A 57671-nucleotide genomic window follows, 5' to 3' on the forward strand; every position below is an offset into this window, starting at 1 on the left:
AGGACATCGAATCTGATTTGCGCAAACTTGGGAATCCAGATTCAGTCAAAAGGCGAAGCGCTCTAGCTCCTCACCTTCTGAGATACAGCCATAGGGTCGTCGGCGCCAGGATCGCGGTCAGCGCTACCGGCGCGATCAGGGCGAGGACGACCTGACTGAGTATCGCCCCGCCACCCATCAGCCCGCGCAGCGCCGTCGTCATCAGCGACACTGGATTGACTTCGACGAAAGCCCGCAGCCAGTCCGGCATGGTTCCGGGGTCGACCATGATGTTGGAGGCGAAGACGAGAGGGAACAGGAAAGTAAAGCCGAGCGTCATCACGGTGGTTGGCGTGCGGATCAGCAGGCCGAGCACGATGAATACCCAGCCCATGCCGAACCCGATGGCGATCAGCATGGCGAAGGCGGCAAGCACGCCGGGGATGCCTGCCTCAGGCCGGTAGCCGAGGATCAGCCCGATGGTGAGAATGATCGAGGCGGCAATCAAATGGCGCAGGATGTCGCCCACCATCAGGCCGGCGAACGGAGACAGCGACCAGATCGGCAACGATCGGAAGCGGTCAAACAAGCCCTTGCCGAGATCGGTCGACAATCCCATGCCCGAATAGACTGCGTTAAACACCACGGTCTGAACCAGGATGCCGGGTAGGAAGAACTGCAGGTATTCGCCAGGCGAACCGGCGAGCGCACCGCCGAAGACGAAGGTGAAGAGCAGCGTGAACATGATCGGAGTCATCACCAGATCGAAGAGCTGCTCTGGCACATGCTTGAATTTCAGCACAGCGCGCCATCCGAAGACGAGCGCGTTGGAAAGGGCTGATGGGGTTCTAGGTCGGGCGACGCTTTGCAGCCGCTGAAGGGATGTCGTGTCGATCATGGCTTGTCGCCTTCCTTGCGGCTTTCACCCAGGCCCGGCTGGCCCGTCAGCGCGAAGAAGACCTCCTCGAGGCTGGGCTGGCCCATGGAGAAATCCGACAGCTCGATGCCGCTGGTAACCAGATCGGCCAGCGCCTCGTTGGCGGCCTGCGCTGTGCCGGCAAGGACGGAGAGTTCCGCGCCTTCGGCACTGCGTTGGACAGGGTGCTCCAGCCGGCGTTCCAGAATGGTCGCCGCTTCGTCCAGCCGAGCGACATCGGCGAGCGCGACATGGAGAAAGCCGGAGCCGGTGGCCGCCTTCAGTTCGCGGCTGGTACCCTCGGCGATCTTCCTGCCGTGGTCGATGACGGCGATGCGCGCTGCGAGTTGATCGGCCTCTTCGAGATATTGCGTGGTGAGCAGGATGGTGACGCCGGCCTCGGCGAGGCCGCGGATCATGCCCCAGACATCCTTGCGGGCGTTCGGATCGAGGCCTGTGGTCGGCTCGTCAAGGAACAGCACGCCCGGCGTGACGACCAGCGAGGCGGCTATGTCGAGCCGCCTTCGCATGCCACCTGAATAATCCCTCACCTGCTTCGTCGCCGCTTCGGACAAGCCGAAAGCCGCGAGCAAATCGTCCGCACGAGCTTTCGCGGCGCGACCGCGAAAACCCCAGAGTCGGGCGAGCAGGACGAGGTTCTCCCGGCCCGTCAAGTCCTCGTCGAGCGAAGCGAACTGCCCGGTCATCGCGATTGCCGCGCGGACCTCATGCGGGGCCTGCACGAGATCGTGCCCCATCACGGTCGCGGAGCCGGCGTCGGGGCGGGACAGCGTCGCGAGCATCCGCATCAGCGTTGTCTTGCCGGCGCCGTTCGGGCCCAAGATGGCGAAAATCATGCCGCGCGGCACATCGAGATTGATACCATCGACCGCGCGCAGCTTGCCGAATGTCTTGACCAGGCCGCGAGCGGAAATGGCTGACTGGGCAAGGCCCATAGAAGGCACACCCTTAGGAGAAGTATCGTTCATGCAATCATCACGCTAGAGGCTCCGACCATCTACCTGGCCGCCGAGGCTGAAGAGCCGGTCAGATCATATGTCGGACGGTCTCTACTCATTTCGGGGTTTTCACTCGATCACGGCGCAGGCCTGACGATTTCCGGCATCACCTGCAGGCTGGCTTTTGTAGTCGTCCTGTCCGCCGTGGATCATCAATGCCTTGCCTCGTATGGCCGTATCTCCACCATCCAGCTTGACCACGCTGTTGAAAGCCTGGGAACGCAAAACGCCGTCGGGGCCGACTCGCTGATTTGGCATATCGCCCGCGTGCGGGCCTTTCCCGGTGAGGTATCCATGTTCGGCATTCGTCGGATTGAAGTGCCCACCGGCCGAGGCATGGCCGGTGTGATGGTCGCACTTCCCGGTTTCGTGAATATGGAATGCGACCCATTCACCCGCCGGCAGTCCTGTTACCTCCAACGCTATCAGCACGCCGTGCGCCGTCTCGGTCAGCGTGGCCGTTCCGTTCTTCTCGCCAGCCATGTTGACGAATTCGGCTTTCGCGGTCGCGGTGTCCTGAGCCGCTGCAGGCATCGCGACCGCCAGCGCCAACCCTGCTGTTGCAACCAATTTTTTCATCGACTCGTCCTCCGGTTGTCCAAGGAAGCCAAACATCAAAGGGGTCTCTTCGTTCCATTTGGGAATTGAGTTTTCGTCTCCGGCACGGCCGCCAGGGAAGCGACGCCGACAACTTTTTCGATGTGCCTCAGTTTACACCCATTCGAAGAGTTGCGCGGTTTGCCAGCCCGCCAGCAGTATGATGAGAATGCCAACGAGCCTGAGAAGCGTCTTTTCTGCGATTGACTTCACTACCCATCCCGCAATCGGCGCTGCGACTACGCCGCCAAGGATCAAGCCGGCGACAGAGAGTAGATTTTCCGTTAGCTCTCCTGCCTCCTCCCAGTGGCCCGTTAGCACCGCAAACAAGAAGGTCAGAGACACCGAGAGCGTGATGAGGAACTCGCTGGCATTTACCGTACCAATAACGTAGCGGGGCGTCCCGCCAAAACCAAGAAGGCCCGTCGTTACGATGGGTCCCCATCCGCCACCCCCTGCCGCATCGAGAAATCCACCACCAAGTCCAAGGGGAGGTACCGCGCTTGCAGGGACCGGATTGCTTGGGATACGCCGGAAGGAACGGAACAGGAGCCAAGCTCCGACGAGTGCAAGGTATGTGGTCACATATGGCTTCATGATCGCTCCCTCAAACGAGGTGAGCACAAAAGCGCCGAGAACGCCGCCGAGAACGCCAAACGGCATCAGGCGCCAGAAAAGCTTCCAGTCGATATTGCGGTGATAGAGGTGAGCCGAACCCGAGGCCGCAGTGGTAAACAGCTCAGCCGCGTGAACTGAAGCCGAAGCGTGTGCAGGAGACACGCCAAACCCCAGTAATGTTGTCGAGCAAATCACGCCGTAGGCCATGCCGAGAGCCCCGTCCACAGCTTGAGCTACAAACCCTACGAGCGCAAAAAGAATGAACTCTTGCATTTGGCTCTCCAACAAAGCGCGAGTCGTAATTGCCGAAAAGACAATTCACCAAACGCCTCGCATCGACAATGGTGACGACGAACGGGAAATTGTCCACTCGATCGACGCCTTTCCTGTACCTTCAGTCATTCAGCCTCTTAGGATATCGAGAGCGATCTCTCGAATTGGATGTTCGGGTAGCCGCACCTCCTCTGACCTGAGGTTTCACGGGTCGGGTACGGGTCGGGCGCAGACTTGCAGCTCCACCCCATATCTGTTTAATTGCCGCCATCCACAGGGGTGCTCCGTATCGTCGGGGCTGAGAGATGGGCTGCAAGCCCGTAAACCCTAGAGCTGATCTGGATAATACCAGCGGAGCGAGGCGGGCGATGTTTTCTGACGTACAGATTTCTCTTTATCCGAGGACCGGCGATTTCGTCGGTGTCGACATCTCCGCGCTCGATGCGCTCGACCCTTGTCGCGATCAGTTGCGCATGGGCACAGGCGATATTTCGACGCTGCCGGTCGGCCGGCTCCAGGGCCATGTCACGACCGAGCTTACGGTTTCGGCCAACAGCCCGGCCCCGCGCTGATCTTTTCGCGCCAGACAGGTCTCGCATGTCCCAATCTTTCTCCGCCGCGCCGCGAATCGCAGCCTTGTTCGCCAAGATCGGACCGGCCTTGCTATCTGTCGGCACGCTGGTTTTGGCTTGGGAGCTCTATGCGCGCATCTCGGGCATCTCGCCCACCACGCTGCCCGCGCCGTCACGCATTCTCGCCCAGGCCATCCTGCAGCGCCAGGCGCTGTTCGACAACACCGTGCCGACCATCAGTGCCACATTGGTGGGCTTCGCCTGCTCGCTGGCCGTTGCCTTCCTTCTTTCGATGCTGATCGATTTCTTCAAACCGCTGCGCCGCGCCCTGTTCCCGGTCTTCATCATTAGCCAGACGCTGCCGCTGGTGGCGATCGCCCCGCTGGTCATTCTCTGGTTCGGCTTCGGGCTGACGCCGAAGATCATGCTGGTCGCCCTCGTGACTTTCTTTCCCATGCTGGTCGCGCTGGTGCAGGGTTACGAATCGACGGATCGGGACATCTCGGCGCTTCTGAGTTCGATGGGCGCTTCCCGCATGCGCATTTTCCTGCTGGCCCGCCTGCCCTCCTCGCTGCCCTATTTCTTCGCCGGGCTGCGTATCTCGATCACCTACGCCGTGGTGGGCGCCATCTTCGCGGAATATGCCGGCGCGGCCAAAGGGCTCGGCATCTACATGCTCAACGCCAAAAACAATTTCCGGCCCGATCTCGTGCTCGCAGCCGTGCTGATCAGCGCCTTGCTCACGCTAGCCCTGTTTGCCGCCACGGTGCTGATCCAGCGCGCCGCCATGCCATGGGAGCGGCTCGATGCCGCACGAAAATCATGAGCAGACGGCTGGAGCTGCGCCAAGTCAGCAAGCGTTTTGGCGACATTGACGTGCTTGCCGGCATCACGCTGCATGTCGAGCCGGGCGAATTCGTTTCAATCCTCGGCCCCTCCGGAGCCGGCAAATCCACGATCTTCAGATTGCTGACGGGCGGTCTCGAAGGCTACGGCGGCGGTGTCGACTTCGACGGGCGGCCATTGGCCGACGCGCGCCGACCGTTTGCCTTCATGCCGCAGCACGATGCCCTGATGCCTTGGCGCACGGTTATCGACAACACCGCGCTCGGTTTGGAAGTGCAAGGCATGTCCCGCAAGGCGGCGCGCGACAAGGTGGCGCCGCTCTTCGGCGAATTCGGCCTTGCGGGCTTCGAGCAAAGGTATCCGGCGCAGCTCTCGGGCGGAATGCGCCAGCGCGCCGCGCTGTTGCGTACCGTCGTGCAGGACCGCGCCATGCTGTTGCTCGACGAACCGTTCGGCGCACTCGACGCCCTCACGCGCACCGGCATGCAGCGCTGGCTTCCGATGATGTGGGACCGACACCGCTGGACCGTCCTGCTGATCACCCACGACGTGCGCGAGGCAGTCTTCCTGTCCGACCGCATCTATGTGCTGAGCAGCCGCCCCGCCCGCGTGCTGCGCGAAATCGCCATACCTCTTCCGCGCCCGCGCACGGATCTTGTCTCGCCGGAAGCCAGCGCCATCGAAGCCGACATCCTCGATACCCTGCTCGATCCACAGCCCGCCCAAAGGACATGACCATGCTTTCCAGACGCCTCTTCATCGCTGCCGCATTGATCTCCGGGCTCGGACCCGTCACGTCCGTCCGCGCCCAGCAGACTGTCACCGTCGCACTAGACTGGACGCCGAACACAAACCATGTCGGGCTATATGTCGCCCAGGCGAAAGGCTTCTACGCCGAGGCCGGGCTCGACGTGCAGATCCTGCCCTACAGCGACACTGCGGCCGGTACGCTGATCGCCAACCGCGTGGCTGATTTCGGTATATTGGGATCCATAGGATTGTTCACCCAACGCACCGCCGGCGCCGACCTCGTCGCCACCTACGCCATCATGCAGACAGAAACCGGCAGGCTGGTGTTCAATGCCGACCGCGCCGATATACAGTCCCCAAGGGACCTGGACGGCCTAACCTATGGCGGTTTCGGCAGCGCCTGGGAGAATGCGCTGATCGGCACCATTATCCGCCATGATGGCGGCGAGGGCAAATTCGAAACGGTGACGCTGGGCACCTCCGCCTATGAGGCCTTGGCCAATGGCGCAGTCGATTTTACGCTCGAAGTCTATACTTGGGAGGGGATCAAAGCGGAACTTGACGGCAAGGCCCAACGCGCCTTCCGCTACGCCGATTACGGCGTGCCCGACCAACACACCAATTTCATTGGCTCGAGCCGGGCCTACCTCGAAAAGAACAAGGACACGGCAACTGGGTTCATCGCCGCGACCAGGCGCGGCTATGCCTTCGCCGTCGAACATCCGCAAGAAGCGGCTGATATCCTGATCGCAGCAAACAGCGACGTGCTGACCGACCGTCCGCTGATCGAAGCATCCCTGAAGGCGCTGGTCGACGGCCACTATCTGCAAAGCCCCACCGGCGCGATCGGCACAATCGATCCAGCAAAGATGGAGGCGATCGGCGGCTACCTGTTCAAGGCCGGCGCCCTGCGCGACAGCGATGGAAACCTGATCGGCGAACCCCTCGATTTCGCGGCCTATTACAGCAACGCCTATATAGCCGGCGAAAAATGAGCCCGCCGCTGTGCATATATCTCAATGCCGTGATCTTTAGCCTCGGCAGTCACGGGGCCGGTTGGCGCATACCCGAAAAGCGACCCGCTTGCCTCGACTAGCCTCGACTATTGGGTCGACCAGCAAAGCTTCATCGACGACGTGATGCCTTTGCTGGAGCGTTCGGAAGTTTTCGACGCTGGGGGTGAGCGCACCCTTCGCGAGCGATACGGCCTGCCAAGTCTTTAGGTCTAGGATCGAACAGGGGCGCGTGGCGGTGCTTACTCACGACTAGGCCCGGCTCCGGACTGACGTGATGGCTTCGTGTAGCGCTTTGGCGTCAGTTCCGCCCCGGGTTGGCCGTTCAACCGTTTCTTGAGGATGTCAATGAGGCTGATGGTGACCGCGATCACCGCAGGGCCGAGGACGAGTCCGGATGCTCCAAAGAGGACGATGCCACCGACCGCGCCGATAAAGGCCATCACTGTGTGGAGCCGCAACCGGCTCCCGACAAGCATCGGATAGAGCAGATTGTCGATGCCGGCGACGACGCCGCCGCCCCAGATGGTCAGGATCGCTGCGCTTGCCCAAGACCCTTCCAGTGCGAGATAGATCGCTGCCGGCACCCAGATCACGAATGCGCCGAGCACTGGCACGATGGCAAGAAGTCCCATTACCAGGCCCCAGAAGACCGGCGTGGGCAGGCCGAGCCACCAGAACATCAGGCCGCCCAGCGTTCCCTGCACAGCGGCGACAAAAACGGTGCCTATCAGGATCGCATGTACCGTCTCGGCAAAGCGCGACAGCATGTATGCCGTCTCCGGTGCACGCAGGGGCGAGAGACGCTCGATCCCCCGCAGGGCGGATTCACGGTCCCGCAGAAAATAGAACAGCAGATAGAATGTCAGCACGAACATCACGGCCTGATTGATCGAGCCGCGCAATAGCGATGTGCTTTGTCCCGTCAGCCATTGTACAAATGCGGCGACCGTGCCGGCCGGATCGAGTTGGTTCTCAACCCACTGGGCAACCGCCGAAAGCCTGGGATAGCCCGACACGAAGGCATCTGTGTTCCAACCCCGGATGACCTCCTCCAGATAAGTGGCGCCGTTTACCGCCTCGCGAACAAGCTGCTGTGCCACGAAGATGAGCGGCAGGCCGACTGCAACCGCCGCGATGCTGACTGACATCAGTGCAGCCAGGTTTTGGTTCCTGAGCCTTTCCTCGACCCGTCGATGAGCCGGATACAGGACGATTGCCAACACCAGCGCCCACGTCAATGCGGGCAAAAAAGGCAACGCCAAGAGATAGCAGACATACAGACCGATCGCCGTCGCGGCCACGATGCCGAGCAATCTCATTTGTTTCATATCGGGCATCTGTTTCAGGTCGGGCACCTCTCGCCGTCTCGCAAACCAAGCGAGCCTAGTGGATTTCCCGACAAAATGGCAGCTCCCGTTGCCGCACCGCTACGGCTAGGCCGCTGTGGAATATGACGACAATGGCACGGACATTTTCTCGCTCATTGGGCTGATTATACCGACTGGGCACCCGTGCCCGATGCCAGCACCGCGGCCTGCCCGGTCGTGGATGCTCTGACCTACGGCGGTTCTACAGCTCGCTCGCGAACTCGCAGCTTCACAGGACCAATAGAAAAAAGGCCGGACTGTTAAAGTCCGGCCAGGCATGAAGGTTTAAAACCTCCAGAGGGGAACGCGCCGGACGCAATGGGAGGAAAACATCCGACGCAATGCGTATATGGGCCGCCTCGGGTGACGTTTCAACGAGATGTGGTGGGCCACATCAGCCGCTCCATAGAGCCACATCCGAAGATTCATCGTCACGGTCTGCGGCAGCTTCGATTGCCGCTGACCAACAGGCGCGCATGCCGCGCGACCTCGCTACCGGCGCTCTACAGATTCCGCCAGATGGCGAGGGCACGGGAAAGGCCGGCGTAGCTCGCCATCCTTGATGCGGCTTTCGGAGACTGTTTTGGATCTCCCGGAAGCCGCTGAACGGCGACCGAGATAAATCGTGGCAGCTATTGGCGTAGCCGCCCCGACAAGGGTCTCACCAGCCTAGTCGATGTCGAAGGATACGCCTTGGGCCAGCGGCAGCGCCTTGGAATAGTTCACCGTGTTGGTGGCGCGCCGCATGTAGGCCTTCCAGGCGTCGGAGCCCGACTCGCGGCCGCCGCCGGTCTCCTTCTCGCCACCGAAGGCACCACCGATCTCGGCCCCCGATGTGCCTATGTTGACGTTGGCGATGCCGCAGTCGGACCCGTCGACGCCGAGGAAGCGCTCGGATTCCTGCAGGTCGCGGGTGAAGATCGACGACGACAGCCCCGCTCCGACCGCGTTGTGCTCGTCGAGCACGGCGTCGAAATCCGAGTACTTCATCACATAGAGGATCGGCGCGAAGGTCTCTTCCGTCACCGGCGAGACCTGCTTGGGCATCTCGACCAGCGCCGGACGAACGTAATAGGCGTCGGGATGGCCATTGTCGACCCGCGTGCCGCCGGTCACCTTGCCGTCGTGAGCGGCGGCTTCCTTCAACGCGTTCTGCATGCTGTCGAAGGCTGCCTTGTCGATCAACGGTCCGACCAGCGCGGATGTCTCCAGCGGATTGCCGACCGAGACGCTTTCATAGGCCTTCTTGAGGCGCGGAACAAAGGCATCATAGATGCTCTCATGCACGAACAGGCGCCGCAGCGTCGTGCAGCGCTGCCCGGCCGTGCCCATGGCGCCGAACGCAATGGCGCGCAAGGCCATGTCGAGATCGGCCGTCGGGCAGACGATGCCGGCATTATTGCCGCCGAGCTCCAGCACAGCGCGCGCAAAGCGTTTTGCCAGCCGCGGACCGACATCCCTGCCCATGCGGGTCGAGCCGGTGGCCGAGACCAGCGGCACCTTGGGATGGTCGACCAGAATTTCGCCGACGGCGCGATCGCCGATCAGCACCGACGTCAAACCTTCCGGAGCATCGCCGAAACGCTCTGCCGCACGCTTGAAGATCGCCTCGCAGGCGAGCGCCGTCAGCGGCGTCTTTTCCGAGGGCTTCCACACCACAGCGTCGCCGCAGACCAGCGCAAGCGCCGCGTTCCACGACCACACCGCGACCGGGAAGTTGAAGGCCGAAATCACGCCGACGACGCCCAGCGGGTGCCAGGTTTCCATCATGCGATGACCGGGCCGCTCGGTGGCGATGGTCAGGCCGTAGAGCTGGCGCGACAGGCCGACGGCGAAATCGCAGATGTCGATCATTTCCTGGACTTCGCCGAGCCCTTCGGACGGAATCTTGCCGACCTCGATCGACACCAGCCGGCCAAGCTCGGCCTTGTGCGCGCGCAGTTCCTCGCCAAGCAGCCGCACCAGCTCGCCGCGCTTCGGTGCCGGCACCAGACGCCAGGCCTGGAAGGCCTGGTGGGCGGCATCGATGGTCTTTGCCGCACCGGCCGGCGAGATCGTCTTCAGCGCGGCGATCTGCTCGCCTGTCACCGGGCTGCGCACGATAAGATCGCCGCCCGAAAGCGCGTCCTCAGCGACACCCAGTTTCGCCAGTAACCCGGCTGTTTCCTTCGCAATCGTCATTTTCTTTCCCTTTCAGATCCCGTCGCCCATAATGCATGTCGCCCAAAAGTGCACAGCGGTTTTGGGACAACGACATGCATAAAACAAACTTGCCAAAGCCTTGTGCCATGCCGTCCCTGTACCGATCGGCACATCAGGAGCTGTCATGGCGTGGCATTACTCGTTTCAGGGAAAAATCGCCACCCCGGCATGGTCTAAGCCAAGGTCAGACCGTTGAACCAGTGACTCGTTCAGCGCGCTGTCTGCGCGGTTCCCCGCGCGGTGCCTTCCTTCATCAGGCGGTCGATATGCATGCGGATATGGGCGGCCTCGGCTGCCGTGTTGGCAAGAGCGATGGCACGGTCGAAGGCGATGCGCGCCTCCTCGCCACGACCAAGCTGCATCAGCAGGCCGCCTTTGAGGCCGAAGAAATGGAAATAGCCGGAAAGCCTTTGCTCCAATGGCTCGATCATGGCAAGTGCCGCTTCCGGCCCGCGCACCTTGGCGACCGCGACGGCGCGATTGAGCGTCACCACCGGCGACGGCTGCATCTGCTCGAGCAAGCTGTAGAGCAGGTCGATCTCGTTCCAGTCCGTATCCTCGGGCTTCGCCGCCCGCGCATGCAGGGCGGCGATCGCCGCCTGCACCTGGTAGGGACCGGGCTTCTGGTGGCGCAGCGCCTTGTCGACCAGCGCCAGCCCCTCGTCGATCATCTTGCGGCTCCACAGGCTTCGATCCTGGTCTTCGAGCAGCACGATCTCGCCATTCTCGTCGAAACGCGCCGGCGCACGCGCATGCTGGAGAAGCAAAAGCGCCGTCAGGCCCATGATCTCCGGCTCGGTCTGGAACAGCCTAAGCAGCAGCCTGGCCAGCCGGATTGCTTCTTCGCAGAGCGGCGCGCGGGCCGGTGCCTCGCCGCTGTTGGTCGAATAGCCTTCGTTGAAGATCAGGTAGACCATGGCAGCGACGGCGGCCAGTCGTTCGGACCGCTCAACCGCACCCGGCGTCTCGAACGGCACGCCGGCATCGGCGATGCGCGCCTTGGCACGGGTGATGCGCTGCTCCATGGCGCTTTCACCGACGAGGAAGGCGCGGGCAATCTGCTTGACGGTCAGGCCTGAAACGATGCGCAACGCCACGGCGATCTGCTGCGTCGCCGGCAGGTCGGGATGGCAGCAGATGAACAGCAGCCGCAATATGTCATCGCGGTAGTGCGCGCCGTCCAGCCGTTCGGCGATGTCGGTCTCGGCATCTTCCAGGTCGGAGATCTGGTCCTCTTCCGGCAGCGGCGCCTGCTTGGCACGTTTGCGCACCGCGTCGATGCCGCTGTTGCGGCCGACGAAGATCAGCCAGGCTGCCGGATCGCGCGGCGGGCCGTTTGTCGGCCAGTTCTTCAGAGCTCGCAGGCAAGCGTCCTGGAAGGCTTCCTCCGCCGCATCGAGATCGCGGAAGTAGCGCAGCAGCGCGCCCATCGCCTGGGGGCGGGCAGTGCTGATCGCCGTGCTGATCCAGGTAAGGTCGGTCATGCGGAAACCTTGGCGGGATTGAAGAGCGAAACCGGCCGTATCTCGTAGGAGCCGCCGCTCGGGTTGACCTCGGAAAGTTCACGCGCAAAGTCGACGGCCTCCTCGAGATCGGCGCATTCGAGCGTGTAGAAGCCGAGGAACTGTTCCTTGGTTTCGGCAAATGGTCCGTCGATGACGATCGCTTCGCCTTTGACCTTTCTTAGGGTGGTCGCAGCGGTTGTCGGCAGCAGCCGCGCGACCGGGCCGAGCCGGCCCGCCTGAGCGTATTTTTCCTGCACGCCCAGGAGTTTTTTCATGACAGCGTCATCTTGCTCTTTGCTCCAGGAGCAGACGACGTCTTCGGAGGCATAGCAGAGGATCGCGTAAAGCATGGGTCGTCCTTTTCTCTGTCAAAGGACGAAACACTAGGGCCTATCCCGACATGACGTCGACAAAAAATTACGTCCTGCACGGATCACGAAAGCCTGCGGCGGCTCCGTTCGGTTCAGCTCCCCTGCGCCTTCAGCCATCTCAGTACGAGAGCCTCTTCGTCGTCAAGACCGGGCATCGATCGTTTCCGCTTGTTCGCATCCGCTATTTCGCTGAGCAGCCGTCCTTCGGACCAGGCATCGAAAACTTGCGGGTGGATGTAACATCTGCGGCAGATGGCGCGGGTGTTGCCCAGCCGCTCGGCGACCTTGTCGATGAGGCCGTTCATCACCCGCTTCTGTTGTGCCCGGCTTTCCGGTCGTTCGGTTTGCGCAAACAGTGACGCAGCATGGATAGTACCGCCCCAGGTTCGGAAGTGCTTGGAGCTGAAATCCGCCCCTGCCGTCTCCCTGATGTAGCGGTTGACGTCGTCGGATCGGATCGGTCGCCTGCTTCCGTCGTCGTCGAGATACTGGAACAGCTTCTGACCCGGCAGATCCTGCGCCCCGCGCACGATCCTGGCGATCCGGCGATCGACGAGCTTCAGCTTCCATTCCTTGCCGGACTTGCCTTTGAAAGCGAAACGCAGGCTCGAGCCATTGATGTCGACATGGCGGTCGCGCAGCGTGGTCAGCCCAAAGCTGTTGTTGTCGCGAGCGTAGGCGGCATTGCCGACGCGGATCATCGTGTTGTCGAGCAGCCAGACCACAGCGGCGACAACGCGTTCCAGCGGCAGGCCGTGACGGCGCAGATCGGCATCGATCTGGCGTCGCAGCTCAGGCAGGCTTTCTGCAAAGGCAACCAGGCTCGAATATTTGACGCCGTCACGCTCCTCCGCCCATAGCGCATGATACCGATATTGCTTGCGTCCGCGCTGATCACGGCCTGTCGCCTGGATGTGACCGTCAGCATCCGGCGAGATCCACACATCCGTCCACGCCGGTGGAATGGCGAGCGCCCTGATGCGGGCCATAGTGTCGTCGTCGACACCCTGCCCGTCAGGCCCTTTATATGAGAATCCCTTGCCAGCCCTGAGACGCCGGATACCGGGCTCGGCGTCGGTGAGGTAGGTAAGCGAGGCTCGATCGGCAGAGGCTTGCGACCCATTTGTCGGCGCCCCGTCTTTTGGTGCAAGCTCCTTGCCAGCCGATCGGCCGGATGGCGACCCGGATTTGTCCAACATGTCCTCTCCGCGAGAAATTTTCCCGTAGATAAGCGCCGGACCCGCCGCTGGTTCCGCGAATGGCTTTCAGAATGATGTCAGGCTCACCGCGTGTGCGTTCGAGGAGCCGTCCTCTGTCTACGTTCGGCGCCTACAAATCGAGTGCGGCCTCGCTTGCCGTTATGCCTTTTCCAGCACGACCGGAATGACGTCGACTGCTTGCTCGCCGACCTGCCCTCCGGTTGTTTTCAGGACGCCGACGATCGGCGCTACATCCGAATAGTCCCGGCCATGGCCGACGGTGATGTGGTCGTTGCTTGCCCGCATGCCATTGGTCGGATCGAACTCCTGCCAACCGGTGTCGCGCCCGCACCACACCTTGACCCAGGCATGCATGGCGTCGGCCCCTTCCAGCCGCGGTTTTCCGCGCGGCGGAATGGTGCGCAGGAACCCGCTGACATAGCCGGCGGGGACACCCAGGCCGCGCAGGCCGGCGATCATGATATGCGAAAAGTCCTGGCAGACGCCCCGCTTCAGGCCGAAGGCATCGCTTGCCCGGGTCTGCACCGTAGTCGCCTCGCCATCATAGGTGAAATCGCGGTAGACACGGTTGCACAGGTCCATGGCCGTGCTGACAGCGGAGTTGCCGGCACTGCTCCGCGCGTAGGCCGTGATCGCCGCATCGATGCCGGCATGGTCGCTGGCGGCCAGAAAGTGATGCGGTGTATCAGGCGACAGCGACCGCACCGCACCGAGTTCCTCCCTCAGCCGGCGAATGTCGGGCGACACGTCAAGCCCAGGTTCCGGCCGCGAAACCGCGACGCGCGCGCTCATCCTGATGTCGAGCGCATCGTGAACGTCGCGAAAGGCGATCGACGTGACATTGTTGCCAAAGAAATCGGAAAAATCCGAGCGTTCGCTCGGCGCCGGTGCGAAGGACAGCGAAGCGGCGATCACGCGCTGCACGCCCGATATCGTCGGCGGCAGCACGCGCACCTGATGACGGCCGCCGCCGGCCGCAGCATCGTAATCGTAACGCAGATTGAGCCTGATGTCGTAGAGCATGCCCGCCTTTATCCGAACCCGTCCCTACCCGAAATAGGATTTGGCGAGGCTGTTGTAGAGGCCGCCGATCTCGTTGGCGAGATCGGCCAGGGCCGGCGCCGTCATGTCCGATGGCTCCTTGATGGCGATCGCCGTGTTGAGCTGCAGGATCTCTTTCGCCGCCGGCGACATGTGCCCCTCGCCGCCGACAGCAGGCAACAGCGCGATTTCGGCCTTCAGCCGGTCGAGCTGGAACAGGATGGAGCGCGGGTTGAGCGGATCGAGCACCAGGAGGTCGATCACAGTGCGCCGGCCGGCCTGCACCGGATACTGCCGCCGGTGGGTCATGACGCTGTCGCCGATCTCCAGCATCATGTCGAGCGCGCCGTCCGGCGCCGCAGCCCTGGTCAGCCTGGCGAGCGTGCGGGCAATCTGGATGCCGCGTTCCAACCGCCGGCCGATCTCCAGGAAGCGCCAGCCGGTGAAGCGGTACATATTCTCATGCAGCAGGCCGGAAAACCCGGCGAGCTTGCGCAGGATGACCGTCATCGCCCGCGTCGCATCATCGCCCGGCGCCACCGTTGTGGCGAATTGATGAATGGTCTTCGACAGATCCTTCAGCGCCAGCCAGCCATCGGGCGAGAAGCGGTCGCGGATTTGTCCGGCGCTGTAGACGGCGCTGTCCAGTGTGCCGATCAGCCCCGGCGGGATCGCGGTTTCGACGTCGATGCCGAACGGTTCGAGATAATCTCTGATATCGGCAAGCAGCGGCATGTCCGGGTCGGATGCCTCGGCCAGCCGCACGTGATAGGCCCGCAGGATGCGCACCGTGTCTTCCGATCGCTCGATATAGCGGCCGAGCCATGTCAGGTTTTCCGCCGCGCGGCTGGGCAGGCTGCCCGGCAAGGTGCGGGTGAAGGTGTCGTGCTCCTGCGGCAGCAGCGTCTCGCGCTCCACCGGTCTGTCGCTGACCACCCACACATCCGCCGCCTGGCCGCCGCGCTGCATGGCGATTGCCGTCGGGTCGAGCGAAAAGCCGACGCGGGCAAAACCGCCGGGCATCACCGTCCAGCCTTCCGCGGTTCGCGCCAGATAGACGCGCAGGGCTGCTGGTCGCGGCTCCAGCCAGCCGCCGACATAGACCGGTGTGGTCGAAAGCGTCACCGCTTCCTGTCCGACGAAGTCGCCGCCGTCCCTTTCGATCCGGGCTATCAGTTCGGCCCGCTCCCCGGCAACCAGCGCCGAGCCCAGCCTCGTGGAATCGTCATCCTCGAAGGCAAGCCGCGTCGACAGCGCCGGACCGATCACCATGCGGTCGAGGTTAGCCAGCACATGGTCACGGTCCGCGTCCCGCCCGCACCACCACGTCGCGACACTCGGCAGCAGAAGCCCCTCGTTGCGCAATTCGCGCGAAATCTTCGGCAGGAAGGCGAACATCGCCCGCGTTTCCATCAGCCCGGAGCCGAGCGCGTTGACGGCTGAGACGGCTCCCCGGCGGATCGCCTCGACCAGCCCTGGCGTGCCGATCTGCGACTCCGGCCGCAACTCCAGCGGATCGGCGAAAGCGGCGTCGAGCCGTCGCCACAGCACGCTGACCGGCATAAGCCCCGAAACGGTGCGCACCATAAGCCGGCCGCCGGAGACGGTCAGATCCTCGCCTTCAAGCAACATGATGCCGAGATAGCGGGCGATATAGGCATGTTCGTAATAAGTTTCGTTGAGCGGCCCCGGTGTCAGGATGGCGACACGGCCGCCTGATACCTTGGCCATGCCGTTCAGCGCGTCGCGAAAGCGGCGGAAGAAGCCGGCAAGGCGATGCACGTGCATCTCGCCATAGATGTCGGACAGCGCACGCGTGGTTGCGACGCGGTTTTCCAGCGCAAAGCCGGCACCCGACGGCGCCTGCGTGCGGTCACCCAGCACCCACCAGCGGCCGTCCGGTCCACGGCCGAGCTCGAAGGCGCAGAAATGCAGGAAATGGCCGCTGGCCGGTCTGGTGCCGACGACCGGCCGCAAATATTCCGGGCTGGCTGCGATCAGCCCCGGCGGCAAGATGCCCTTCTCGACCAGGCGGTTCGGCCCGTAGATATCGGCGATCGTTTCCTCGAACAGCTCGGCCCGCTGGACCAGCCCGGCGCTGATCGCGGCCCATTCCTGGTCCTCGATCAGCAGCGGCACATGCGCCAGCGGCCATTCGCGCTCATTGGCGCCGGCCTTGTCGTAGACGCGGTAATAGACGCCGGCGTCGCGCAGATACTGGTCGGCGCGAGCGAAGCGCTGGGCGAGCTTTTCGGGGCCCAGTTCCTCCAGTGCCTGGATGAAGTCCTTCCAGACCGGGCGGGGATTGCCTGATGCATCGACCATCTCGTCGACGACACCGTCGATCGGCTGATAATGCTCCAGCAGGTTATGCGATCTGCCGCGTATTTTCTTGTGATTCCCCTTTGCCATGGCCGATCAGAGTCTTGCAGGTCGCCTGAGGTCAAGGGTCATCGGGAAATCCTCAGAGGCTTGTTCGTCGCGCAGCACGTAGCCGGACGGCGTATGGCCACGCGGCTCGAAGCGGGCGAGCCGTCGCGCCTCCGCTTCATTGCCGTTGACCGGGAAGGTGTCGTAGCTGCGCCCGCCGGGATGTGCGACATGGTAGACGCAACCGCCGATCGCCCGGCCCGACCACCGATCGTAAATGTCGAAGACCAGCGGCGTATTGACCGGCAGCGCGGGATGCAGGCCCGATGCCGGCTGCCAGGCCTTGAAGCGGACGCCCGCCACCGCGATCTCTCTGGTGTCGGTCACCTTCATCGGCACGATGCGGCCGTTGCAGACGACCGCGTGACGCTCCGGGTTAAGCCCTTCGGTCTTCACCTGCAGCCGCTCGATCGAAGAATCGACGAAGCGCACGGTCCCGCCGATGGCGCCCTGCTCGCCCATGACATGCCACGGCTCCAGCGCTTGCCGCAGTTCCAGCTTGATGCCGGCATGCTGGACCTCGCCGCAGAACGGGAAGCGGAATTCGAGCTGCGCGTCGAACCATTCGGGACGGAATTCAAAGCCGTTCAGCTTGAGGTCGTCCAGCACGTCGAGAAAATCCGCCCAGACATAGTGCGGCAGCATGAAACGGTCATGCAGCGACGTGCCCCAGCGCACGAAGCGGCCATCGAGCGGATTCTTCCAGGCGCGGGCGATGATGGCGCGCACCAGCAATTGCTGCGCCAGACTCATGCGCGCATTGGGTGGCATCTCGAAGCCGCGGAACTCGACCAGCCCCAGCCGGCCGGTCGGCCCGTCGGGCGAAAACAGCTTGTCGATGCAGATTTCCGATCGATGCGTGTTCCCCGTCACGTCAGTCAGAAGGTTGCGGAACAGCCGGTCGACCAGCCACGGCAACGGCGCGCTGCCACTGTCCGGATGCGGCACCTGCGCCATCGCGATCTCGAGCTCGTAGAGCGAATCGTGGCGCGCCTCATCGAAACGCGGCGCCTGGCTGGTCGGGCCGATGAACAGCCCGGAGAATAGATAGGACAGCGACGGGTGCCGCTGCCATTGCAGGACAAGGCTCTTCAGCAGGTCGGGGCGGCGCAGGAACGGGCTGTCGTTGGGTGTTGCGCCGCCGACGACGACATGGTTGCCCCCGCCTGTGCCGGTGTGGCGGCCGTCGATCATGAACTTGTCGGCGCCGAGCCGCGTCTGCCGCGCCTCCTCGTAGATCGCTGTGGTCGTCGCCACGCAGTCCTGCCAGTTCGCAGCCGGATGGATGTTCACCTCGATGACGCCGGGATCCGGAGCCACGCGGATGACGTTGAGGCGCGGATCGTGAGGCGGACCGTAGCCCTCGATATGCACCGGCAGGCCGATAACCTTTGCCGCGTTCTCGGCCGCTGCGACCAGTTCGAGATAGTCTTCCAGCGCCTCGACCGGCGGCATGAATATACAAAGCCGTCCGTCGCGCGGCTCGACCGACAGTGCGGTGCGCACCGCGCCGCCGATCTCGGTGATTTCCTGTTCGACACGGTCCTGCTGGCCGGTCGCGGCGGTGAAGGACGCCGCCTGCTGGCGTCGCACCATTTCGTCGGCGCCTTCCAATTCGGCCGGGGCAGCCTCCGGTAAAGGAGCGGCTCCAGGCAAAATAGTGTCGCGCGCCGGCAATGGTCCGCGCGGCAGGGAAGGATCGAGCGGCACGATATAGGGGAACTGCGCCGGCGGCACATGGGGCAGCGTGCCGAGCGGCAGGCGGTAGCCGACCGGTGAATCTCCCGGCACTAGGAACAGCTTGCCGCGCCGCGTCTTCCACTTCTCCGAACGCCAGCGCGGTCCGGACGCTTGGCTGTTCCAGCGCTGGACAGGCAGCACATAGCCCGATGGCTTGGTCAGGCCGCGTTCGAACACCCGCGCCATGCGGCTGCGCTCCTCGGGGTCGTCCAGCTTCGAATTGGACGGATCGACATTTTCCGGCAGCTTGCCTTCCTTGAGCAGCCACTCGGCCGGGTCCTCATAGGCTTCGCTGACCATGGTCTTGTCGATGCCGAGTTCATCGGCAATCGCCGTCAGCAGGCCTTCAGCCTGCTTCGGTCCGACAACTGCTTCGCTGTTTTCCCGTGCGATCAGCGATGGATCACTCCACACCAGCTCCCCGTCGGCGCGCCAGTACAGCGAGAAGGTCCAGCGCGGCAGGCTTTCGCCCGGATACCACTTGCCCTGCCCGTAGTGCAGGAAGCCACCGGGCGCGAAACGCTCACGCAGCCGGCGGATCAGCGCATCGGCTTTTTCGCGTTTTGTCGGGCCGACGGCGGCGGTGTTCCACTCCTCCGCCTCGAAATCGTCGATCGACACGAAGGTCGGCTCGCCACCCATGGTCAGCCGCACGTCCCCGGCCTCGAGCGCGGCATCGACCTGGTTGCCCAACGCGTCAAGCGCCTGCCAGCTTTCGTCGGAGAACGGCTTGGTGATGCGTGGATGCTCGGCGATGCGGTCGACCCGCATGTCGAAGCCGAACTCGACATTGGCGAAGCCGGCCATGCCGGAAATAGGCGCGGCGTTGCGGAAATGCGGCGTCGCGGCGAGCGGCACATGGCTTTCGCCGGTGAGCAGTCCGGAGGTCGGGTCGAAGCCGATCCAGCCGGCGCCTGGCAGATAGACTTCGCACCATGCATGAAGATCGGTGAAGTCGACGGCGGTGCCGGGCGGCCCGTCAAGCGCAACGAGGTCGGGTTTCAGCTGAATCAGATAGCCGGAGACGAAGCGCGCGGCGATGCCGAGGTTCCTCAGGATCTGCACCAGCAGCCAGCTCGTGTCGCGGCACGAGCCTTTCTTGGCGGCCAGCGTTTCCTCGGGTGAGAAGACGCCGGTTTCCATGCGCACGATATAGGCGATCTCGCGTTGCAGGCGCGCATTGAGGTCGACGACGAAATTGACGGTATTGGTAGGACTGCGATCGATGGTCTGCAGGAACGCCGACAGCAGCGGCCCGGCCGGCTCCGGCGTCCGGTAGATGGCGAGGTCGTCGCTGATCTCTTCCGGATACTCGAAGGGAAACGTTTCGGCCGACGGCTCGACGAAGAAATCGAATGGGTTATAAACCGTCATGTCGGCAACGAGGTCGACCTCGATCTTCAGCTCTGTCACAGGTTCCGGAAACACGAAACGCGCAAGGAAGTTGCCGTAGGGGTCCTGCTGCAGATTGACGAAATGGTTCGCCGGCCCGACCTTCAAGGAATGGCTGAGCACCTTGGTGCGGGAATGCGGCGCCGGCTGCAGCCTGATGACCTGCGGGCCGAGAACGACCGGCCGGTCATATTTGTAATGGGTCAGGTGGTAGACGGCTGCCAGAATTGCCATGGGGCCCCGAAAGTCGGCGTTTCAAACGAATTCGCCGAACCCTGACACAAATGCTGGCCATTCTCCAAGCAGAGATGTTGCGGTGCACCTAATTTAAGCAGCTATTGAACGCAACTCCGGTTAACACGACTGGCCACCGCTGGCCTCCAGCATCTGCGATTGGCGAAGGCCTCGGGTCTTCGTCGTCCTGGGGCGGAGCAAGGAGCGAAGCGCAGACCCCAGCATCCATGCCGTGACGCTAACCGAAGAATGCAGCAGTGCAGCACGAACCACTGTCGTGACGGTGCCCTGAAAGATCCTGCACCGCAGCGGCGCCTCGACTCACGGCATGGATCGGGTCAAGCCCGAGGATGACGAAGTGAAGGGCATGGCCGTTTAGAAAAACGCCTGCAACCCGGTCTGTGCCCGTCCGAGGATCAGCGCATGCACGTCATGCGTGCCCTCATAGGTGTTGACGGTTTCGAGGTTCTGCGCGTGGCGCATGACATGGTAGCCGATCTGGATGCCGTTGCCGCCATGCATGTCGCGGGCCTGGCGGGCAATGTCGAGCCCCTTACCGCAATTGTTGCGCTTGACGATCGAGATCATCTCCGGCGCCATTTTGCCTTCGTCCATCAGCCGCCCGACCCGTAAGCTGCCCTGCAGGCCGAGCGCGATCTCGGTCTGCATGTCGGCGAGCTTCTTCTGGAAAAGCTGCGTGCCGGCCAGCGGCTTGCCGAACTGCTTGCGGTCGAGGCCGTATTGGCGGGCCCGGTGCCAGCAATCTTCTGCCGCGCCCATCGCACCCCAGGAGATGCCGTAGCGCGCCCGGTTGAGGCAGCCGAACGGACCCTTCAGGCCTGAGACATTGGGCAGCAGCGCATCTTCGCCGACCTCGACGCCTTCCATCACCACTTCGCCGGTAATCGACGCGCGAAGCGACAGCTTGCCGCCGATCTTCGGCGCCGAGAGGCCTGTCATGCCCTTTTCCAGCACGAAGCCGCGAATCTCGTTGTCATGCGCGGCCGATTTCGCCCAGACGACAAACACATCGGCGATTGGCGCGTTGGAAATCCACATTTTCGAGCCGGAGACCTTGTAGCCGTTCGCCGTCTTCTCGGCTCGCGTCTTCATGCCGCCCGGGTCGGAACCGGCATCCGGCTCGGTCAGGCCGAAGCAGCCGATCCACTCGCCGCTGGCGAGCTTCGGCAGGTATTTCTTGCGCTGCGCCTCCGAGCCATAGGCGTGGATCGGATACATCACCAGCGACGACTGCACGCTCATCATCGATCGATAGCCCGAGTCGATGCGCTCGACTTCCCGCGCCACCAGCCCATAGGTGACGTAGTTGGCGCCGAGTCCGCCATATTCTTCCGGAATGGTTATGCCGAGCAGCCCGGCTTCGCCCATCTCGCGAAATATCCCGGCATCGGTCTTTTCCTCGAGATAGGCTTCCTCGATCCTGGGAGCGAGCTTGTCGGCGGCGAATGCCGCGGCGCCATCACGCACCATCCGCTCGTCTTCCGAAAGCTGGTCCTCGATCAGGAAAGGATCATTCCAGACTAATGCGTTCTTGTCGGCTGCCATGGCCTCGGTCTCCAAATGCGGGGATGCCCGGGCTTATCGGCTTCCAGTTCGAAAAAATCAAACGAAATTGCTTCACCGATCAATGAGCGTTAGTAATTGATCATGAACGTTCAGCGCCGCCTTTTGCCTGGTATCAGCGCCCTTGCCGCCTTCGAGGCGGTGGCCCGGCTTGGCAGCTTTACCGCCGCCGCGCAGGAACTCGATTTGACCCAGGGCGCCGTCAGCCGGCAGATCAGGCTGCTGGAGGACCAGTTCGGCCGGCGGCTGTTCGAACGCGACAGCCGCAATGTCAGGCTGTCAGCGGCAGGCGAGATCTATGCCGAAGCGGTGCGCGCCGCGCTGGGTCAATTGCGCGACGCAGCCCTTGGATTGATGAGCAATCGGCATAGTGGCATCTTGAACCTCGCCATCCTGCCGACCTTCGGCACACGCTGGCTGATGCCGCTCATCCCGGATTTCGTCGAAAACAACCCGGACATTACCATCAATTTCGTCACCCGCATCGGCCGCTTCGACTTCGCTCGCGAAAGGCTCGACGCCGCCATCCATTTCGGCTTGCCCGACTGGCCGGACGCCGACTCGACGCTGCTGGTCCGCGAAGAGGTGGCGCCTGTCGTGTCGCCCGAATTTCTGGCCGGCCGCGCCATTGCCACACCCGCCGATCTCGGTCGCCTGCCGCTGCTGCATATGGCGACACGGCCCGGCGCATGGACCGAGTGGTTCGAGCATCAGGGTTTGAGCGCGCCGACCGGGCCGGGCATGCAGTTCGAGCAATTCGGCACCGCCGCCCAGGCCTGCATGGCCGGGCTCGGCGTGGCGCTGCTGCCGCAGGTCCTCATCTCAGGCGAATTGCAGCGCGGCCAACTCGTGCCGGCGCCGGGCCGGCCGATGCAAAGCCGCAGCGCCTATTACCTGGTTGTGCCGCACGACAAGCGCGGCCATCCGCCGGTCGCCAGCTTTCGCGACTGGCTGCTCAGTCGCGTACCAGTGGTAGGGTGATTACTTCCGCTTCAACGCATCGGCCAATGCGGCGCCGAACGTGCCTTGCTGCGCGGACCGCTCCGGCTGACGCTGCGGCGCCGGCGCGCGCGGCACCGGTCTGTTGCCATTGTCGCGCGGCTTCGGTGTACCGCCGTCACCATCCCGACGCATCGAAAGGCCGATGCGCTTGCGCTTGATGTCGACCTCGACGACACGCACCTTGACCACGTCGCCGGCTTTCACCACCTCATGCGCGTCCTTGACGAAACGGTCGGCCAGTTGCGAGACATGCACCAAGCCGTCCTGATGCACGCCGATATCGATGAAAGCGCCGAACGCCGCGACATTGGTGACAGTGCCTTCCAGCAGCATGCCGGGCTTCAAATCCTTGATGTCGTCGACACCGTCGGCAAACGTCGCGGTCTTGAAGCCGGGGCGCGGATCGCGGCCGGGCTTTTCCAGTTCCGCCAGGATATCACGCACTGTCGGCAGGCCGAACCGCTCATCGACGAAGACCCGCGGATCGAGCACCTTGAGAGCGGCACTGTCGCCCATCAGCGAGCGGACGTCGCGTCCGCAGGCGGCGACGATCTTTTTCGCCACGCCATAGGCCTCCGGATGCACGGCCGAGGCATCGAGCGGTTCGGTGCCGTTGGGAATGCGCAGGAAGCCGGCGCATTGCTCGAACGCGCGGGGTCCAAGGCGAGAGACCTTCAACAGGTCACGACGGCTGGCGAAGGGGCCGGCCGCATCACGGTGAGCGATGATGGCCTCGGCCAGCGATGTGCCAAGACCCGACACCCGCGCCAGAAGCGGCGCCGAGGCGGTGTTGAGGTCGACGCCCACGGCATTGACCGCGTCCTCGACCACCGCTTCCAGGGAGCGGCCGAGCCGGTACTGGTCGACATCGTGCTGATACTGGCCGACGCCTATCGACTTTGGCTCGATCTTGACCAGTTCGGCGAGCGGATCCTGCAGCCGCCGCGCGATCGACACCGCGCCGCGCAGCGACACGTCGAGGCCGGGAAATTCCGCCGCCGCCGTTGCCGAGGCGGAATAGACCGAGGCACCCGCCTCGCTGACGATCACCTTGAGCGGCTTCGGCCCGGACTCGGCAGGCATATCGGACAGCATGTCGGCCACCAGCCTTTCCGTCTCGCGGCTGCCGGTGCCGTTGCCGATGGAAATCAGCTCGACCTTGTGCAGGCGGATGAGCTTTGCGAGTTCGGCTTGCGTGCCGCGCACATCATTCCTTGGCGGAAACGGATAGACCGTCGTCGTCGCCAACAGCTTACCTGTGCCGTCCACCACCGCCACCTTGACGCCGGTGCGGATGCCGGGATCGAGGCCCATGGTGGGGCGCGAGCCGGCCGGGGCAGCGAGCAGCAAATCCTTCAGATTGCGGGCGAAGACATGGATCGCCTCCTCCTCGGCCCGCTCGCGCAGATCTCGCATCAAATCGAGCGTCAGGTGCAGCGACAGCTTTATGCGCCAGGTCCAGCCGGCCACCTCCATCAGCCAGCGATCGCCCGGCAAATGGCGGCCGATGGCGTAGGCGTCGGCAATCATCCGTTCGACCGGCTTCACCGGTGACGCGTCGTCGGCATCGATCTCGATGTCGAGGGACAGCACCTCTTCGTTGCGGCCGCGCAGCATCGCCAGCGCGCGATGGCTCGGCACGTTGGCCCAGCGCTCGACATGGTCGAAATAGTCGGAGAACTTCGCGCCGGCCTCCTGCTTGCCGTCGACGACGCGCGACCGCATGAAGGCGCGTTCCTTCATGTAGGTCCGCAGTTTGCCGACCAGATCGGCATTCTCGGCGAACTGCTCGGACAGGATATCGCGCGTGCCCTCGAGCGCCGCCTTGGCGTCGGCCACCTCTTCGCCGATGTAGGCCAGCGCCAGTTCGGCGGGCACCGCCGCGCGGTCGGCAAGGATGGCCTCGGCCAGCGGTCCGAGCCCGCGCTCGCGGGCGATCTCGGCCTTGGTCCGGCGCTTCGGCTTGTAGGGCAGATAAATATCTTCGAGTTCCGCCTTGGTGGCGGCCGCTGCGATCTTGGCCTCAAGCTCTTCGGTCAGCTTGCCCTGGTCGCGGATCGAACCAAGGATGGTGTCGCGGCGCGCATCGAGTTCGCGCAGATAGGCGAGCCGCTCGGCAAGCAGGCGCAGCTGCGTGTCGTCCAGACCGCCGGTGACCTCCTTACGGTAGCGCGCCACGAACGGCACCGTCGCGCCTTCGTCAAGCAACCCGATCGCCGCGGCGGCCTGTTCGGGCCGGGCAGCGATCTCGGCTGCTATGATGGCTGCGATGCGCTTGGTGTCGGATGCCATGTCGTTCCTGCTGTCTTGTCGAAAAGAGCGGCGACCATAAGCGCAGAGCGTCGCTCCGCCAACCGCGGCGTTTTCAACCGCCCAATAGGTCCACAGGAAAGCTGCGATGGCGGTCGGCCTGGATCGAATCAGACCATCCGGCTCAGCGCTTCGAAGAAGGCGACTATATCGACATCGAGCGGCTCGTCGACCGGCTCCGGCTGCGACGACATCTTTGCAATGACGACCTCGGCCTTCGGATTGACATAGAGCCACTGGCCGTGGATGCCGATGCCGCAGAAAGCGCCGCTTGCCGCGCCCGTCTGGTACCATTTGTTGCGGTAGCGGCCTTGCGGAAAGAGGAACGCCATCGTGCCACGCTGCCAGGCCTCGCTGTCTCCGCCTGTGCTGACAGTGTCGCGCACCCAGGCTTCCGGCACGATGGGGCGGCCATTGGCCGTGCCGCCTTGCCGCATCATCTCGCCGACCTGCGCCAGATCGCGCGGCGTGACGGAAATGCCGCCGGCCGTGCGGGCGGTGCCTTCGCTGTCTACCGTCACCGACGCTTCGCTCGTTGTACCGAGCGGCAGCCACAATTTCTCGTGCATCAGCTCGGCGAAGCGCTGGCCGGATGCGCGTTCGAGCAGGATGCCGAGCAGGTCGGAATTGGGCGAGCGGTAGCGGAACGTCCGGCCATGCGGCTCGGCAAGGCGCTGCAGCGTCAGGATGAAATTGACTAGGCTTTCGGTGCCGCCACCCGGGTTCCACAGCGTCGCACGGCGATAGCGGGCAAAGGCGCTCTCCGGATCGAGATACGCTTCTTCGAAGTCGAGGCTGATGGTCATGTCGAGCACATGCCGCACGCTGGCGTCGCCATAGGCAGAGCCGGCAGCTTCCGGCAGATAGCGGGTCACCGGCGCCTGCGGATCAAAGATCCCTTCGCCTTCCAGTATTCCGGCCAGGATGGCGGTCAGCGACTTACTGATCGAGAAGATGATGTGGCGCGCACCGAACTGCATATGCGGTGCGAACCAGTCGCCGACGAATTTGCCGCCTTTCATGATCGTCAGCGCGTCGGTGTCGGAGCGCGTGAGGAAGGCGGCCACGGTCTCCGAAACGGGACCTAGCGCGACCTTTTCGTCAAGCAGCCCGCTCAGATTCTGAACCGGTATCTCGTCGCTGCCCGGCACAGTTGCGATGCGTGCGCTCGGCACCAACTCGCCGACATTCTGGAACGACCACCGGCTGAACGGGCTTTCGCGCCAATTGCCGAGCAGCACTTGGTTGCGGCCAAAGCCATATCTGGTCTCGAACGCGGTCTTGCCGGTCATGCGTTTCATTCCATTTTTTTGAACTTAGGCCAGCGCGGCGGCGATCGCGTGCACGGCTTTCATCGTCGCCACCGAATAGGCGATGTCGGTGAAATCCGGGTAGCTCGAAAGCTTCACCACGACCATTCTCGTGTTCCAGTCGATATGGATCAGCTGCCCGAACACGCCCCGGCACATCAGCGCGCGTGAGCGCGGATCCTCGATCCAGAACTGGTTGCGGTAGCTGCCTTCCGGCAGGCTGGGATTGAAATCCGGCCCATGCCTGCCATTGCGCGTCGCCTCGATCCAGTCGGCCGGCACCACGCCGCCGCCATTGTCGAGGATCAGCTGGCCGAAGCGGCCATAGTCGCGCAGCGTGGCGTTGAAGCCGCCATCGGCCAAGGCGTAGCCGGCGCTGTCGACGGTGAAACAGGCGCTTTCATCCGCCCCGAGCTTTTGCCAGAGTTCCTCCGAAACCAGCTGCGCCAGCCGCTTGCCGGTCACCCGCTCCATGATAAAGGCGAGCACGTCGGTCTCGATCGAACGGTATTCGAAGGCAGCGCCATGCGGCCGGCTTGTCTCCTTGAGCCGCAGGATCAATTCAAACATATGCGACGGCCACTCGAAGGCCGGATCGCTGTCCGGCGGCACCGGTTTCCAGCCGCTGGCGACATCGACCTGGCCGATATCGGAATAGCGGTCTGTGTATTCCTCGGAAAAACGCACGCCTGTCGTCATGTCGAGCACGTGCTGCACGCTGGCGCCCGCCCAGCCGGTCGCACCAAGCTCCGGCAGATAGGCCGTCACCGGCCTGGCCGGATCGATCAGGCCGCGCCCGACCAGTATGCCGAACACCGAAGCGGTGACCGACTTCGCCATCGACTGCGACAGATGCAGCGTGCGCTCGACCATGCCGTTGAAATAGCGCTCATAGGCGATTTTGCCGTCCTTGAGCACGAGCAACCCGTCCGTATAGGTTTCGTCGAGCAGCCCGGCCAGCGTCGTCGGTGCGCCCGTGCTGTCGTTCACCGGCAGCGCATCGAGATCGACTTCGGCTCGCTCGAACCGGCGGCGATGGCCATTGCCGCGCCAGACTTCGACGGTCGGCAGAATTTCGCGGATGTGCTGGAACGCCCACCGGTTCCAGGGTCCCCTATCCCAGTCGAGCTTCGGCGGCACCATCTTGGGCGGCGACCCCTGCATGATCGGCGGCACCGGTTCGCTGTTGGGGTAAGACTGCATGAGAATTTCCCTGCCGCCGCATGCCGCTCTTCCGTTCACTTGGATGAGGAGCGGTCTGCACAGCGGACGAAAAGCCCCCGAATGGGCCTTTCGAGTGACGAACGCCCGACGCCATGGCGAAGGGCAGTGCCGGCAGGCCAGGTGAGGGGCGGCGCGAACGCTGCGAATTCAGCGCTACCCCTCATCCGGCCCTTGACCCGCCTTCTTCCGGCTCGCGCGGAAGAAGGCGGAGTGCCGCTATTTCTGAACGTCCGTCCAGATGCGCGTGTAGAGTTGCTGCACCTCGGGCGAGCAAGGGGTGAGGAACTCGCCCGCTTTCTCCAGTTCTGGCGGTACCACCAGTTCGGGCGCATCCTTCATGTCGGCTGGCATGAATGCCTTCGAGCCCTTGATGCCATTGGCATATTTGGCGAAGGCGGAGATCATGGCCGCGTTCTCGGGATCCATGATGAAGTTCATGAACAGCTTGGCGTTGTCGACATTCTTGGCATCCTTGAGGATGGCAACACTGTCCATGAAAAAGGGGAAGCCCTCCTTCGGGTAGCCGAACTTGATGTCGGGGTTCTTGATGCGCGAGCGCATGATGGCGCCGTTCCAGTAGTAGACGGCCGAATAGTCGCCGGCCGGTAGCTTCTCGGTCACGCTATAATCCATGGCCAGCCATTTCGGCTTGGCCTCCACCAGCTTGTCGCGAACTTTCTTGAGCAGTTCCTTGTCGTCCGTGCACCAGTCGCCGCCCAGATACTTGATGGTGGCGAACAGCACGTCGTTCATTTCCGGCGCGACATTGATCTTGCCAACCAGTTCCTTCGGCGGATCGAGGAAGATGGCCGAGGTGTTGATGTCGCCGTCATAGACCTTTGTGTTGACGCCGATACCGGTCAGGCCCCACTGCCACGGAGCCGTATAGTGACGGCCCGGATCCCAGGGAACGTTCACCCAGCGCTCGTCGACATTCTTGAAGTTCTCCATCTGGTCGGGCCGGGCCTCAAGCAGAAGCCCTTCCTTCACCCAGATCGGCACGTAGTTGGCCGACGGCACCACAATATCGAAGCCATGACCACCGGCGCGTACCTTTGCTAGCGCGGTGTCGTTCGAGTCGTAGTCGGTGATCGTCACCTTGACCTTATAGGTATCCTCGAACTTCTTGATCATCTCGGGGCTGGTGTAGTCGCCCCAATTAAAGATGTTGAGTTCGCCTTCCGCATACGCGCTGCCCGCAAAGGCAAACAATGCGAATACCGCCGTGGCAGCCGTGGTCTTCCATTTCATTGCTATTCTCCCGTTTGGCAATCGTTGGTCATGGCTTGCGCCGATTGACGAAGTAGAACGCGGTTACGAGCACCACCGACAGCGCCAGGAATACCGTGGCGATCGCATTGATTTCCGGGCTCGTTTCGCGCCGCAACTGGCCGAGCATGTAGGTGGGCAGCGTATCCTGCCCGCCGGACTTGACGAATTCGGTGATGACCACATCGTCGAGCGAAATGACGAAGGCGAGCATGAAGCCCGCGATGATGGCCGGCCTCAAGAGCGGCAGCGTCACGAAACGGAAGGCTTTCCAGGGCGTGGCGTATAGGTCAGCGGCTGCGCGCTCCAGCGTCAGGTCCATGCTCTCCAGCCGCGCCCGGATCGGCAGGTAAGCGAACGGGATGCAGAAGGCGGTGTGCGCGGCGATCAGGTAACCGAGTCCTGAGTAACCGGTCCAGACCTTGATGCGCGAGAACACGATCAGGAGCGCGACGCCGGTGACTATCTCCGGCACCATCAGCGGCTGGTTGATGAAGGCGTATTTGAAGGTAAGGCCGGGATAGGGCCGCGTGCGAGTCGTGGCCAGCGCAGCCATGGTGGCGGCGATCGTCGACAGCGCGGCGGCCGAGACCGCCAGCACGAGCGAGCGGACGGAGGCGTCCTGCACGGCCGAATTGTGCCAGGCCGAAATAAACCAGCGCAGTGAGACGCCATCCCAGCGCGAAAGCGAATCCGCCGTGTTGAACGAATAGGTGACGAGCGCCGCGATCGGCAGATAGAGCGCGAAGAAGGTCAGAAGCGCCATGAACCCGAAGCCGGGCTGCGCCTGGATGTCGAACGGACGCTTAGCCATGGGCGCCCTCCGACCCGGATGATGCGTTGCGCACGTAGAACAGGAGCGCGATCATCACCAGCACCATGAGCGTAATTGAGATGGCCGCGCCCAGCGGCCAGTTACGGCCCGCGCCGAACTGCAGTTCGATCAGGTTGCCGAGCATCATGTTCTTGCCGCCGCCCAGCACCCGCGGAATGACATAGGCGCCAAGCGAGGGAATGAAGACCAGTATCGAGCCGGCTATGACGCCGGGCTTGATCAACGGGAAGATGATGCGGCGCAGAACCTGCCAGCGACCGGCGTAGAGGTCATATCCGGCCTCGACCAGCCGGAAGTCGAGCTTCTCCATCGAGGCGTAGATCGGCAGCACCATCAGAGGCAGGTAGATATAGATCATGCCGAGCAAGATGGCGGCGTCGGTATTCATGATCTGCAGCGGTTGCTTGATGATGCCGAGCGCCATCAACGCCGTGTTGACCAGCCCTTCGTTGCGGATCACCTGCTGCATGGCGAAGGTGCGGATCAGGAGATTCGTCCAGAACGGAATGGTGACGAGGAAAACCCAGACCTCGCGCGTCTTCGGCGGTCGCGTGGCGATGAAATAGGCTGTGGGGAAGCCGAAGAGCAACGTCAGCACGGTGGTGTAGAACGACAGGCTTATCGAACGCCAGAAGATCGACAGATGCGCGTCGGCGAAAGCCAGCGTGTCGTCGAACATGTCGCGCTGCATCACCACCGACAGCCAGCCGTCGGTAGAGAATTTCCACACCACGTCGCCATAGGGGCCCGGCGTCAGGAACGAATAGATCACGACGATCAGCAGCGGGCCGGTCGCCGCCAGAAAGATGATGAACAGTGCCGGCGCTGACAGCAGCCAGCGATCGCGGATATCTCTGCGTTCGGCTTCCTTGGCGACTTCTTCCGCGCTCGCCATCAGTCCCTCAGCACTTGTGCGGCGTCGTTGCCGATCGAAATGCCGACCTTGTCTCCCCGCTCGAAACCGCAGCCGGCGCTGCGCGTGTTCTGCTGGCGCACGGTGAAGGACTCGCTGCTGTCCAGTCGAACATGGATATGCGTGTCGGTGCCGAAATAGACGATGTTTTCGACCGTGCCCGACAGGTCGCCCTTGCCGCTGGTCAGCTTGGCATGTTCGGGCCTGACCACCACGGTGGCATTGTCCTTCGGCTGAAAGCCCTCAGCCACGGTCGCGTCGATCGTCGCGCCGGATTTGAGCGTCGCCCGTGCCTTGCCGTTGGCCATGCCTGATATGGCCGCGGTCAGGAAATTGGTCTCGCCGATGAAGTCGGCGACGAAGCGCTCCGCCGGCTTGTCATAGATATCCCAAGGCGTTCCGACCTGCAGGATCTTGCCCGACGACATCACCGCGATGCGGTCCGACATGGTCAGCGCTTCTTCCTGGTCGTGGGTGACGAAGATGAAGGTGATGCCGGTCTCGTGCTGCAGCCGCTTCAGCTCGATCTGCATGTCCTTGCGCAGCTTGAAGTCGAGCGCCGACAGCGGCTCGTCGAGCAGCAGCACTTTCGGCTGCGGCGCCAGCGCCCGCGCCAGTGCCACGCGCTGCTGCTGGCCGCCCGATATCTGGCTGGTGCGGCGGCCGCTGAGCGCTTCCATTTTGACCAGCTTCAGCATCTCGGCAACCCGCGCCTTCACTTCGGCTTTGGGCTTGCCGAGCATTTCGAGGCCGAAGCCGATGTTCTCGGCCACCGTCATATGCGGGAACAGCGCATAGTTCTGGAACACGGTGTTGACCGGCCGCTTGAACGGCGGCAGCGGTGCGATGTCCTGGCCATGCAGCAGGATCTCGCCGGCGCTCGGGAAATCGAAGCCGGCGATCAGCCGCAGAAGCGTTGTCTTCCCGCAGCCGGACGGACCAAGCAGCGTGAAGAACTCATTCTCGCGGATCGACACCGAAACCGTGTCGAGGGCGGCGACCTGTGACTCCCCGGTACCGAATACCTTGCGGACGCCACGAACTTCAATTGCACTTTTACCCGGTTGTTCCGGCACGATTACCCCATTCTTGTGTCCGCTCTTCAGGGCGGATCCAGTTCCCACTCGATTGTCAGCACACGGCGCATGGCTTGGCAAGCATACATCTGAATGTCGATTCAGAACGCAATTCCCGTGCCACCGTCAGGCCTGATAAGTGACCTTGCCGCCGCAGATCGTCGTCATCGGCCGCACCGTATGCAGCGCTTCCGGCGCGGTCGCCTCGATGTCGCCTGAGAGCACCACGAGATCAGCCAGAAAGCCTGACTTCAGGCGGCCCTTGCGATGCTCCATGAACTCGGCATAGGCGCCTTCCACTGTATAGCCCGCAAGCGATTCATGCAGCGAGAAACTCTGGTCGGGATCGCTGTCTGCCCATGGTTTGCGCAGCACTGCCGCCTGAATGCCCAGAATCGGATCGATCGGCGAGACCGGCCAATCGGAAGCGAAGACGACGCGCGCGCCGGCATTCTTCAGCGTCCGCCACGCATAGCTCAGAGGCCAGCGGGCAGGCCCGATGCGCGACACCGTTGGTTCCAGCGGCACGCCCATGCTGCCCGGCGGATGCGGTGGCTGCATCGAGGCAATGACTCCAAGCTTTGCGAAACGCGGCACGTCGGCGGCGGTGACCACCTCGATATGCTCGACCCGATGCCGGCTGTCGCGCCTGCCATTCGCCTTTTGCGCTGCCTCGTAGCCGTCGAGCACGGCGCGCACGGCGCCGTCGCCAATCGAGTGCACCGCCATCTGCAGCCCGCGCCTGTCGACGGCCACGGCAAGATCGATGAATTGCTGCGGCGTGAAAAGCGGCTCGCCTACCCAATCCGGACGATCCGCATAGGGCTCGACCATCACCGCCGTCCACGAATCGAGCACGCCGTCGTAGAACACCTTGACCATGCCCGACGACAGCCATTCGCCTTGGTAGCGCTCTGCCATCACTGAGGCTTTGTCGAGCATGTCGAGGGTCATGAAATTCTTATAGTGGAACGGCACCTGCACGCGGCACAGCAAGCCGCCTTCGGTCTCGATCTCGGACAGGAGTTCGAGCTGGTGCAAATTGCCGTCCATGTTCTGGATCGACGTGATACCGTGCCTGGCACACCATTCCAAACCGCGGCGCATGATCGCCCGGTCGGAGGCCTGCTCCGCCGGCGTCGGCTTCGGGTCCGGCTCGCCGCCGGTGGCCAGGCCGAGCCGTACGCGATCCTCGCCGGCCAGCGCGATCAGCGGCCCGAAGGCCTCGCCCTCACGCAATTCGCCACTGGCCAGCCCGTCGTCGCCCATGACGATCTCATTGCCGGGACCAAGCCGCTTGCCTCTAAGCAGGCCGGCCAATTCCAGCGCCTTGGTGTTCGCCCACATTGTGTGGTGGTCGGGCGCCGCCATGACGAAGGGACGGTCCGGCAGGATGCGGTCGAGGTGATGGCGGCTGACCCGCTCAGTCGCCGACAGGATGGTATAGTCGGCGCCTTGCGCCTGCAGGACGGATAGATCCGGCCGCTTTGCTGCATAATGGCGAACAGCATCGCAAAGCGCATCGAAACCGTGGATGCCCATCAGCTGGAGGTGATCGAGCTCGGCCGCGCCGGCGAAAAGATGCATATGCGCTTCGATGAAGCCGGGGACGACCGAGCCGCGCTCGGCGTCGATAACGCGCGTGCCGGGTCCCTTGTGCTCCAGTACGGTCGCGCGATCTGCGATCGCAATGATTTCGCCGTCCCTGATAGCTATGGCTTCGGCGCGGGGAGTATCGGGATCCATCGTCAATATACTGGCGTTCTCGACGATCAGATCGGCCGATAGCGGCATAATTTTCTCCCGTTTGAGCTTAGGCTAGCAGAGTATTGGCGCCTGGCAAGCCGTCCGCTGCCACTCGCAACAGCGGTCCGGAATGCTCTTGGCGGGGCTGAAACTCTCTGCCACAAAGCAGTCCGTCAACGACAGACACGCAACTCGAAGAGCGAACCGGCCGCCAAAATGAAGACTGTTTTCTCCCCTCTCCACGCCGGCCATGCCGGCAATTTCGAACTCATTTCAGGCAGCATCGTGCCGGCCTTCGAGAAGCCCTCGCGCGCCGAGTTCATCAAGGCGAGGGTGGAGAGCGAAAAGCTCGGCCCGATCCTGCCACCCGAGACCCACGACCTCGCCGCCGCCAGGAGAGTGCACACCAGCGACTACATCGATTTCCTGCCGACCATATGGCCGCTCTGGGAAGCGTCGGGCCGGACAGGTTCGGCCATCCCCTTCACCTGGCCGACGCGCGGCTTGCGCGGCGATGTACCACCCAGCACCATCGATGCGCTGCTTGGCTTTTACTCCTTCGACGGCGGCGCCACCTTCGTCAAAGGCACCTGGGAGGCGATCAAGTCGTCCTATGACGTGGCGCTGACTGCGGGCGCCCTGGTCAAGGACGGCGAGATATCAGCCTTCGCGCTCTGCCGCCCGCCCGGCCATCATGCCGGTGCTGCCTTCATGGGCGGCTATTGCTACATCAACAACGCCGCGGTTGCCGCGCAATGGTTCCGCGACCAGGGCGCCAAGCGCGTCTCGATCCTCGATGTCGACTACCATCACGGCAACGGCACGCAGGAGATCTTCTACGGCCGCGGCGACGTGCAGGTGCTGAACCTGCATGGCGACCCGATGACCGAATATCCGTTTTTCCTTGGCCATGCCGACGAGCGCGGCTCAGGGCCCGGCGAAGGCTTCAATGTCAACTACCCCATGCCGTTCGGCACCGCATGGGACGCCTGGAATGCTTCGCTGGAGGACGCCTGCGCGAAACTTGCGGCTTACGCTCCCGACGTCGTTGTCGTCTCGCTTGGCGTCGACACATTCGAGAAGGACCCGATCAGCAAGTTCAAGCTGAAAAGCGGCGACTATCCAAAGATTGGCCGTCGCATCGCCAAGCTCGGCTTGCCCACGCTGTTCGTCATGGAAGGCGGCTATGCCGTCGAGGAAATCGGCATCAACGCCGTCGGCGTGCTGACCGGATTCGAAGATCGGTAATGCATGTCGCCCATAGCCTGCCCCTCGGGCGTTTTGATCCGAGGGTGCGCAGCGGTTTGAGATAACGACATTCGTAAAAATTTAGCAGGCCGCAGTCGCATCGGCTGGCCCAAAGTCCGCCCTCACCGAAGCGCTTCACGCCGCCTGCAAGGGTGCCGCTGACTTGTTCCAGCGCACGCTATCCTGTTGTGGACCATGATCTCCTTTGAAAAGGCCTTCGCCCTTTGCGAAGTCATGCTCTACCTTGAAGGAACGGTATGAGGGGATCGATTCTGGAAGAAGGCAGCATTTGAAGTCGGGGAAGCATCTATGATCGACGACGAGCCGGACAGCGAACGCGTCTCCGCGCTGGCGCCGTTCCGGCACGGCATTTTCCGCGCCGTATGGTCCGCCAGTCTGGTTTCGAATTTCGGTGGCTTGATCCAGGGCGTCGGCGCCGCCTGGATGATGACCACGATCGCCACCTCGTCCTATCAGGTCGCGCTGGTCCAGGCCTCGACCAGCTTGCCGATCATGCTGTTTGCGCTCGTTGCCGGTGCCATCGCCGACAGCTTTAACCGGCGCAAGGTCATGCTGATTGCCCAGATCTTCATGCTGGTCGTCTCGGTTCTGCTGACCGTGTTCACCTATCTTGGCTTGATAACGCCGTGGACGCTGCTCGCCTTCGCCTTCCTGATCAACAGCGGCACGGCGCTTTACAACCCGTCATGGCAGGCTTCTGTCGGCGATATGGTGCCGCGCGCCAAGCTGCCGGCTGCCGTCGCGCTCAACTCCTTGGGCTTCAACTTGACGCGCAGCGTCGGCCCGGCGATCGGCGGCATCATCGTTGCCGCCGCAGGTGCTGCAGCGGCTTTTGCCGCCAACGCTTTGAGCTATGTCGGGCTCCTCATCGTGCTTGCCCGCTGGAAGCCAGACCTGCCAGCCTCGACACTGCCGCGCGAGACGCTGGGGGCGGCGATGGGCGCCGGCCTGCGCTACGTCGCCATGTCGCCCAATATCGGCAAGGTGCTGGTCAGGGGTGCGGCTTTCGGCTTCAGCGCCGGCGCGGTTCTGGCGCTGCTGCCGCTGGTAGCGCGCGATGTCGTCAAGGGCGATGCCTTGACCTACGGCATCATGCTCGGTGCGTTCGGTATCGGTGCCGTCGGCGGCGCGCTGATCAGCGTCCGGCTGAGGCAGATCCTGTCCAGCGAGACGATGGTGCGCATGGCATTCGCCGGCTTCGCGCTTTGCGCCTTCAACGCCGCTGTCAGCGACCACGCCTGGCAGACGTCGCTCGGGCTGCTCATCGGCGGCGCCTGCTGGGTGATCGCGCTGTCGCATTTCAACGTCACGGTGCAGATGTCGACGCCGCGCTGGGTGGTCGGCCGGGTGCTCTCGGTCTATCAGACGGCGACCTTCGGCGGCATCGCGCTCGGCAGCTGGATTTGGGGTGTCGTCGCCGATGCGCATGGCGCCGAATTCGCGCTGATCGCGGCTGCCGTCGCGATGCTGGCGGGCGGCGCGATCGGCCTCTTGCTGCCTTTGCCGCAGCAGGCAGTGCTCAACCTCGATCCTACCAACCGTTTCAAGGAGCCGCATCTTGCGCTCGACCTAAAACTGCGCAGCGGCCCCATCGCCATCATGATCGAATACATCATCCGCGAGGAGGACGTGCCGGAATTCCTGGCCACCATGGCCGAACGCGGCCGCATCCGCCGCCGTGACGGCGCCCGCAACTGGACGCTGGCGCGCGATCTCGAAAATCCCGCAATATGGATCGAGCACTATCACACGCCGACATGGCTCGAATACATCCGCCACAACAAGCGGGCCACCCATGCCGACGCCGTTGTCGGCGAGCGCGTACGGGCACTGCACAGCGGCGACGAGCCGCCGCGCGTCCGCCGCATGATCGAGCGTCCGACAACCGCCGGCACGGCGATCGTCATGCCGAAAGGACCGATCGAGCATTAGGCCGTGCCGGTGTGTCCAGTTGGATGAGCACATGACGCTCTAAGCTGATGGCTCTAATCGGCGCGGCCCACCCGCGCCTTAGGATGCAGCGCGCAGGCTCGTACGGACGCGCCGCCTGCTTGTGGCGCGGGCCTTCTCCGCCACGACACCGGTGATCTCGACCACGCCGTTCTCATGCGGTCTGGCGTTTGTGACCTTGTGGAGACGCTCATAGGGCAACAGTTCCTTGACCCGAGCATCGAGCAACGCGACTTCGGCTCGCAGATCCTCGCATTCCTGTCTCTGGACATCGAGCTGTATCTGTTCGGATGCCTGCTGCAGGGAAAGCTGCGAAAAATTCGCGCTCACCGTCGAAAGGTGTATCTTGTCGTTTTCGTTCTCCTTTCTGAGAGCGGACAACCTTTCCTCCGCAATTTGCTTTTCGGCCACAGCGTCGCTCCATTGAGCCTTGAGATTGGCGATCTCGCTGGCGGCTTGACTGTTCTCGTTCGAGGCAATTTCCAATCGTGATTGGAGGTTGCGAATTTCAGAACGCAGGCCGCCGATCACCGTGAAACTACGCGCACGCTCGGCTTCCCTGTCACTTTCCATGATACGGGCCGCTTCCGTCATTTCCGACAGCTTCGCTTGCGCGATATCGAGCGATTTCTGCAGCCGCATCTCCTCTTTCTCGCTCTTGCCAAGCGCAGCCAGCAGTTCCGACAGTCGCGTCGCATCACTGGCATGAATTGTCGAGAGTTCATCCAGCCTGTGCCGCGCCTCAGCTTCCCGTTTCAGCGCCTTGTCGAGATCGATCGACAGGCTGACATGTTTTTCCCGCAGTATCTCGTTCTCGCGCGCGCATCTGTTGGCCTCGGCCGTTCTGGCCGAAAGCGTTTTGACGAGGTCGCCGAACTCCGCTTCGCGTTCTGCGCTCGCATTGCCTGCAACGACGAGTTCCAGCCTTGCTGCAGCCAGCGCACCGCGAAGTGCCTCTTTGTCCTCGACCAGGCTCATCTCACGCTGCTGCAGGGCCTCGACAGCGCTTTCCCGCTCGCGCTGCTTCCTGGTCGCATCGTGGAGTTGCTCCGACAGCACTCTCTGCTGCGTGGTCAGGCTGACATTTGCCAGTTCCAGTTCGTTGGCGCGAAGAATGTCCCCGTGAAGCAGCTTCAGGAATTCGCCTGTCAGATGATGTGAGGTCGCGATCTCCGACAGTTTCGTGTTGATCTCCTCCAGATACTCCCGCGCATCATCAAAGAGCCCATCAACGGCATTTAACGCAGCCAGTCGGGTTTGTGTATGGGACGTCAGCCGTCGTGCGATCTCGGGAGTGTCCGCATCGTCCTCAGGCTGAGAGTTGTCATTCTTTGCCGCGAGATCCTCATCCGGGACGTTCTCCAACGGCGACTGGTCATCTAGGTTGAGACACTCATCGAACGCATCCGCCAAATCGGCTTCGAGCTGCTCGAATGCTCTGTCCACCTTCTCGGCACGCTTGATCAGACTTTTGATTTTCATGACTGAACGTCCCCTTCCTGTAGACCCTCGCCTCCCGGACACGGATTCATCCTACCTCCCCTGACGCGGTCGCCGCGTGAGATGACCGCGCTTGAACCTGCTGTCATGGTCCCGTTTACACCACTCTGAGCGCATGAGGCCCGAGTCCACGCTAGGGACAGGCTTGGCCAGTGTCCTCGTCTGTTTGAATGACGTAAAGCGTGTAACTGCCCCGATTGCAGCCGGCTTTGGAACAACCCACCGGGGGGAACGTCGCCAGAGTTACAGACATGACGTGACAGGCGGGCTGCTGGGCGCCCTAACCTTCGCCCGACAGATCTCGCGGAGCAGCTTCGCTGCGGCGATTAAACCCATCCTCATCTCGGGGAACCGCGTTGACGTAAACGTCAACCCAAAGCTATATGCGCCAGCGACCGTGATCGCGAAATGCGCAAGATGGCGACTTCGGCCAGATCGAAGTGCCATTCTGCGACAAACGCAACGAGACGAGGAGAACGGCCATGGGCGTTCAGGAAATTGCCGACAAGATCAGCGCGCGCGTGGCGAGTGCCGGGTTCGATCGTTCCGTGAAATTCGACACCGGCAGCGACGGTGTCATCGTCATCGACGGCGCTGATGTCTCGACCACCGACGCGCCGGCCGACTGCACCATAAAGCTTTCGCTCGACGATCTGGAGTCGCTGATAGCAGGCGATCTCAACCCGACCATGGCGTTCATGTCCGGCAAGATAAAGGTCGAAGGCGACATGAGCGTCGCCATGGCACTGAGCCAGCTGATCGGCTGATCCAACCAACTCGGGATGAAAACAAGCCGCCGCCCGACGGACGGCGGCTTGTTTCCGATCCGTCAGGCAGCGAGCGGCAGCCGTTGTGCCTTCAGCTTGCGCCCTGCCGCCCTCAGCGTGCCCCGCGCCTCGGCGAGCGCGCCTTCCACCAGTTCCAGCGCCAGCAGGCGGTGCCGCTCATAAGGTCCAGGCATGGCCAGCGCGCCGGTTTTTTCGGCCGAAAACCCAAAGCGCTCGTAATAGGGCGCATCGCCGACCAGCAAGATCGCTGCATGGCCGAGGCGGGCGGCTTCAGCCATTGCATGGCGCATCAGCGCCGAGCCGATGCCGGCATTCTTGATTGTCGGATCGACGGCGAGCGGGCCAAGCAGAAGGGCTGACCTACCGCCCTCGCCCAGCACGACATCCCAGAGCCGCACGGTGCCTGTGACCGCGCCCGATGCATCGCGCGCGATAAAGGCCAAGCCTTCCGAAGGCCGGCGGCCGCGCCGCAGCTTTTCCGACGATTTTTTCCGGCGCTTCGGCCCCATGGCGCGATCGAGCAAAGCCTCGCGCGCCGAAACGTCGGCAGCGGTTTCGGCGGTGATGACGAAGGCGCCAGCAATCTCCCCCCTCGAGGGGGAGATGTCGCCGAGGGCGACAGAGGGGGTCGCCGCGCCTGAAGCGCCGGCCGCACACAGTCCAAGAGAGGTCGCGACAGCTGAGCCGACCCCCTCTGGCAGCTTTGCGGCCATCTCCCCCTCAAGGGGGGAGATTTGCCAGCCCAAAGCGCCTTCAACAATGAAATCCACAATTTCCATTTCCGCGATCCTTCACGAGCGGATTGTTCCACAGGCGAACCGAAGCGGGCGATCTCGTCGCCCGCACCGGGTGATCTGAGGGCCGAAGCCGTCAGATCACGTAGGATCGCAGAGGCTCGAAGCCGTTGAAGGCGACCGAGGCGTAGGTCGTCGTGTAGGCGCCGGTGCCCTCGATCAGCACCTCGTCGCCGATGGTCAGCGACAGGGGCAGCGGATACGGCGTCTTTTCGTACATCACGTCGGCCGAATCGCAGGTCGGGCCGGCGAGCACGCACGGCGAGGTTTCGGTGCCGTCATGCGCGGTCATGATCGGGTAGCGGATTGCCTCGTCCATCGTCTCGGCGAGACCGCCGAACTTGCCGATGTCGAGGAACACCCAGCGCACATTGTCATTGTCGGCCTTTTTCGAGATCAGCACGACTTCCGACTTGATGACGCCGGCATTGCCGACCATGCCGCGGCCCGGTTCGATGATCGTCTCGGGAATCGCGTTGCCGAAATGCTTGCGCAGCGCAGAGAAGATCGCCTGGCCATAGGCCTGCGCCACCGGCACATCCCTGAGGTAACGGGTCGGAAAACCGCCGCCCATATTGACCATCTTCAGGACGATGCCTTCCTCAGCGAGCGCGAGGAACACCTTTTTAGCGTCGCCGAGCGCGCGGTCCCAAGCGGTCAGGTCGGTCTGCTGCGAGCCGACATGGAACGACACGCCGTAGGCGTCGAGGCCGAGCGTCCTGGCATGGCGCAGCACGTCGACCGCCATCGCCGGCACGCAGCCGAACTTGCGCGACAGCGGCCATTCGGCGCCTTCGCCGTCGGTCAGCACGCGGCAGAACACACGGGCGCCGGGTGCAACGCGGGCGATCTTCTCGACCTCCTCGACGCAGTCCACTGCGAACAGCCGGATGCCAAGCTGATAGGCGCGCTGGATGTCGCGCTCCTTCTTGATGGTGTTGCCGAAGGAGATGCGGTCCGCCGGCGCACCGGCGTCCATCGCCATCTCGACTTCGGCAACGGAAGCGGTGTCGAAGGACGAGCCCATCGCAGCAAGGAGGCGCAGGATTTCCGGCGCCGGGTTTGCTTTCACCGCATAGTAGATTTTCGAATCGGGAAGCGCCTTCTCGAAAGCACGGAAATTGTCGCGCACGACATCGAGATCGACGACGAGGCAGGGGCCGTTCGGACGTCGGGTGGCGAGGAAGTCAAGGATGCGCTGGGTAGCCATCGGGGTCTCTCCATCAGCGCCTTTCGGCGCGCACAAAGGCTGCGGGACGCGGGTCATCGACTCGCGAACACGCGGTGGACAAAGGCGGGACGTCAAATCCATGGAACCAGCCGGTGGAGACCCCGGAACCATGAAGCGCCGTCTCGCGGCGGTGAACCTTGGCCTTGCCCGGCCTCGGTTCGCTTTGTCTGCCTTGGCTTGGATTGGGAGAACCCGTTCCGCACTGCCGGCAATGAAGGTGTGCCTCTTCAGTAACCCCGGTCTTTGGACGACCGGCAGAACACCAGAAAGGCCCGCACCGTCGTTGCTTCAAGGTGTCCTCGGTCTGGCGGTTGGCCGCTAAACCGACTGGAGGGGTTAGCTCCAGTTACCTTACCGATATCCCTCACCATTTTGAGGATCGGCGGACACCCACAGGCACGTGCGACTTTGGGCAAGCGCGATATAAGGTCGAAGGATTTCACAATCAATAAAAATCGTACGCCAGGTTGTAAAATTCCTGGCGCCGAACAATGTTGCAACAATTGTATCCGGATATCGAACGCATGACAGGCACTTGCGGCCCTCTGAACGCTTTTCTCGACCTTGACGATATCCCCGTGTCCAATGCGCAATCCGGCCCGCTTGCCGGCCTGCGGCTGGCCGTCAAGGATATTTACGACGTCGCCGGCTACCGCACCGGCTGCGGCAATCCGCAGAAACACCGGGAGGCTTCACCCGCCTCGGCGACAGCGCCGGCCGTCCAGGCGCTGCTTGATTCGGGCGCGCGCTTTGTCGGCAAGACGCAGACCGACGAGCTGGCCTTCTCCCTGATGGGGCTGAACGCGCATTTTCCGTCGCCGGTCAATCCGGCAGCGCCGGACCGCGTCACCGGCGGCTCATCCTCCGGTTCCGCCGCCGCGGTTGCCGGCGGGCTGGCCGATATCGCCATCGGATCCGACACCGGTGGCTCGATCCGCGCGCCGGCAAGCTTTTGCGGCTTGATCGGCCTGAGGACCACGCATGGCCGCATTTCGCTTGAAGGCGCCATGCCGCTGGCCCCTTCACTGGACACGTTCGGCTGGTTCGCCAGGGACATGGCCACCTACGAAAAGGTCGGCACGGTGCTGCTCGACGACGATCGGCAACGCCACGACTTGGCACGCGCCCTCGCCCTCGACGCGCTGGACGGCCTCGTGCTCGGCCCGCAGCAGGCCGACGAATATCGCGCCATGGTCCGCACTGTCGCTTCGGTGCTGGGCGCGCCGCGCACCGTTGCCCCGCTGTCGCATTCCACCGATGATCTCTATTGGTGCTTCCGCAAGCTGCAGGGGTACGAAGCCTGGCAAAATCATGGTGCCTGGATCTCGCAGGGTGACCGGATGCTCGGCCCCGGCGTCAAGGAGCGTTTCGAGCATGGCGCGACCATCGACCTCGCAACCGCACGACACGAAACGGAACGTCGCGTTTCGTTTCGTATTGAACTTGCCGACCTGCTTGGCGAGGACGGTGTTCTTGTGCTGCCGACCGCTCCAGGTGCCGCCCCGCTCAAGGCCGCCTCATTCGACGAATTGCAGACCTATCGCGAGCGCGCGCTAAGGCTGCTGTGCCTTTCCGGCCTGTCCGGCTTTCCGCAGATCACCCTGCCGCTGGGCAAGGCCGACGGTGCGCCATTCGGCCTCTCGCTGCTTGGACCTAAGAACAGCGACCGGCAGCTGCTGACGCTTGCCGCGCGTATCCTTTCAGCTCACCAAGGGAGCGCATGACATGGACACGCTGACCCGCATGCGCGCCTTTATCGACGTGGTCGAGGCCGAAGGTTTTTCGGCAGCGGCGCGCAAGATCGGCCGCTCCAAGGCGCTGCTGTCGAAATATGTGCGCGAGCTGGAGGACGAGCTCGGCGCGTTGCTGCTCAACCGCACCACCAGGCAGTTCTCGCTGACCGAGGCCGGCCACACTTATTACCGCCGCGCCTCGGAAATCGTCCGCGAGGTCGACAGCCTGGCCGATGCGGTGCGTGAATCCTCCGGCGACGTTCGCGGCAGGATCAAGCTGTCGGCGCCGCGCACTTTTGCTGACGCACCGATCGGCCAGTCGCTGATCGACTTCGCCAAGCAGCATCCCGACATCGTGCTCGACATTCATCTCGACGACCGCTTCGTCGATCTGGTCGAGGAAGGTTTCGATCTCGCCGTGCGCATTTCGCGGCTGGAAAACTCCTCGCTGATCGCGAGGCGCCTGGCGCCGTTTTCGGTGCGGCTCTGCGCATCTCCCGAACTGATCGCGAAGCACGGCATGCCAGTGCGTCCGCAGGACCTTGGCCGCGTGCCCTGCATCATAGACACCAATGGCCGCTGGCTGACCAACTGGCCGTTCAAGGGCGACAGCGGCGATACGGTAACCGTTTCGGTCTCCGGTCCGATCGAGGTCAACAGTCCGATGGCGGCAAGGGCCGCCGCCGTGGCGGGATTGGGATTTTCCATCCTGCCGGATTTCATCGCCGCGCCCGACCTAGAAAGTGGCCGGCTGGTGGCCGCGCTGGATGACCGCATCCTACCGGGTGGCGGCATCTTCGCCGTCTATCCACACCGGCGCTATTTGCCTGCGAAGGTTCGCGTCTTTGTCGATTTCCTGGTGCAGTGGTTCAAGACGATTGACAACGCATGAGCTTTCAGCCGCCTTGCGGTCCCATTTTCGCCCCCTTTCTAGTAACTCTCGATATTTTACCCAAGCTGATGGAATCGCGACCGAGAATGCACCTGAAACGGCAAGCAATCATCATGGCTTCGGCCATAGCGGCGACATTTGCCACGGTCGGGCCAGCCGAGGTGCATCCGCACGTCTTCGCCGAGGCTCGCCTCGAAGTGGTCCTCAGTCCGGATCACCAAACTGTGAAGGCTTTGCGCCATCTCTGGCGCTTCGACGATTTGTTTTCGAGTACGGTTATGATGGAATTCGACAAGAATTCCGACCTGAAGCTCGACGACAAGGAGTTGAAGGAAGTCGCCGACACCGTCCATGCTTCGCTGGCGGAGTTCAATTACTTCCAGCTCGTCACCGTAGACGGCAAGGACGAGGCGATGAACCCGCCGCCGCAGCTGATGGCCAATTTCGAGAACGATCAACTCATCATCCTGTTCGAATCCGAACCGAAGGCACCGATGAAGCTGGCCGGCAAGATCGATATCGGCGTCTACGACCCGACCTTCTACACGGCGATCGATTTCACCGAGGATGCCAATCTGCAGGTCGATGGCATGCCGTCGACATGCGCGAGCAAAGTCGTTCGTCCGAACCCCGACGAGGCGCTCGCCGAGAACCAGAAGACCCTGACGGACGCGTTCTTCAACGATCCGACAGGCACCGACATGAGCAAGATCTTCGCGACCAAGCTTGAACTGAACTGTCAGCCAGAAGGATAATCCGGTGACGAAACCGTCCCTGCGTTTGGCCTTCGGCCTTTTGGCCGTCGCCCTTGTGACGACGCACTTCCTCGGCGCCGCCCACGCCCAGAGCTCGCTCGGCATCGGCACCAATGACGGGATGGCTCCCACCACCGGCCCATTCGCCCACATCCTGATGTGGATCAACCTGCGCCAGCAGGAATTCTACCGCGCGCTTGCCGGCGCAATGAAGGCGATGCGCGAGGACGGCAACAAGCTGTGGCTGCTTATCGGCCTGTCCTTCGCCTATGGCGTTTTCCATGCTGCCGGCCCCGGGCACGGCAAGGCGGTGATCTCGTCCTACATGGTCGCGAACGAAGTCGCGCTCAAGCGCGGCATCATGCTGTCCTTTGTCTCGGCCCTGCTGCAGGCGCTGACGGCGATCCTCGTGATGATGCTCGCCTACTTCGTCCTGCGCGGCACCACCATATCGATGACCGATGCGGCATGGTTCCTCGAAGTCACGAGCTTTGTCTTCGTCACCCTGTTCGGCGCCTGGCTTTTGTGGCGCAAGGCCGGCCCCGCTATCCTTCGCCTGTTCGGCGCCAACCCTCCCTACAGCCTGTCGGCGGCCCATGCCGGCCACTCACATGCGGGCCACTCACATACGCATTCAGTGCATGCGCTTCACGCACATGGCCATGACGGTCACGACCATCATCACGGCGCACGCGACCATCACCATGACCATGGCGGGCACGATCACCATCACGATGCGGCGGGCGAAGTCTGCGAGACGTGCGGGCATTCACACGCGCCCGACCCGACGCTGCTTTCCGGCGACCGCTTCGACTGGCGCACCGCCTGGTCGGCGGTGGCTGCGGTCGGTATCCGGCCCTGCTCGGGCGCGCTGATCGTGCTGAGCTTTGCGATGCTCAACGGGTTGTGGTTCGGCGGCATCCTGTCGGTGCTGGCGATGGCACTCGGCACCGCGATCACGGTCTCGATCTTGGCGACGCTGGCGGTGACGGCCAAGAACTGGGCGGTCTATTTCGCCGGTGACGGCCGCATGGGCAACCGCATACATTCGATCGTCGAGATCGGCGGCGCAGCCTTCGTCTTCCTGTTCGGGCTGCTGCTGCTTTCGGCCAGCCTGACCGCTGGCGGATGACGCCTTCGCCCGTCCGATCGAACGCGCGTTAGCTAACCGGCAATTTTGCCGTCCAGCTCGTCCTCGATGTGGACGCGGATGATATCGTCGAAGCTGGTTTCGGCGGCAAAGCCAAGCTCCCTCGACCGCCGCGCTTCGAACCGTGTCGGCCAGCCCTTGACGATCGCCCAGATCGTATCGTCGGGCTCCTCGCGGATCAGTTTCACCGCCTCGGCGCCGGCAATGCGTTGCAAGGCCTCGATCTGCTCGCCGACCGTGACGGCGACACCGGGCATCGTCAGATTGCGGCGTGGCCCGACGGCGCTGCCGTCGATCCCTGCTGCGTGGATCAAAAAATTCACCGCGGAGCGCGGGCTGGCGTGGGTGTGCACGACAGAGCGCGGCACCGGCAATATCGCTTCCTGGCCGCTCAACGGCTCGCGGATGATGCCGGAGAAGAAGCCTGACGCGGCCTTGTTGGGCTTGCCGGGCCTGACGCAGATGGTCGGCAGCCTGATACCGATGCCGTCGAAGAAGCCGCGCCGCGTATAATCGGCGAGCAATGCTTCGCCCATCAGCTTCTGCGTGCCGTAGGAGGTCAATGGCGTCGGGTGGAATTCGTCGGGGATGATGTCCGGGAACGGTGCGCCGAACACGGCGATCGACGAGGTGAAGACGACGCGTGGCGCAAACCCCGCCAGCCTTATGGCATCGAACAGCGCCCTTGTGCCGTCGAGATTGACGCGATAACCGAGATCGAAATTGGCTTCCGCCTCGCCCGACACGACGCCGGCGAGATGGAAGATCACGTCGGGGCGCGACGCGACCAGCCGTTCCATCCCGCTCGCCGCGGCGAGATCGCCTGTATGGATAGTGACACCGACGCCTTCCAGTGCCGGCGCCTGCGGCGGCACAATATCGTGAAGGTCGAGCGCGGCGATCCTCCGGCCGCTGAGCGTTCCGTCCTTCGCCAGCCGGGCGATGAGCTTGCGGCCGACCATGCCTGCCGCGCCGGTAATCAAAATACGCATATCAATGATCCTTTTTGCGCTGGCTGCGGCCACGCAGCCAAAACACGACGAAAATGGCCACCATGAAGACAGCGGCAATAACAGCGGCAAGAATGGTCGAGACTCGGCCGACCGCCAGCATCACGGTTGGCAAATAGTAGGCGGCGATGCCGAACAGCAGCAGCACCCAGAGGGCGCCTATCGCCGCGTTGCGCGTGTCGCGATCCATCACGTGGTCCTGACGCGGCGGGAATTCATCAAGTTCGTTACCAATGCTTTGGAACTCCCGGGTGTCAGTGACAGTGGCCATGATGCGGAGCCGCATCGTGCGCATGGTCGTGCTCGCCATCGTGCCCATCGTGCCCATCGTGGCTGTCGGCGCAATGGCCGAATTCCGGCTCTACGGTGGCGTGGGCAATGCCATGCTCGGCGGCAAGCCGCTTCTTGATGGCGCTGACCGCTTTGTGAGCATCAACGCCATCGTTGAGGCAGGCATGCAAGGTCGCCATGTTGCTCGACCCGTCGAGCGACCAGACATGCATGTGATGCACCTCGCGCACGCCCTTGACCGTCCCCTCTATGTCCCTTGCGATCAGGTCGCGATCGAGGCTCGCCGGCACGCCCTCGAGCAGGACATGGGCTGCTTCGCGCATCAGCGACCAGGCCGTGGACAGGATCAGCAGCGAGACAAGGACGGACAGGATCGGATCGATAGGCGTCCAGCCCGTTGCCAGGATGATCAGCGCAGCTATGATCGCCGCCGCCGAGCCAAGCAGGTCGCCGAGCACGTGCAGGATGGCACCGCGCATGTTCAGGCTGTCGCGGTCGCCGCCATGCAGCACGAAGAAGGAGCCGATATTGACCAGCAGACCGGCGATCGCGACGACCAGCATCGGCCCGCCGAGCACGGGCGCAGGTGTCAGCAGGCGTTCCCAAGCCTCATAGATGATCCACAGCGCAATGGCGAAGATGGCGATGCCGTTGGTATAGGCGACCAGCGTTTTGACCCGGCCGAAACCATAGGTGAGGCGAACGGTGGCCGGCCGGCCGGCCAGATGAAAAGCATACCAGGCAAGGCCGAGCGCGATACAATCGGCGAGCATGTGGCCGGCATCCGCCAGCAGCGCCAGTGATCCGGTGAAGAGACCGCCGAGCGCTTCCACGACCATGAAGCCGGCGGTCAGGCAGGCTGCGATCAGCACCCGTTTCTTGTCGGTCGATCCGTGCACAGGACCGGCGCCGTGGCTGTGGTCATGCCCTTGCGAACCATGGTCATGGGTGTGCGCCATCTGCGAACTCCTGTTACAGCCTGATCCATCCCGGCAGAATCGGGATGGAGGCTTTATCTTCCTGTTTGACCATGATCTTGCCCGAAAACCGGCTTCCACTTTTCGGGATCATGGTCCTTCTTGTTTGACCATGATCTTGCCCGAAAACCGGCTTCCACTTTTCGGGATCATGGTCAGGCGCCGAACTCGGCGCGGAAATCCTCGAGCCGTCGCTTCTGGCGGCCGTCGCCATCGAAATTGGCCGGATCGAGCCATGCCTCATAGGCTCTGCGTAGGGCCGGCCACTCCTTGTCGATGATCGAGTACCACGCGGTATCGCGGTTTTCGCCCTTGACCACAAGATGCTGGCGGAAAATGCCCTCGAACTTGAAGCCGAAACGTTCCGCCGCGCGCTTCGACGGCTCGTTGCGGTTGTTGCATTTCCATTCGTAGCGGCGATAGCCAAGCTCGTCGAAGATGTATTTCATGAACAGAAACTGAGCTTCCGTCGCCGCCGGCTTGCGCGAGATCAGCGGCCCCCAATAGATGTTGCCGATCTCGATCACGCCATAGGCCGGATCGATGCGCATCAGCGTCTGGCGTCCGGCGACCTTGCCGCTGGCCTTGTCGATGACCGCGAAGAAGAGCGGGTCCTCGCTGGCTTCGGCCTTGTCCAGCCATGGCTGGAAGGCGGCGCGGGTCTGCGGTGGATAGTCGAACAGCCAGGCGAAGCGGCCATCGATATCGGGCACCGACGAGGCATCGAACAGGCCGTCGCCGTGCTTTTCGGCGTTGAGCGGTTCCAGCCTGACAGTGCGCCCCTCAAGGACTTTGCGTTCGGGCCGCGGGCGCGGTTGCCAATTCTTGAGATTTTCCGACACCCAAAGCTCCAATCCGTTTGACTTTTGTGAGCGGACGCTCACAAAAACGCTCGCTCGGTGAAAGAACCACACGGACGGGAAAAATGCTCCACACGATTTCGGCCTTCGATCGTCTCGGCGAGGAAAACGCCTTCGCGGTGCTGGCTCGTGCCACCGCGCTCGCCCATCAGGGCCGCGATATCGTCAATCTTGGCATCGGTCAGCCCGACTTCAAGACGCCGCAGCACATCGTCGAGGCGGCGATCAAGGCGCTGCGTGACGGCCACCACGGCTATACGCCGGCCAACGGCCTGCTGGCGACACGCGAAGCGGTGGTGCGGCGCACGCTGACCACCACCGGGGTCGAGGTTTCGCCCGAGGCGGTGATGATCCTGCCCGGCGGCAAGCCGACCATGTTCGCCGCGATCCTGATGTTCGGCGAACCGGGCGCCGAGATTCTCTATCCCGATCCCGGCTTTCCCATCTATCGCTCGATGATCGAGTTCACCGGTGCTGCTCCGGTGCCGGTGCCGATGCGCGAGGAGAACGGCTTTGCCTTCTCGGCGCAGGAGACGCTGGCGCTGATCACGCCGAAGACCAGGCTGCTGATCCTAAACTCGCCGGCCAACCCGACCGGCGGGGTTACCCCCCGCGCCGAGATCGAGAAGCTGGTCAAAGAACTGGAAGCGCACCCGGACATCGCCATCCTTTCGGACGAGATCTACGACGTGATGACCTATGACGGCGAGACGCATTGCTCCCTGCTGAATTTCCCTGAAATCCGCGACCGGCTGATCGTGCTCAACGGCTGGTCGAAGACCTGGGCGATGACCGGCTGGCGCATGGGCTGGTCGATCTGGCCGAACGGCGACAAGGGTGCCCACCTCTACGACAAGGTGCGCAAGCTGGCAGTCAATTGCTGGTCTTGCGTCAATGCCCCGAGCCAATATGCCGGCATCGCCGCCATCGACGGTCCGCAGGACGACGTCGACAAGATGATGCGCGCCTTCGACCGCCGCAGGAAGGTCGTGGTCGAAGGGCTGAACGCCTTATCAGGCGTTTCCTGCATCACACCGAAGGGCGCGTTCTATGCCTTCCCCAATGTCTCAAAAACTGGCTGGAAGGCCAAGAAGCTGGCGTCTGCCTTGCTTGAGGATGCCGGCGTGGCGCTGATTGGCGGACCTGATTTCGGCATTCTCGGCGAAGGCTATATCAGGCTGTCCTACGCCAATTCCGAAGAGAACATCCTGCGCGCGCTGGAGCGGATCGAGGCGTTTCTGGGCAAGTGAGGACAAAACGTATGACCGCGAAAATCGAAATCGATTTTCGCTGGGGATCATGCGCAAATCAGAGTGCTACAGCGCTCATTGCGCGTCCGGCGAAAGAATTCACGACCGAAGAAAGGTGAAGTCAGATGTTTTATGCCATCCTCGCCTATCACGTGGAAGAAGTGGTCGCGGCGCTGACGCCGGAGGAGGATGCGGCGCTGATGACCGACCTGCTCCAGATCAACGAACGGCTATACCGAGAAGGCTCCCTTGGCCCGGCAGCGCGGCTCGGGGCGACACAAGACGCGTGTACCTTGCGCGGGCCGGGCGCCGGAATGGTCATTGACGGGCCTTTCGCCGAGACCAAGGAGCAATTGTTGGGACTTTACGTCGTCGATTGCGCCACGCGTGATGCCGCGATCGCGATTGCGCGCGACCTACGCCGCGTCAATCCAACCGCCGTCTACGAAATCCGCCCCATTTCGCTGTATCTTCCCGGCGTGCCGCTTTCGGCTACTCAGTCTTAGACCGCCCGTCGAGTCTTCGAGCGACTACCCTCGCCCGACATACGGCATCTTCGTCGCCATCACGGTCATGAACAGCACATTGGCGTCGAGCGGCAGGCTGGCCATATGGACGACGGCATTGGCGACCTGCTGTACATCCATCACCGCTTCGGCGGCGATGGAGCCATTGGCTTGCGGCACCCCGACCGTCATCGCCTGCGCCATGTCGGTCAAGGCGTTGCCGATGTCGATCTGGCCGCAGGCGATGTCATAAGGCCGGCCGTCCAGCGCCAGCGTCTTGGTCAGCCCGGTGATGGCGTGCTTGGTCGCGGTATAGGGCACTGAGCCCGGCCGCGGTGCGTAAGCCGACACCGAGCCGTTGTTGATGATGCGGCCGCCCATCGGCTGCTGCCTGCGCATGGCGCCGAAGGCGGCGCGGGCGCACAGGAACGAGCCGGTGAGATTGACCCCGACGACTTCGTTCCACACCTCGACGGGGATCTCGTCGATCAATGTCGACTTGTAGCTTGTGCCGGCATTGTTGAAGAGCAGGTCGACACGACCGAAAGCCGCCGCCACGGTCTCGAACATCTCGTCGACCTGATCGGCCTTGCTGATGTCGCAGGCGACCGCCAGCGCCTTGGCTTGTGTCGATCCGGCGTCGGCGATCGCCTTGTTCAGCACCGGCTTGCGGCGTCCGCAGAACACCGTGTTCCAGCCGGACCTGAGCAGCGCCGTAGCGACGGCTTTGCCGATGCCCGTGCCGGCGCCGGTGACGATGGCCGTTTTGTAGTTTGTCATAACTGTCCTCCTACAGCGCCGCGTGTCCGCAAGGACGCTATAGCAGCTTGATTTCGAGCAATTTGATTTTGCGCATGATCGCTTCCAAAAATCGATTCCGATTTCGGGTTATGCGCCAGCCCGCTTCAACAAAAGGGCGGCCATTGGCGGCCGCCCTGATCTGAACCGGACTTGGGAGGAGGAAAGCCGATCCGACTACCTAAAGTTATGCGCTTCCTAGGTAAACGAGACATTAACGTGAGAGCGGCTCCCGGATTGCCGCCCTCCGCGGCCCTGAAGCCTACCAGCGCGAGCTGGCGGTTGCCTTGTCCGACTCCGGCGCCCCTGACTCCGGCACCTTTGCCGCCGGTACCTTTGCCGCTGACACCGTCGCCTCGACATGGTCGACCAGTGCGTCCGGCAGCCCGAGGCGGCCGGCGAGCAGATCGAGATAGCCGCGTTCGGAACGCGTATCCGGATCGATGGTGAGGCGCGAGGCGGTGTAGAGTTCGAGCTTCTGCGCGTCGGTTTGGGCGCCGGCGACCAGCGTATCCAGGTCGAGCGGCGTTTCCAGCTCCGACGTCAGGAACTTCTCCGCGTCGGAGCCGATGCCCGAGAGGCTGAGCTTGCCGGCGATCTTTTGCCGTTCGTCGTCGTCGATATGGCCGTCGGCCTTCGCCGCCGAAATCATCGCCCGCACCAGCGTCAGCGTGAATTCGTCCTCGCCTTGCGGCGCTTGCGAGGGATGGAAGCTGGTGTCGGCGGGCGGCGGCAACAATTCCGGCGAGCCGGCTGCGGCCGTTTCCGCAGGCGCCTTGCCGTTCTTGTAGTTCTGGTAGGCCTTGTAGGCGAGACCGCCGATCATGGCCAGGCCGCCGAGCTTCACCGCAGTGCCGGTGACCTGACGGCCAGCGCCGGTTCCGAGCAGCACCGCGGCCAGTGCGCCGGCCGCCAGCGGATTGTCCTTGGCCATCTGCACCGCCTGACCCCCTTTGTCGCGGACGGTCGACCCCGTTCCGGGAATTTGCGAGCCGAGCAGATCGTCGAGGAGCTTCTTGGGATCGAACATCAATGCCTCCAGAATTGGCCCGGCCGAACGTGGACGGGCGGGTTTTCGGACGTTGAAGAGGTAGGCCCCGCATATTGACATTACAATGACCGATGAGCGCTTTGCCAATGATGGCGGAAACGAGATGATGTCAGGATCTGCCGTCTCCTAACGCATCGGCCCGAAATGCAATGTGTTACAGCGTAATTTGTGCGTCCAGCGGACGCACGTCGCTCTAACGTCCGATGTGCGGAGCCCTGTCTTGCGCTTCTGCAAGCTCGACCTGGCGCTGACGCTCGGCGTAGCGCGCGCGATCCTCGTCGGAACGGGCATCGAAGCAATGCGGGCATGAGATGCCGGCGGCGTATTTCGGCGATAACCGGTCCTGCCCGATCAGCGGATGCCGGCAGGCGCGACACAGTTCCGCCTCACCCTCGACCAGCCCGTGCGACACCGAGACGCGCTCGTCGAAGACGAAGCACTCGCCCTGCCAGAGGCTCTGTTCGGCGGGCACCTCTTCGAGATATTTCAGGATACCGCCCTTGAGATGGAACACATCCTCGAAGCCGAGCGACTTCACATAGGCCGTTGCCTTCTCGCAGCGTATGCCGCCCGTGCAGAACATGGCCACCGTCCGGCCCACGAGCTCGGCCCGGTGCTGCTCGACCCAGGCCGGGAATTCGCGAAAGCTCGTCGTGGCGGGATCGACCGCGCCCTTGAAGGTGCCGATCGATACCTCGTAGGCATTGCGCGTGTCGATGACGATAGTGCCCGCATCCGAGATCAGTGCGTTCCAATCTGCCGGTGCCACATAGGTGCCGGCGCTTGCCGCCGGATCGATATCCCTAACGCCCATTGTGACGATCTCGCGCTTCAGCCGCACCTTCATGCGGTGGAACGGCGTCTGCGCGGCGCTGCTGTACTTGACCTCGAGACCGGCGAGACCTTCGATGGATTGGAGATGATCGATGAGCGCGGCGATGTCAGCTTCGCTGCCGGCGACCGTGCCGTTGATGCCCTCATGCGCCAGAAGCAGCGTGCCCTTGATACTGCGTCCGCAGCAAAAGGCGGCGAGTGGTGCGCGCAACGCCTCGAAGCCGTCGAGCCGGGCAAACCTGTAGAGCGCGGCAACGCGGAAAGGTTGATTGGGCAGTGTCATCGCCGAAGCCACTAAACGCTCATGAAAGCCGATTCAAGGCTGACGCGTGGATCAGCCTCTCCCTGGTGGCTTTGACGGCCGGTGCTGACGGCATTGCCGGCAGTGCGTGACATCGCGACACGCTTCGTTTCGTGGACAGAAAAACGGCCTTCTGCTAACCGGTTGAACGGATCAATACCGGAGAGACGACAATGCCCAGCAAGACCGAAAAGCTCCTGTCGCTCCTCAACGGCCAACCGGTAATCCCGGTGCTGAAGATCGCCAACGTCGCCGATGCCGTGCCGCTGGCGCGTGCCCTGGCACGCGGCGGCCTGCCGGCGATCGAGATCACGCTGCGGACAGCTGACGCGCTGGAGGCGATCCGGCTTGTGGCAAGCGAAGTCGAGGGCGCCATCGTCGGCGCCGGCACCATTCTGGACGCCCGCCAGTTCGGCGAGGCGGCAGCAGTCGGCTCCAAGTTCATCGTCAGCCCCGGCATCACCCGCGAGCTTCTGGCGGCGGCGAAGGACAGCGACGTTCCGTTGCTGCCCGGTGCCATCACGCCGGGTGAGATCATGGCCGCCCGCGAGGCAGGCTTGCGTTTCCTGAAATTCTTCCCGGCGGAACAGTCGGGCGGCATCGCGTCGCTCAAGGCATTCGCCTCGCCGCTGGCCGATGTGCAATTCTGCCCGACCGGCGGCATCACCGGCAAGAACGCCGCCGACTATCTGAGCTTGCCCAACGTCATCTGCGTCGGCGGCTCCTGGGTGGCGCCGGACGATTTGGTCAAGGCCGGCAGGTGGGACGAAATCGAGGCGTTGGCGCGCGCGGCGAGCAAGCTCGGGCGGTAGAGAAACTCTTATCCCCAAGCGGACTGGCTGCATCGCGGCGTTTGTTTGCGAACAGCAAAAAGCCGCGCGGGTTGTCCGGCGCGGCTTTGTTTTGCTTGGTTGATCCGCTACTTGGTCTGGAAGCGGGCTACCGACATGAACTTGACGGCATTGCCGGTGAACCGGTTGGCGTCGGCCAGCTGATCGTTCGGCTGGAAGCCCGCGGTGTAGACCTCGGTCGGCGGCGTGTGCACGATATTGTAGGCATAGCGCGGCGCCGTCGTCGCGCTGGAGACGGTGGCGACATTCTCGCCGCTGTTCAATGCCCAGCGCGCGGCCTTCGGCTCGGCGGCGACCACCACGGATTTGGGACCAGGCTTCAGGTCACGGGCGGTTGCCCTGGCTGCCTTGCGGGTGGTCTTCACACCCGCACCGATCGCCGCGGCCGGATCCGAGCCGGCCGGACGGGTAAAGACAGCCTCGCGCGGCGATGCGGCATTGCCGTTCGCCGGATCGCTGAGAATCGAGCTCGGCTGGGAGAGCGAAGCGACCTGGTATTCGTCGGTTGCGCTGACCCGCTCGAGGACGGCCTTGACCGCATCGGATTGAACCTGGTCCGTCTGGCCCAAATCGGGCCGCTCCACGTCGGGCTGGGCCAAATCAGTCTGGGCCAAGTCAGGCTGCGCCAGATCGGGCCGAGCCGACGGCAGCACCGGGAACGCATCGGTAGCGGTCTTGCCGTGCCCGGCCGTATCCGCCAGCGCCAGAAGCACATCCTTGTCCTGCGGCGCAAGGTCGGCCGCTGCAAGGTCGGCCGGCAGCGAGTGATCGGGACGCCAGGTCGGCAACGGAATGTTGTTGGCCGCAACCTGCGCCGAATCGGCGACAGCGGACGGCTCGGCCATGCCGAAGGGAGCGCTTGCCGGCGCTTGCGCGGTCGCCACCGCCTGTTCAGTGGTGGCAGTGGCATCCGCCACGCCGAACGGAACGTTTTCGGGCGGCTGAGCGCCGACATCGGTCTTCGGACGCGGGGCGAAATCAGGCAGCGGCACACTGCGCGCCGGCAGCGCCGCGATGATCGTTTCCGGCGTGTCCTCCTCCGGTTCCGGAGCAGGCGCATCGGCGATTTGCGGAATCTCGGCGCGCTTCGCATCCTGAGGCGACACGATGGCAATGCCCGGAAGCTTGCTGTTCTTGGCGGCCGGCGCCGGCTTCGCGGTCGCCAGCTTCACGCTCTTTGACTTCGGCGCTGGCGCGGCTGCCACATCGGCGCTGTCATCGGCCTCGTCTTCACCGCCGCCGAAGAAAGCCGCCAGCAGACCACCGGACTTTTTGAAACCGCCACCTGCGCTGGCCAGTTCGATGGCGGGAGCGCCGGCGCCCTTGCGCGCCTTGTAGGAGGCGAGCGCCTGTGAATAGCCGGGCAGCGGCTTGCCGTCGCTCGGCACATGCAGCGTTTTGCCATTGGGGAACACACGCGCCAGTTCCTGGCGGCTGATGCCCGGCCAGTGGCGCACATTGCCGACATCCATGTGGACAAAGGGCGAGCCGGACCTCGGATAATAGCCGACGCCGCCGCCCTGCATCCGCAGACCGATGTCGCGCAGTTTCTTCAGCGGCACGCCGGGAATGTAGAAGTCCATGGCCTTGCCGAGCATATGCTGGCTTTTCTTGGCGACGCCCCTGCTGCGGCTGCGCAGCATCGAGTTGGTGGACGACGAACGATAACCGCAAACGACCTGGATATAGTCGGTGGCACCGCTCTGCCGGTAAGCCTCCCAGACCAGGTCCAGCAGGCGCGGATCCATCTTGGTCGGCTCGTTGCGGCGCCAGTCGCGCAGGATGACGTTGATCTTTTTCAGACCCGCCTGGTCGTAGCGGCCGCCGCGCTTGAAGACGATCTCCGCCTTCTCCTTGGTGTGGAGGTTATAGAGTTTCAGCGAACGTGTCTGGGCGCTGGCGCCGGTCGCAGCCGCTGTAAGGAAGCCAAAGGCGAGAATCACTGCTGCCAGCCATCTCGGCCAGACGCTCATGTGATAATGCCGCCCGTTTGTGTGTCGTTCGACTTTGTTCAAATCAAAAGGCCTTGCAGGCTGCCGTTTGTCCCCGGATTTGACCAACGGATGCGGTGGTGTTCGCATCCGAATATCGATCCTAATGGTTAATCATCGCTTATTGAAGCCGAAATGCGGTAACACCGTGGCAATATCCCGTCAAAAATATTGCGCGGGGTTTCTTGGTAAACTGCTGGTTTAGATCATGTTTCGGCCTTTGCTGAACACGATCTGTTACCGGCCGCCTCAATGCGTGAACACTGCCGGCAAGCGCGTCACCCCGACGCGCGTCACGCCCGGTCGATGACTGTCGATTGTCCTGGTGCCAGGCTGACAAGCTGGTCCGGACTTGCTTAGTCAGGAAGCAAGCCGGTCGATACGGCCTGTTTCCGGATCGATGCCGTACTCCTTGAGCTTCCTGTAGAGCGTGGAGCGGCCGATGCCGAGGCGGCGGGCAACTTCGCTCATCTGGCCGTTGTAATGGTCGATCGCGAGCTTGATCATTTCGAGTTCGACGTCGGCCAGCGCGCGCACATTGCCGCGTTCGTCGAGTGCCCGCAGCGTGCCGAATCGGGGCTGCGGCCTGGCCGGCGGATCGAGCTCGGTTGCAGCGATGCCGTTATCGGCCGGCACGTCCTCGCCAGGCGGCTCGATGACCAAAGGCGACGCGTGCAACGCGCCATCCGCATCGAGGTTGACGGTGCCCTCGACCTGCGCCCGGATCTGCGGAAACTCCTCTTCGGTCAGCACATCGCCTTCGCAAAGCACCGAGGCCCGGAAGACGGCGTTTTCCAGCTGCCGGATGTTTCCCGGCCAGTCGTAGGACTGCAGCATGGCGAGCGCCGCAGCCGAAATGCCGTGCAGGCGGTGACGTGGATCGGTGGGCGCAACCTTCTCCAGGAAGTGCTCGACCAGATACGGGATGTCGTCGCGACGATCGCGCAGCGGCGGCACGAAGATCGGATAGACGTTCAGGCGATAGAACAGATCCTCGCGGAATTTGCCGTCTTTGACCTGCTGCAGAAGATTGCGGTGTGTCGCCGAGATCAGCCTGATGTCGACCCTGATGGTCGAACGCCCGCCGACCGGATCGACCTCACCGTCCTGCACGGCGCGCAACAGCTTGACCTGCACGTCGAGCGGCAGGTCGCCGATCTCGTCGAGAAATAGCGTGCCCGAATGCGCTTCGACGAACTTCCCGGTGTGTTTTTCGGTGGCGCCGGTGAACGAGCCCTTCTCGTGGCCGAACAGGATCGATTCGACCAGATTGTCGGGGATGGCGCCGCAATTGACGGTAACGAAGGGTTTTGAGCGGCGATCGCCGCTGCCCTGGATGGCGCGCGCCACCAGTTCCTTGCCGACACCGGATTCGCCCTCGATAAGGATCGGGATGTTGGACGCGGCCGCCTTCTGGCCGAGACGGATCACCCGGTCCATCGCCGGGCTGTGCGTGATCATGTCCTTGAAGGTCAGATGGCCGCCGCGCCGCCGCGACGTGCGCTTCACTTCGCCCTCGACCGCCTCGACCT

The 57671-nt window shown here is 63.1% G+C and carries 48 protein-coding genes and 1 riboswitch (1 of these 49 running past the window's edge); of the genes, 15 read left to right on the top strand and 33 right to left on the bottom strand.

The window, feature by feature from the left end; all coding sequences use genetic code 11:
- Nucleotides 1-70: 70 nt before the first annotated feature.
- The 4 genes from ACWUKX_RS19975 to ACWUKX_RS19990 all read right to left on the bottom strand — a co-directional run bounded on the left by ACWUKX_RS19975 (nt 71) and on the right by ACWUKX_RS19990 (nt 3402).
- The gene (locus tag ACWUKX_RS19975) at nt 71-877 is read right to left on the bottom strand and encodes an ABC transporter permease (protein WP_456008572.1); all 807 of its coding nucleotides are present in this window, start codon (nt 875-877) and stop codon (nt 71-73) included.
- Nucleotides 874-1884 (bottom strand): ATP-binding cassette domain-containing protein, encoded by a 1011-nt coding sequence (locus ACWUKX_RS19980; protein ID WP_456008574.1) that lies wholly within the window; start codon nt 1882-1884, stop codon nt 874-876. Before ACWUKX_RS19980 ends, ACWUKX_RS19975 begins: the two co-directional genes overlap by 4 nt.
- 99 nt (nt 1885-1983) lie before the next feature.
- The gene (locus tag ACWUKX_RS19985; protein ID WP_065007641.1) at nt 1984-2493 is read right to left on the bottom strand and encodes a superoxide dismutase family protein; all 510 of its coding nucleotides are present in this window, start codon (nt 2491-2493) and stop codon (nt 1984-1986) included.
- Between the two features lie 132 nt (nt 2494-2625).
- Entirely contained in the window at nt 2626-3402 is a 777-nt protein-coding gene (locus ACWUKX_RS19990) for a sulfite exporter TauE/SafE family protein (RefSeq protein ID WP_456008576.1), read from the bottom strand.
- A 265-nt stretch (nt 3403-3667) separates the two neighbouring features.
- Nucleotides 3668-3780: riboswitch (TPP riboswitch) on the top strand.
- Here ACWUKX_RS19990 and ACWUKX_RS19995 point away from each other — a divergent pair.
- The 4 genes from ACWUKX_RS19995 to ACWUKX_RS20010 all read left to right on the top strand — a co-directional run bounded on the left by ACWUKX_RS19995 (nt 3771) and on the right by ACWUKX_RS20010 (nt 6565).
- Nucleotides 3771-3974, top strand: coding sequence for a hypothetical protein (locus tag ACWUKX_RS19995; RefSeq protein WP_456008577.1), 204 nt, complete (start codon nt 3771-3773; stop codon nt 3972-3974). Its footprint overlaps the riboswitch before it by 10 nt.
- A 25-nt stretch (nt 3975-3999) precedes the next feature.
- Nucleotides 4000-4800 carry an ABC transporter permease gene (locus ACWUKX_RS20000; RefSeq protein WP_456008578.1) on the top strand — a complete coding sequence of 267 codons (801 nt, stop codon included), beginning with the start codon at nt 4000-4002 and terminating at the stop codon, nt 4798-4800.
- On the top strand, nt 4797-5555 hold the full coding sequence (locus ACWUKX_RS20005) for an ABC transporter ATP-binding protein (protein ID WP_456008579.1): 759 nt from the start codon (nt 4797-4799) through the stop codon (nt 5553-5555). The genes ACWUKX_RS20000 and ACWUKX_RS20005 overlap by 4 nt, the downstream gene beginning before the upstream one ends.
- Nucleotides 5552-6565, top strand: coding sequence for an ABC transporter substrate-binding protein (locus tag ACWUKX_RS20010; RefSeq protein ID WP_456008581.1), 1014 nt, complete (start codon nt 5552-5554; stop codon nt 6563-6565). Before ACWUKX_RS20005 ends, ACWUKX_RS20010 begins: the two co-directional genes overlap by 4 nt.
- Before the next feature lie 260 nt (nt 6566-6825).
- Here the strand turns inward: ACWUKX_RS20010 and ACWUKX_RS20015 are convergent, their stop codons facing one another.
- The 9 genes from ACWUKX_RS20015 to ACWUKX_RS20055 form a co-directional block, all read right to left on the bottom strand.
- On the bottom strand, nt 6826-7941 hold the full coding sequence (locus tag ACWUKX_RS20015; RefSeq protein WP_456008583.1) for an AI-2E family transporter: 1116 nt from the start codon (nt 7939-7941) through the stop codon (nt 6826-6828).
- A gap of 681 nt (nt 7942-8622) precedes the next feature.
- Complete coding sequence (gene amaB, locus ACWUKX_RS20020) at nt 8623-10134, bottom strand: L-piperidine-6-carboxylate dehydrogenase (RefSeq protein WP_456008585.1); 1512 nt, start codon at nt 10132-10134, stop codon at nt 8623-8625.
- Between the two features lie 230 nt (nt 10135-10364).
- Entirely contained in the window at nt 10365-11639 is a 1275-nt protein-coding gene (locus ACWUKX_RS20025; RefSeq protein ID WP_456008586.1) for an RNA polymerase sigma factor, read from the bottom strand.
- Nucleotides 11636-12010, bottom strand: a complete 375-nt coding sequence (locus ACWUKX_RS20030; RefSeq protein WP_456008588.1) for a YciI family protein — start codon at nt 12008-12010, stop codon at nt 11636-11638. Before ACWUKX_RS20030 ends, ACWUKX_RS20025 begins: the two co-directional genes overlap by 4 nt.
- A 113-nt stretch (nt 12011-12123) precedes the next feature.
- Nucleotides 12124-13230 (bottom strand): DNA topoisomerase IB, encoded by a 1107-nt coding sequence (locus ACWUKX_RS20035; RefSeq protein ID WP_456008589.1) that lies wholly within the window; start codon nt 13228-13230, stop codon nt 12124-12126.
- Nucleotides 13231-13389: 159 nt separating this feature from the next.
- Nucleotides 13390-14274 carry a transglutaminase family protein gene (locus ACWUKX_RS20040; protein WP_456008590.1) on the bottom strand — a complete coding sequence of 295 codons (885 nt, stop codon included), beginning with the start codon at nt 14272-14274 and terminating at the stop codon, nt 13390-13392.
- Between the two features lie 24 nt (nt 14275-14298).
- Entirely contained in the window at nt 14299-16704 is a 2406-nt protein-coding gene (locus ACWUKX_RS20045; protein WP_456008591.1) for a circularly permuted type 2 ATP-grasp protein, read from the bottom strand.
- A 6-nt stretch (nt 16705-16710) separates the two neighbouring features.
- Nucleotides 16711-20088: a transglutaminase family protein gene (locus ACWUKX_RS20050; protein ID WP_456008592.1), complete on the bottom strand. Its 3378-nt coding sequence runs from the start codon at nt 20086-20088 to the stop codon at nt 16711-16713.
- A 375-nt stretch (nt 20089-20463) separates the two neighbouring features.
- Nucleotides 20464-21654, bottom strand: coding sequence for an acyl-CoA dehydrogenase (locus ACWUKX_RS20055; protein ID WP_456008593.1), 1191 nt, complete (start codon nt 21652-21654; stop codon nt 20464-20466).
- A gap of 102 nt (nt 21655-21756) precedes the next feature.
- Between ACWUKX_RS20055 and ACWUKX_RS20060 the strand changes: the two genes are divergently transcribed.
- A complete protein-coding gene (locus tag ACWUKX_RS20060) occupies nt 21757-22653 on the top strand; it encodes a LysR family transcriptional regulator (protein ID WP_456008594.1) in 897 nt (298 codons plus the stop codon).
- On the opposite strand, the gene ACWUKX_RS20065 is transcribed toward ACWUKX_RS20060, so the two are convergent.
- The 8 genes from ACWUKX_RS20065 to ACWUKX_RS20100 all read right to left on the bottom strand — a co-directional run bounded on the left by ACWUKX_RS20065 (nt 22654) and on the right by ACWUKX_RS20100 (nt 33405).
- Nucleotides 22654-24966 (bottom strand): Tex family protein, encoded by a 2313-nt coding sequence (locus ACWUKX_RS20065; protein ID WP_456008595.1) that lies wholly within the window; start codon nt 24964-24966, stop codon nt 22654-22656.
- A 128-nt stretch (nt 24967-25094) separates the two neighbouring features.
- Nucleotides 25095-26276 (bottom strand): serine hydrolase domain-containing protein, encoded by a 1182-nt coding sequence (locus tag ACWUKX_RS20070; RefSeq protein ID WP_456008596.1) that lies wholly within the window; start codon nt 26274-26276, stop codon nt 25095-25097.
- A gap of 24 nt (nt 26277-26300) precedes the next feature.
- Entirely contained in the window at nt 26301-27497 is a 1197-nt protein-coding gene (locus ACWUKX_RS20075; RefSeq protein ID WP_456008597.1) for a serine hydrolase domain-containing protein, read from the bottom strand.
- A 237-nt stretch (nt 27498-27734) separates the two neighbouring features.
- On the bottom strand, nt 27735-28769 hold the full coding sequence (locus ACWUKX_RS20080; protein WP_128344629.1) for an ABC transporter substrate-binding protein: 1035 nt from the start codon (nt 28767-28769) through the stop codon (nt 27735-27737).
- Between the two features lie 28 nt (nt 28770-28797).
- Entirely contained in the window at nt 28798-29601 is an 804-nt protein-coding gene (locus tag ACWUKX_RS20085) for an ABC transporter permease (protein ID WP_091594807.1), read from the bottom strand.
- Nucleotides 29594-30517: an ABC transporter permease gene (locus tag ACWUKX_RS20090; protein ID WP_128343406.1), complete on the bottom strand. Its 924-nt coding sequence runs from the start codon at nt 30515-30517 to the stop codon at nt 29594-29596. Before ACWUKX_RS20090 ends, ACWUKX_RS20085 begins: the two co-directional genes overlap by 8 nt.
- Nucleotides 30517-31611, bottom strand: coding sequence for an ABC transporter ATP-binding protein (locus ACWUKX_RS20095; RefSeq protein WP_456008598.1), 1095 nt, complete (start codon nt 31609-31611; stop codon nt 30517-30519). Before ACWUKX_RS20095 ends, ACWUKX_RS20090 begins: the two co-directional genes overlap by 1 nt.
- Before the next feature lie 126 nt (nt 31612-31737).
- Nucleotides 31738-33405, bottom strand: a complete 1668-nt coding sequence (locus ACWUKX_RS20100) for an amidohydrolase (protein ID WP_456008599.1) — start codon at nt 33403-33405, stop codon at nt 31738-31740.
- Nucleotides 33406-33573: 168 nt separating this feature from the next.
- On the opposite strand from ACWUKX_RS20100, the gene ACWUKX_RS20105 reads away from it, so the two are divergent.
- Nucleotides 33574-34605 (top strand): histone deacetylase family protein, encoded by a 1032-nt coding sequence (locus ACWUKX_RS20105; RefSeq protein ID WP_029349719.1) that lies wholly within the window; start codon nt 33574-33576, stop codon nt 34603-34605.
- A gap of 309 nt (nt 34606-34914) precedes the next feature.
- Nucleotides 34915-36558 (top strand): MFS transporter, encoded by a 1644-nt coding sequence (locus ACWUKX_RS20110; protein WP_287087315.1) that lies wholly within the window; start codon nt 34915-34917, stop codon nt 36556-36558.
- A gap of 78 nt (nt 36559-36636) precedes the next feature.
- On the opposite strand, the gene ACWUKX_RS20115 is transcribed toward ACWUKX_RS20110, so the two are convergent.
- Entirely contained in the window at nt 36637-38058 is a 1422-nt protein-coding gene (locus ACWUKX_RS20115; protein WP_456008601.1) for a hypothetical protein, read from the bottom strand.
- Nucleotides 38059-38558: 500 nt separating this feature from the next.
- Between ACWUKX_RS20115 and ACWUKX_RS20120 the strand changes: the two genes are divergently transcribed.
- Entirely contained in the window at nt 38559-38843 is a 285-nt protein-coding gene (locus tag ACWUKX_RS20120) for an SCP2 sterol-binding domain-containing protein (RefSeq protein ID WP_029349714.1), read from the top strand.
- Nucleotides 38844-38905: 62 nt separating this feature from the next.
- On the opposite strand, the gene ACWUKX_RS20125 is transcribed toward ACWUKX_RS20120, so the two are convergent.
- A complete protein-coding gene (locus ACWUKX_RS20125) occupies nt 38906-39577 on the bottom strand; it encodes a GNAT family N-acetyltransferase (protein ID WP_456008602.1) in 672 nt (223 codons plus the stop codon).
- A gap of 157 nt (nt 39578-39734) precedes the next feature.
- A complete protein-coding gene (gene odc2 / locus ACWUKX_RS20130; RefSeq protein ID WP_029349710.1) occupies nt 39735-40868 on the bottom strand; it encodes an ornithine/lysine decarboxylase in 1134 nt (377 codons plus the stop codon).
- Nucleotides 40869-41413: 545 nt separating this feature from the next.
- On the opposite strand from odc2, the gene ACWUKX_RS20135 reads away from it, so the two are divergent.
- From ACWUKX_RS20135 to ACWUKX_RS20150, 4 genes are all read left to right on the top strand, one after another.
- Nucleotides 41414-42613, top strand: a complete 1200-nt coding sequence (locus ACWUKX_RS20135) for an amidase (protein ID WP_456008604.1) — start codon at nt 41414-41416, stop codon at nt 42611-42613.
- 1 nt (nt 42614) lies between these two features.
- Nucleotides 42615-43514, top strand: a complete 900-nt coding sequence (locus tag ACWUKX_RS20140; RefSeq protein ID WP_456008605.1) for a LysR family transcriptional regulator — start codon at nt 42615-42617, stop codon at nt 43512-43514.
- A gap of 86 nt (nt 43515-43600) precedes the next feature.
- Nucleotides 43601-44269: a DUF1007 family protein gene (locus ACWUKX_RS20145; protein WP_029349704.1), complete on the top strand. Its 669-nt coding sequence runs from the start codon at nt 43601-43603 to the stop codon at nt 44267-44269.
- A 4-nt stretch (nt 44270-44273) separates the two neighbouring features.
- Nucleotides 44274-45401, top strand: a complete 1128-nt coding sequence (locus ACWUKX_RS20150; protein WP_456008606.1) for a nickel/cobalt transporter — start codon at nt 44274-44276, stop codon at nt 45399-45401.
- A 32-nt stretch (nt 45402-45433) separates the two neighbouring features.
- Here the strand turns inward: ACWUKX_RS20150 and denD are convergent, their stop codons facing one another.
- From denD to ACWUKX_RS20170, 4 genes are all read right to left on the bottom strand, one after another.
- Nucleotides 45434-46411, bottom strand: a complete 978-nt coding sequence (denD, locus tag ACWUKX_RS20155; RefSeq protein WP_095517213.1) for a D-erythronate dehydrogenase — start codon at nt 46409-46411, stop codon at nt 45434-45436.
- A 1-nt stretch (nt 46412) separates the two neighbouring features.
- Nucleotides 46413-46619, bottom strand: coding sequence for a hypothetical protein (locus tag ACWUKX_RS20160; RefSeq protein ID WP_029349698.1), 207 nt, complete (start codon nt 46617-46619; stop codon nt 46413-46415).
- Between the two features lie 64 nt (nt 46620-46683).
- Nucleotides 46684-47679: a cation diffusion facilitator family transporter gene (locus tag ACWUKX_RS20165; protein ID WP_455846618.1), complete on the bottom strand. Its 996-nt coding sequence runs from the start codon at nt 47677-47679 to the stop codon at nt 46684-46686.
- 173 nt (nt 47680-47852) lie between these two features.
- Entirely contained in the window at nt 47853-48539 is a 687-nt protein-coding gene (locus ACWUKX_RS20170) for a GNAT family N-acetyltransferase (RefSeq protein ID WP_095517269.1), read from the bottom strand.
- Nucleotides 48540-48622: 83 nt separating this feature from the next.
- Here ACWUKX_RS20170 and ACWUKX_RS20175 point away from each other — a divergent pair, with 83 nt between their 5' ends.
- Both ACWUKX_RS20175 and ACWUKX_RS20180 read left to right on the top strand, forming a co-directional pair.
- A complete protein-coding gene (locus ACWUKX_RS20175) occupies nt 48623-49807 on the top strand; it encodes a pyridoxal phosphate-dependent aminotransferase (protein ID WP_456008607.1) in 1185 nt (394 codons plus the stop codon).
- Between the two features lie 125 nt (nt 49808-49932).
- Nucleotides 49933-50313: a YciI family protein gene (locus ACWUKX_RS20180; protein ID WP_029349689.1), complete on the top strand. Its 381-nt coding sequence runs from the start codon at nt 49933-49935 to the stop codon at nt 50311-50313.
- A gap of 24 nt (nt 50314-50337) precedes the next feature.
- Here the strand turns inward: ACWUKX_RS20180 and ACWUKX_RS20185 are convergent, their stop codons facing one another.
- The 3 genes from ACWUKX_RS20185 to trhO all read right to left on the bottom strand — a co-directional run bounded on the left by ACWUKX_RS20185 (nt 50338) and on the right by trhO (nt 53279).
- Nucleotides 50338-51093, bottom strand: a complete 756-nt coding sequence (locus tag ACWUKX_RS20185) for an SDR family oxidoreductase (RefSeq protein WP_455840234.1) — start codon at nt 51091-51093, stop codon at nt 50338-50340.
- Nucleotides 51094-51373: 280 nt separating this feature from the next.
- Nucleotides 51374-52141 (bottom strand): tellurite resistance TerB family protein, encoded by a 768-nt coding sequence (locus ACWUKX_RS20190; protein WP_456008608.1) that lies wholly within the window; start codon nt 52139-52141, stop codon nt 51374-51376.
- A gap of 214 nt (nt 52142-52355) precedes the next feature.
- Complete coding sequence (gene trhO, locus ACWUKX_RS20195) at nt 52356-53279, bottom strand: oxygen-dependent tRNA uridine(34) hydroxylase TrhO (RefSeq protein ID WP_456008609.1); 924 nt, start codon at nt 53277-53279, stop codon at nt 52356-52358.
- Nucleotides 53280-53470: 191 nt separating this feature from the next.
- Between trhO and ACWUKX_RS20200 the strand changes: the two genes are divergently transcribed.
- Complete coding sequence (locus tag ACWUKX_RS20200; protein WP_456008611.1) at nt 53471-54109, top strand: 2-dehydro-3-deoxy-phosphogluconate aldolase; 639 nt, start codon at nt 53471-53473, stop codon at nt 54107-54109.
- A 107-nt stretch (nt 54110-54216) separates the two neighbouring features.
- Here the strand turns inward: ACWUKX_RS20200 and ACWUKX_RS20205 are convergent, their stop codons facing one another.
- Both ACWUKX_RS20205 and ACWUKX_RS20210 read right to left on the bottom strand, forming a co-directional pair.
- Nucleotides 54217-56121, bottom strand: a complete 1905-nt coding sequence (locus ACWUKX_RS20205; RefSeq protein ID WP_456008612.1) for a DUF882 domain-containing protein — start codon at nt 56119-56121, stop codon at nt 54217-54219.
- A 378-nt stretch (nt 56122-56499) separates the two neighbouring features.
- Nucleotides 56500-57671: the 3' portion of a sigma-54-dependent transcriptional regulator gene (locus ACWUKX_RS20210; protein WP_456008614.1), read on the bottom strand. 364 nt of this gene lie beyond the right edge of the window; 1172 of the gene's 1536 nt are visible here — the last part of the coding sequence; the start codon falls outside the window, past its right edge; its stop codon occupies nt 56500-56502.

The sequence above is a fragment of the Mesorhizobium sp. f-mel genome, assembly GCF_053850215.1.

What these genes read in the sequence shown, in the direction of transcription:
- ACWUKX_RS19975 (WP_456008572.1), bottom strand. Translation starts at nt 877, where the DNA reads ATGATCGACACGACATCCCTTCAGCGGCTGCAAAGCGTCGCCCGACCT.
- ACWUKX_RS19980 (WP_456008574.1), bottom strand. Translation starts at nt 1,884, where the DNA reads ATGAACGATACTTCTCCTAAGGGTGTGCCTTCTATGGGCCTTGCCCAG.
- ACWUKX_RS19985 (WP_065007641.1), bottom strand. Translation starts at nt 2,493, where the DNA reads ATGAAAAAATTGGTTGCAACAGCAGGGTTGGCGCTGGCGGTCGCGATG.
- ACWUKX_RS19990 (WP_456008576.1), bottom strand. Translation starts at nt 3,402, where the DNA reads ATGCAAGAGTTCATTCTTTTTGCGCTCGTAGGGTTTGTAGCTCAAGCT.
- ACWUKX_RS19995 (WP_456008577.1), top strand. Translation starts at nt 3,771, where the DNA reads ATGTTTTCTGACGTACAGATTTCTCTTTATCCGAGGACCGGCGATTTC.
- ACWUKX_RS20000 (WP_456008578.1), top strand. Translation starts at nt 4,000, where the DNA reads ATGTCCCAATCTTTCTCCGCCGCGCCGCGAATCGCAGCCTTGTTCGCC.
- ACWUKX_RS20005 (WP_456008579.1), top strand. Translation starts at nt 4,797, where the DNA reads ATGAGCAGACGGCTGGAGCTGCGCCAAGTCAGCAAGCGTTTTGGCGAC.
- ACWUKX_RS20010 (WP_456008581.1), top strand. Translation starts at nt 5,552, where the DNA reads ATGACCATGCTTTCCAGACGCCTCTTCATCGCTGCCGCATTGATCTCC.
- amaB (WP_456008585.1), bottom strand. Translation starts at nt 10,134, where the DNA reads ATGACGATTGCGAAGGAAACAGCCGGGTTACTGGCGAAACTGGGTGTC.
- ACWUKX_RS20025 (WP_456008586.1), bottom strand. Translation starts at nt 11,639, where the DNA reads ATGACCGACCTTACCTGGATCAGCACGGCGATCAGCACTGCCCGCCCC.
- ACWUKX_RS20030 (WP_456008588.1), bottom strand. Translation starts at nt 12,010, where the DNA reads ATGCTTTACGCGATCCTCTGCTATGCCTCCGAAGACGTCGTCTGCTCC.
- ACWUKX_RS20035 (WP_456008589.1), bottom strand. Translation starts at nt 13,230, where the DNA reads ATGTTGGACAAATCCGGGTCGCCATCCGGCCGATCGGCTGGCAAGGAG.
- ACWUKX_RS20040 (WP_456008590.1), bottom strand. Translation starts at nt 14,274, where the DNA reads ATGCTCTACGACATCAGGCTCAATCTGCGTTACGATTACGATGCTGCG.
- ACWUKX_RS20045 (WP_456008591.1), bottom strand. Translation starts at nt 16,704, where the DNA reads ATGGCAAAGGGGAATCACAAGAAAATACGCGGCAGATCGCATAACCTG.
- ACWUKX_RS20050 (WP_456008592.1), bottom strand. Translation starts at nt 20,088, where the DNA reads ATGGCAATTCTGGCAGCCGTCTACCACCTGACCCATTACAAATATGAC.
- ACWUKX_RS20055 (WP_456008593.1), bottom strand. Translation starts at nt 21,654, where the DNA reads ATGGCAGCCGACAAGAACGCATTAGTCTGGAATGATCCTTTCCTGATC.
- ACWUKX_RS20060 (WP_456008594.1), top strand. Translation starts at nt 21,757, where the DNA reads ATGAACGTTCAGCGCCGCCTTTTGCCTGGTATCAGCGCCCTTGCCGCC.
- ACWUKX_RS20065 (WP_456008595.1), bottom strand. Translation starts at nt 24,966, where the DNA reads ATGGCATCCGACACCAAGCGCATCGCAGCCATCATAGCAGCCGAGATC.
- ACWUKX_RS20070 (WP_456008596.1), bottom strand. Translation starts at nt 26,276, where the DNA reads ATGACCGGCAAGACCGCGTTCGAGACCAGATATGGCTTTGGCCGCAAC.
- ACWUKX_RS20075 (WP_456008597.1), bottom strand. Translation starts at nt 27,497, where the DNA reads ATGCAGTCTTACCCCAACAGCGAACCGGTGCCGCCGATCATGCAGGGG.
- ACWUKX_RS20080 (WP_128344629.1), bottom strand. Translation starts at nt 28,769, where the DNA reads ATGAAATGGAAGACCACGGCTGCCACGGCGGTATTCGCATTGTTTGCC.
- ACWUKX_RS20085 (WP_091594807.1), bottom strand. Translation starts at nt 29,601, where the DNA reads ATGGCTAAGCGTCCGTTCGACATCCAGGCGCAGCCCGGCTTCGGGTTC.
- ACWUKX_RS20090 (WP_128343406.1), bottom strand. Translation starts at nt 30,517, where the DNA reads ATGGCGAGCGCGGAAGAAGTCGCCAAGGAAGCCGAACGCAGAGATATC.
- ACWUKX_RS20100 (WP_456008599.1), bottom strand. Translation starts at nt 33,405, where the DNA reads ATGCCGCTATCGGCCGATCTGATCGTCGAGAACGCCAGTATATTGACG.
- ACWUKX_RS20105 (WP_029349719.1), top strand. Translation starts at nt 33,574, where the DNA reads ATGAAGACTGTTTTCTCCCCTCTCCACGCCGGCCATGCCGGCAATTTC.
- ACWUKX_RS20110 (WP_287087315.1), top strand. Translation starts at nt 34,915, where the DNA reads ATGATCGACGACGAGCCGGACAGCGAACGCGTCTCCGCGCTGGCGCCG.
- ACWUKX_RS20115 (WP_456008601.1), bottom strand. Translation starts at nt 38,058, where the DNA reads ATGAAAATCAAAAGTCTGATCAAGCGTGCCGAGAAGGTGGACAGAGCA.
- ACWUKX_RS20120 (WP_029349714.1), top strand. Translation starts at nt 38,559, where the DNA reads ATGGGCGTTCAGGAAATTGCCGACAAGATCAGCGCGCGCGTGGCGAGT.
- ACWUKX_RS20125 (WP_456008602.1), bottom strand. Translation starts at nt 39,577, where the DNA reads ATGGCCGCAAAGCTGCCAGAGGGGGTCGGCTCAGCTGTCGCGACCTCT.
- odc2 (WP_029349710.1), bottom strand. Translation starts at nt 40,868, where the DNA reads ATGGCTACCCAGCGCATCCTTGACTTCCTCGCCACCCGACGTCCGAAC.
- ACWUKX_RS20135 (WP_456008604.1), top strand. Translation starts at nt 41,414, where the DNA reads ATGACAGGCACTTGCGGCCCTCTGAACGCTTTTCTCGACCTTGACGAT.
- ACWUKX_RS20140 (WP_456008605.1), top strand. Translation starts at nt 42,615, where the DNA reads ATGGACACGCTGACCCGCATGCGCGCCTTTATCGACGTGGTCGAGGCC.
- ACWUKX_RS20145 (WP_029349704.1), top strand. Translation starts at nt 43,601, where the DNA reads ATGCACCTGAAACGGCAAGCAATCATCATGGCTTCGGCCATAGCGGCG.
- denD (WP_095517213.1), bottom strand. Translation starts at nt 46,411, where the DNA reads ATGCGTATTTTGATTACCGGCGCGGCAGGCATGGTCGGCCGCAAGCTC.
- ACWUKX_RS20160 (WP_029349698.1), bottom strand. Translation starts at nt 46,619, where the DNA reads ATGGATCGCGACACGCGCAACGCGGCGATAGGCGCCCTCTGGGTGCTG.
- ACWUKX_RS20165 (WP_455846618.1), bottom strand. Translation starts at nt 47,679, where the DNA reads ATGGCGCACACCCATGACCATGGTTCGCAAGGGCATGACCACAGCCAC.
- ACWUKX_RS20175 (WP_456008607.1), top strand. Translation starts at nt 48,623, where the DNA reads ATGCTCCACACGATTTCGGCCTTCGATCGTCTCGGCGAGGAAAACGCC.
- ACWUKX_RS20180 (WP_029349689.1), top strand. Translation starts at nt 49,933, where the DNA reads ATGTTTTATGCCATCCTCGCCTATCACGTGGAAGAAGTGGTCGCGGCG.
- ACWUKX_RS20185 (WP_455840234.1), bottom strand. Translation starts at nt 51,093, where the DNA reads ATGACAAACTACAAAACGGCCATCGTCACCGGCGCCGGCACGGGCATC.
- ACWUKX_RS20190 (WP_456008608.1), bottom strand. Translation starts at nt 52,141, where the DNA reads ATGTTCGATCCCAAGAAGCTCCTCGACGATCTGCTCGGCTCGCAAATT.
- trhO (WP_456008609.1), bottom strand. Translation starts at nt 53,279, where the DNA reads ATGACACTGCCCAATCAACCTTTCCGCGTTGCCGCGCTCTACAGGTTT.
- ACWUKX_RS20200 (WP_456008611.1), top strand. Translation starts at nt 53,471, where the DNA reads ATGCCCAGCAAGACCGAAAAGCTCCTGTCGCTCCTCAACGGCCAACCG.
- ACWUKX_RS20205 (WP_456008612.1), bottom strand. Translation starts at nt 56,121, where the DNA reads ATGAGCGTCTGGCCGAGATGGCTGGCAGCAGTGATTCTCGCCTTTGGC.